At 45.4% G+C, this 57,671-nt stretch carries 60 protein-coding genes (2 of these 60 running past the window's edge); 34 read left to right on the plus strand and 26 right to left on the minus strand.

Annotated elements, in window-relative coordinates; genetic code table 11:
* From minD to PG862_RS03335, 26 genes are all read left to right on the plus strand, one after another.
* Window positions 1-756, plus strand: the 3' portion of a protein-coding gene (minD, locus tag PG862_RS03210; RefSeq protein ID WP_022359515.1) for a septum site-determining protein MinD. It extends 36 nt beyond the left edge of the window; the window shows 756 of its 792 coding nt (coding positions 37-792); its start codon lies beyond the left edge, outside the window; the stop codon is at window positions 754-756.
* An 11-nt stretch (window positions 757-767) separates the two neighbouring features.
* Window positions 768-1,067, plus strand: a complete 300-nt coding sequence (locus PG862_RS03215; protein WP_022359516.1) for a cell division topological specificity factor MinE — start codon at window positions 768-770, stop codon at window positions 1,065-1,067.
* A 28-nt stretch (window positions 1,068-1,095) separates the two neighbouring features.
* Complete coding sequence (locus tag PG862_RS03220) at window positions 1,096-2,172, plus strand: FtsW/RodA/SpoVE family cell cycle protein (RefSeq protein ID WP_338108838.1); 1,077 nt, start codon at window positions 1,096-1,098, stop codon at window positions 2,170-2,172.
* Window positions 2,173-2,254: 82 nt separating this feature from the next.
* Window positions 2,255-2,650, plus strand: a complete 396-nt coding sequence (locus PG862_RS03225) for a methylglyoxal synthase (protein ID WP_022359519.1) — start codon at window positions 2,255-2,257, stop codon at window positions 2,648-2,650.
* On the plus strand, window positions 2,647-3,624 hold the full coding sequence (locus PG862_RS03230) for a D-alanyl-D-alanine carboxypeptidase family protein (protein ID WP_182431289.1): 978 nt from the start codon (window positions 2,647-2,649) through the stop codon (window positions 3,622-3,624). Before PG862_RS03225 ends, PG862_RS03230 begins: the two co-directional genes overlap by 4 nt.
* A gap of 87 nt (window positions 3,625-3,711) precedes the next feature.
* A complete protein-coding gene (locus PG862_RS03235) occupies window positions 3,712-4,131 on the plus strand; it encodes a hypothetical protein (RefSeq protein ID WP_022359521.1) in 420 nt (139 codons plus the stop codon).
* Window positions 4,132-4,544: 413 nt separating this feature from the next.
* Window positions 4,545-5,786: an aminopeptidase P N-terminal domain-containing protein gene (locus PG862_RS03240; RefSeq protein ID WP_270706471.1), complete on the plus strand. Its 1,242-nt coding sequence runs from the start codon at window positions 4,545-4,547 to the stop codon at window positions 5,784-5,786.
* Window positions 5,787-5,788: 2 nt separating this feature from the next.
* Window positions 5,789-6,850 (plus strand): M24 family metallopeptidase, encoded by a 1,062-nt coding sequence (locus PG862_RS03245; RefSeq protein ID WP_118467664.1) that lies wholly within the window; start codon window positions 5,789-5,791, stop codon window positions 6,848-6,850.
* A gap of 24 nt (window positions 6,851-6,874) precedes the next feature.
* Window positions 6,875-8,536 (plus strand): peptide ABC transporter substrate-binding protein, encoded by a 1,662-nt coding sequence (locus tag PG862_RS03250; RefSeq protein ID WP_118684362.1) that lies wholly within the window; start codon window positions 6,875-6,877, stop codon window positions 8,534-8,536.
* A gap of 197 nt (window positions 8,537-8,733) precedes the next feature.
* Window positions 8,734-9,654 carry an ABC transporter permease gene (locus PG862_RS03255; RefSeq protein WP_117795360.1) on the plus strand — a complete coding sequence of 307 codons (921 nt, stop codon included), beginning with the start codon at window positions 8,734-8,736 and terminating at the stop codon, window positions 9,652-9,654.
* An 8-nt stretch (window positions 9,655-9,662) separates the two neighbouring features.
* Entirely contained in the window at window positions 9,663-10,673 is a 1,011-nt protein-coding gene (locus PG862_RS03260; RefSeq protein ID WP_243032140.1) for an ABC transporter permease, read from the plus strand.
* A 13-nt stretch (window positions 10,674-10,686) separates the two neighbouring features.
* Entirely contained in the window at window positions 10,687-11,778 is a 1,092-nt protein-coding gene (locus tag PG862_RS03265) for an ABC transporter ATP-binding protein (protein WP_118522577.1), read from the plus strand.
* Window positions 11,762-12,736 carry an ABC transporter ATP-binding protein gene (locus PG862_RS03270; protein WP_118472332.1) on the plus strand — a complete coding sequence of 325 codons (975 nt, stop codon included), beginning with the start codon at window positions 11,762-11,764 and terminating at the stop codon, window positions 12,734-12,736. The genes PG862_RS03265 and PG862_RS03270 overlap by 17 nt, the downstream gene beginning before the upstream one ends.
* 332 nt (window positions 12,737-13,068) lie before the next feature.
* A complete protein-coding gene (locus tag PG862_RS03275) occupies window positions 13,069-14,250 on the plus strand; it encodes a MalY/PatB family protein (RefSeq protein ID WP_270706474.1) in 1,182 nt (393 codons plus the stop codon).
* 45 nt (window positions 14,251-14,295) lie between these two features.
* On the plus strand, window positions 14,296-14,859 hold the full coding sequence (locus tag PG862_RS03280; RefSeq protein WP_117795366.1) for a helix-turn-helix domain-containing protein: 564 nt from the start codon (window positions 14,296-14,298) through the stop codon (window positions 14,857-14,859).
* Between the two features lie 189 nt (window positions 14,860-15,048).
* Window positions 15,049-16,452: an HlyD family efflux transporter periplasmic adaptor subunit gene (locus tag PG862_RS03285; RefSeq protein WP_270706475.1), complete on the plus strand. Its 1,404-nt coding sequence runs from the start codon at window positions 15,049-15,051 to the stop codon at window positions 16,450-16,452.
* 41 nt (window positions 16,453-16,493) lie between these two features.
* Window positions 16,494-17,192, plus strand: a complete 699-nt coding sequence (locus PG862_RS03290) for a YggS family pyridoxal phosphate-dependent enzyme (protein ID WP_118293703.1) — start codon at window positions 16,494-16,496, stop codon at window positions 17,190-17,192.
* 4 nt (window positions 17,193-17,196) lie between these two features.
* Window positions 17,197-17,706: a cell division protein SepF gene (locus tag PG862_RS03295; RefSeq protein WP_118672831.1), complete on the plus strand. Its 510-nt coding sequence runs from the start codon at window positions 17,197-17,199 to the stop codon at window positions 17,704-17,706.
* Window positions 17,707-17,855: 149 nt separating this feature from the next.
* Window positions 17,856-18,614, plus strand: a complete 759-nt coding sequence (locus PG862_RS03300) for a YlmH family RNA-binding protein (protein ID WP_270706478.1) — start codon at window positions 17,856-17,858, stop codon at window positions 18,612-18,614.
* 21 nt (window positions 18,615-18,635) lie between these two features.
* Window positions 18,636-19,745 carry a 3-dehydroquinate synthase gene (aroB, locus tag PG862_RS03305; protein WP_270706480.1) on the plus strand — a complete coding sequence of 370 codons (1,110 nt, stop codon included), beginning with the start codon at window positions 18,636-18,638 and terminating at the stop codon, window positions 19,743-19,745.
* Between the two features lie 22 nt (window positions 19,746-19,767).
* A complete protein-coding gene (gene lspA / locus PG862_RS03310; protein WP_117795372.1) occupies window positions 19,768-20,292 on the plus strand; it encodes a signal peptidase II in 525 nt (174 codons plus the stop codon).
* On the plus strand, window positions 20,292-21,212 hold the full coding sequence (locus tag PG862_RS03315) for an RluA family pseudouridine synthase (protein WP_408639991.1): 921 nt from the start codon (window positions 20,292-20,294) through the stop codon (window positions 21,210-21,212). Before lspA ends, PG862_RS03315 begins: the two co-directional genes overlap by 1 nt.
* 161 nt (window positions 21,213-21,373) lie before the next feature.
* Window positions 21,374-22,021, plus strand: a complete 648-nt coding sequence (locus tag PG862_RS03320) for a cytidylate kinase-like family protein (protein WP_022358645.1) — start codon at window positions 21,374-21,376, stop codon at window positions 22,019-22,021.
* Window positions 22,022-22,165: 144 nt separating this feature from the next.
* Entirely contained in the window at window positions 22,166-24,028 is a 1,863-nt protein-coding gene (locus PG862_RS03325; RefSeq protein WP_270706484.1) for an NlpC/P60 family protein, read from the plus strand.
* A gap of 274 nt (window positions 24,029-24,302) precedes the next feature.
* Window positions 24,303-25,142, plus strand: a complete 840-nt coding sequence (locus PG862_RS03330; protein WP_118672835.1) for a tRNA lysidine(34) synthetase — start codon at window positions 24,303-24,305, stop codon at window positions 25,140-25,142.
* A gap of 1 nt (window position 25,143) precedes the next feature.
* Window positions 25,144-26,199 (plus strand): tyrosine-type recombinase/integrase, encoded by a 1,056-nt coding sequence (locus tag PG862_RS03335; RefSeq protein WP_022358642.1) that lies wholly within the window; start codon window positions 25,144-25,146, stop codon window positions 26,197-26,199.
* Window positions 26,200-26,488: 289 nt separating this feature from the next.
* Here the strand turns inward: PG862_RS03335 and PG862_RS03340 are convergent, their stop codons facing one another.
* The 15 genes from PG862_RS03340 to PG862_RS03410 form a co-directional block, all read right to left on the minus strand.
* Window positions 26,489-26,830, minus strand: coding sequence for a helix-turn-helix domain-containing protein (locus PG862_RS03340; protein WP_270706486.1), 342 nt, complete (start codon window positions 26,828-26,830; stop codon window positions 26,489-26,491).
* 277 nt (window positions 26,831-27,107) lie between these two features.
* Window positions 27,108-27,398 (minus strand): DUF4491 family protein, encoded by a 291-nt coding sequence (locus tag PG862_RS03345; RefSeq protein ID WP_333718261.1) that lies wholly within the window; start codon window positions 27,396-27,398, stop codon window positions 27,108-27,110.
* 172 nt (window positions 27,399-27,570) lie between these two features.
* Window positions 27,571-27,834 (minus strand): Ada metal-binding domain-containing protein, encoded by a 264-nt coding sequence (locus PG862_RS03350; RefSeq protein WP_270706488.1) that lies wholly within the window; start codon window positions 27,832-27,834, stop codon window positions 27,571-27,573.
* Window positions 27,835-27,873: 39 nt separating this feature from the next.
* Complete coding sequence (locus tag PG862_RS14420; protein ID WP_227589513.1) at window positions 27,874-28,293, minus strand: zinc-ribbon domain-containing protein; 420 nt, start codon at window positions 28,291-28,293, stop codon at window positions 27,874-27,876.
* Window positions 28,294-28,382: 89 nt separating this feature from the next.
* Window positions 28,383-28,754, minus strand: a complete 372-nt coding sequence (locus tag PG862_RS03355; RefSeq protein ID WP_106999873.1) for a DUF2500 domain-containing protein — start codon at window positions 28,752-28,754, stop codon at window positions 28,383-28,385.
* 327 nt (window positions 28,755-29,081) lie between these two features.
* The gene (locus PG862_RS03360) at window positions 29,082-29,816 is read right to left on the minus strand and encodes a hypothetical protein (RefSeq protein ID WP_270487070.1); all 735 of its coding nucleotides are present in this window, start codon (window positions 29,814-29,816) and stop codon (window positions 29,082-29,084) included.
* Window positions 29,817-30,407: 591 nt separating this feature from the next.
* A complete protein-coding gene (locus PG862_RS03365) occupies window positions 30,408-30,839 on the minus strand; it encodes a secondary thiamine-phosphate synthase enzyme YjbQ (protein ID WP_106999876.1) in 432 nt (143 codons plus the stop codon).
* Complete coding sequence (locus tag PG862_RS03370; RefSeq protein WP_106999877.1) at window positions 30,829-31,695, minus strand: amidohydrolase family protein; 867 nt, start codon at window positions 31,693-31,695, stop codon at window positions 30,829-30,831. Before PG862_RS03370 ends, PG862_RS03365 begins: the two co-directional genes overlap by 11 nt.
* A gap of 33 nt (window positions 31,696-31,728) precedes the next feature.
* Entirely contained in the window at window positions 31,729-32,529 is an 801-nt protein-coding gene (locus tag PG862_RS03375; protein ID WP_106999878.1) for a PfkB family carbohydrate kinase, read from the minus strand.
* A 532-nt stretch (window positions 32,530-33,061) separates the two neighbouring features.
* Window positions 33,062-34,465 (minus strand): glycosyltransferase family 2 protein, encoded by a 1,404-nt coding sequence (locus tag PG862_RS03385; protein WP_270706489.1) that lies wholly within the window; start codon window positions 34,463-34,465, stop codon window positions 33,062-33,064.
* Window positions 34,462-35,040: a HEAT repeat domain-containing protein gene (locus tag PG862_RS03390; protein ID WP_270706490.1), complete on the minus strand. Its 579-nt coding sequence runs from the start codon at window positions 35,038-35,040 to the stop codon at window positions 34,462-34,464. The genes PG862_RS03385 and PG862_RS03390 overlap by 4 nt, the downstream gene beginning before the upstream one ends.
* Window positions 35,041-35,549: 509 nt before the next feature.
* Window positions 35,550-37,724, minus strand: coding sequence for a hypothetical protein (locus PG862_RS03395; RefSeq protein WP_270706493.1), 2,175 nt, complete (start codon window positions 37,722-37,724; stop codon window positions 35,550-35,552).
* A gap of 3 nt (window positions 37,725-37,727) precedes the next feature.
* Entirely contained in the window at window positions 37,728-39,209 is a 1,482-nt protein-coding gene (locus tag PG862_RS03400; protein WP_270706494.1) for a CotH kinase family protein, read from the minus strand.
* Window position 39,210: 1 nt separating this feature from the next.
* Entirely contained in the window at window positions 39,211-39,888 is a 678-nt protein-coding gene (locus tag PG862_RS03405) for a DUF4956 domain-containing protein (protein WP_118467686.1), read from the minus strand.
* Between the two features lie 11 nt (window positions 39,889-39,899).
* Window positions 39,900-40,595 (minus strand): polyphosphate polymerase domain-containing protein, encoded by a 696-nt coding sequence (locus PG862_RS03410; RefSeq protein ID WP_270706495.1) that lies wholly within the window; start codon window positions 40,593-40,595, stop codon window positions 39,900-39,902.
* 577 nt (window positions 40,596-41,172) lie between these two features.
* Here PG862_RS03410 and cobI point away from each other — a divergent pair.
* The 4 genes from cobI to PG862_RS03430 are packed head-to-tail and all read left to right on the plus strand — an operon-like array spanning window position 41,173 to window position 44,014.
* The gene (gene cobI / locus PG862_RS03415) at window positions 41,173-41,868 is read left to right on the plus strand and encodes a precorrin-2 C(20)-methyltransferase (RefSeq protein ID WP_333523582.1); all 696 of its coding nucleotides are present in this window, start codon (window positions 41,173-41,175) and stop codon (window positions 41,866-41,868) included.
* Window positions 41,861-42,703, plus strand: coding sequence for an ABC transporter ATP-binding protein (locus PG862_RS03420; RefSeq protein WP_118491399.1), 843 nt, complete (start codon window positions 41,861-41,863; stop codon window positions 42,701-42,703). The genes cobI and PG862_RS03420 overlap by 8 nt, the downstream gene beginning before the upstream one ends.
* On the plus strand, window positions 42,694-43,437 hold the full coding sequence (locus PG862_RS03425; protein ID WP_243021941.1) for an ABC transporter permease: 744 nt from the start codon (window positions 42,694-42,696) through the stop codon (window positions 43,435-43,437). Before PG862_RS03420 ends, PG862_RS03425 begins: the two co-directional genes overlap by 10 nt.
* Before the next feature lie 25 nt (window positions 43,438-43,462).
* A complete protein-coding gene (locus tag PG862_RS03430) occupies window positions 43,463-44,014 on the plus strand; it encodes a hypothetical protein (RefSeq protein ID WP_118522471.1) in 552 nt (183 codons plus the stop codon).
* A 137-nt stretch (window positions 44,015-44,151) separates the two neighbouring features.
* On the opposite strand, the gene PG862_RS03435 is transcribed toward PG862_RS03430, so the two are convergent.
* Both PG862_RS03435 and PG862_RS03440 read right to left on the minus strand, forming a co-directional pair.
* Window positions 44,152-46,401, minus strand: coding sequence for an alpha-galactosidase (locus PG862_RS03435; protein ID WP_106999887.1), 2,250 nt, complete (start codon window positions 46,399-46,401; stop codon window positions 44,152-44,154).
* Between the two features lie 183 nt (window positions 46,402-46,584).
* Window positions 46,585-46,887, minus strand: a complete 303-nt coding sequence (locus PG862_RS03440; RefSeq protein ID WP_022359414.1) for a LysM peptidoglycan-binding domain-containing protein — start codon at window positions 46,885-46,887, stop codon at window positions 46,585-46,587.
* A 977-nt stretch (window positions 46,888-47,864) separates the two neighbouring features.
* On the opposite strand from PG862_RS03440, the gene PG862_RS03445 reads away from it, so the two are divergent.
* Both PG862_RS03445 and lexA read left to right on the plus strand, forming a co-directional pair.
* A complete protein-coding gene (locus PG862_RS03445; protein WP_270706499.1) occupies window positions 47,865-48,779 on the plus strand; it encodes a coiled-coil domain-containing protein in 915 nt (304 codons plus the stop codon).
* 182 nt (window positions 48,780-48,961) lie between these two features.
* Complete coding sequence (gene lexA / locus PG862_RS03450) at window positions 48,962-49,579, plus strand: transcriptional repressor LexA (protein ID WP_022359416.1); 618 nt, start codon at window positions 48,962-48,964, stop codon at window positions 49,577-49,579.
* 186 nt (window positions 49,580-49,765) lie between these two features.
* Here lexA and fliB read toward each other — a convergent pair whose 3' ends face one another.
* The gene (gene fliB, locus PG862_RS03455) at window positions 49,766-50,920 is read right to left on the minus strand and encodes a flagellin lysine-N-methylase (RefSeq protein ID WP_270706502.1); all 1,155 of its coding nucleotides are present in this window, start codon (window positions 50,918-50,920) and stop codon (window positions 49,766-49,768) included.
* Window positions 50,908-51,603, minus strand: coding sequence for a TMEM165/GDT1 family protein (locus PG862_RS03460; RefSeq protein ID WP_270706503.1), 696 nt, complete (start codon window positions 51,601-51,603; stop codon window positions 50,908-50,910). Before PG862_RS03460 ends, fliB begins: the two co-directional genes overlap by 13 nt.
* A 564-nt stretch (window positions 51,604-52,167) precedes the next feature.
* Between PG862_RS03460 and PG862_RS03465 the strand changes: the two genes are divergently transcribed.
* Together PG862_RS03465 and PG862_RS03470 are read left to right on the plus strand one after the other, a co-directional pair.
* Window positions 52,168-52,617, plus strand: coding sequence for a hypothetical protein (locus PG862_RS03465; RefSeq protein WP_270706505.1), 450 nt, complete (start codon window positions 52,168-52,170; stop codon window positions 52,615-52,617).
* 93 nt (window positions 52,618-52,710) lie between these two features.
* On the plus strand, window positions 52,711-53,313 hold the full coding sequence (locus PG862_RS03470) for a Type 1 glutamine amidotransferase-like domain-containing protein (protein WP_270706506.1): 603 nt from the start codon (window positions 52,711-52,713) through the stop codon (window positions 53,311-53,313).
* Window positions 53,314-53,437: 124 nt separating this feature from the next.
* On the opposite strand, the gene PG862_RS03475 is transcribed toward PG862_RS03470, so the two are convergent.
* From PG862_RS03475 to PG862_RS03505, 7 genes are all read right to left on the minus strand, one after another.
* Entirely contained in the window at window positions 53,438-53,974 is a 537-nt protein-coding gene (locus PG862_RS03475) for an RNA 2'-phosphotransferase (protein ID WP_270706507.1), read from the minus strand.
* Between the two features lie 28 nt (window positions 53,975-54,002).
* Window positions 54,003-54,590, minus strand: coding sequence for a hypothetical protein (locus tag PG862_RS03480; protein ID WP_270706508.1), 588 nt, complete (start codon window positions 54,588-54,590; stop codon window positions 54,003-54,005).
* 31 nt (window positions 54,591-54,621) lie between these two features.
* On the minus strand, window positions 54,622-55,464 hold the full coding sequence (locus PG862_RS03485) for a TIGR02452 family protein (RefSeq protein WP_270706509.1): 843 nt from the start codon (window positions 55,462-55,464) through the stop codon (window positions 54,622-54,624).
* A gap of 99 nt (window positions 55,465-55,563) precedes the next feature.
* Window positions 55,564-55,920, minus strand: a complete 357-nt coding sequence (locus PG862_RS03490; RefSeq protein ID WP_270706510.1) for a hypothetical protein — start codon at window positions 55,918-55,920, stop codon at window positions 55,564-55,566.
* 21 nt (window positions 55,921-55,941) lie between these two features.
* Entirely contained in the window at window positions 55,942-56,238 is a 297-nt protein-coding gene (locus tag PG862_RS03495; RefSeq protein ID WP_118534202.1) for a hypothetical protein, read from the minus strand.
* Window positions 56,239-56,445: 207 nt separating this feature from the next.
* Window positions 56,446-57,378 carry a RhuM family protein gene (gene rhuM / locus PG862_RS03500; RefSeq protein ID WP_118650799.1) on the minus strand — a complete coding sequence of 311 codons (933 nt, stop codon included), beginning with the start codon at window positions 57,376-57,378 and terminating at the stop codon, window positions 56,446-56,448.
* 2 nt (window positions 57,379-57,380) lie between these two features.
* On the minus strand, window positions 57,381-57,671 hold the final stretch of the coding sequence (locus tag PG862_RS03505; RefSeq protein WP_118650801.1) for a hypothetical protein. The gene runs 354 nt beyond the window's last position; only the last 291 of its 645 coding nucleotides appear in the window; its start codon lies beyond the right edge, outside the window — the gene reads right to left on this strand; its stop codon occupies window positions 57,381-57,383.

Below are 57,671 nucleotides of genomic sequence, written 5' to 3' on the forward strand. Positions count from 1 at the left end.
GGCGTCGGCAAAACGACAACCTCAGCGAACGTCGGCACCGGGCTTGCCATGCTCGGCAAACGGGTGGTTCTCATCGACACTGATATCGGTCTGAGAAACCTGGATGTCGTCATGGGACTGGAAAACCGGATTATCTACAATCTGGTCGATGTGATCGAGGGAAACTGCCGGATGAAGCAGGCGCTGATTCGAGACAAAAGATATCCTGACCTGTTCTTATTACCTTCCGCCCAGACGCGGGACAAGTCGTCCGTGAGTCCGGGGCAGATGATAAAATTAGTAGAAGACTTAAGAGAAGAGTTTGATTACATACTGCTTGACTGTCCCGCCGGGATTGAGCAGGGCTTTCGCAATGCGATCGCCGGGGCGGACCGGGCGCTGATTGTCACGACACCGGAGGTATCCGCGATAAGGGATGCTGACCGGATCATCGGACTTTTAGAAGCATCCGGGGTCGGGCGTATGGACCTGATCATCAACCGGATCCGGAGCGATATGGTGCGCCGGGGCGATATGATGTCGGTGGATGATGTGATGGATATTCTGTCTGTCCCTGTGATTGGCACAGTCCCGGACGATGAGGATATCGTTATATCCACGAATCAGGGCGAACCGCTGGTCGGCATGAATGGATATGCCGGGCAGGCATATTTAAACATATGCAAACGAATACTTGGAGAATCGGTACCATTTATACAGCTTGATGCGTCTCCGGGCTTCTGGTCCCGGATATCCGGCTTCCTCAAACGTGCATAGGAGGGGACGCTATGATTCTGATTGCAGAGCTGTTTACGAAAAAGAATTCCGGCGAGATAGCCAGAAAGCGTTTAAAACACCTTCTGACTGCCGATCGGGCGGGTTGTTCGCCGGAACTTCTGGATCTGATTCGCGCAGATTTCCTGAGGAGCGTGTCACGTTATCTGGAGATTGATCCGGGGGATGTGACACTCCGGATTCTGAGGACATCCTCAGAACAGCCGGCGGAGGTATTCCCGGCGGTCTGTGCGTCGGTACCGGTTCTTACTTTAAGGAGCCATTTACAGCATGATATTCGATTACCAATTTAGAAATTACAACTTTCGAGCCCTCATTTATATGATTCTGCTGAGTGTTCTCGGCATTTTGGTTGTCGGGAGCGCCAGCAATCAGGACCGTTCCTCTGTGATAAAACAGATTATCGGAGTGGTTGTATCCCTGATTATCTGTCTGGTTCTGTCTTTGATTGATTACCATCAGTATTTCCGATTTACCACGCTTATCTATGTGGTCTGTGCCGGAATGCTGGCGGCAGTTCTTTTGTTTGGACGTACCACCAAGGGCGCGACCCGCTGGCTGCGGATCGGCGGGATTCAGATCCAGCCGTCCGAGTTTGTAAAGATCGGTCTGATCCTCATCCTGGCGAATTTTCTTTCCAGAAACCGGGATAAAATCAATGAGCCAAAGACATTGGGGATGACGGCGCTTATCTGTGTCCTTCCGGTCGGCATGGTATATTTACAGCCGAACCTTTCCACCACCATCGTCATCTGCTTCATGATTCTGTGCATGGTTTATGTAGCCGGTATCAGTTACAAATGGATTGCCGGTGCGGTGGCGGTCGGGGTACCTGGATTTGCGGCGCTTATCTATCTGTCGCTGCAGGGATTCATCCCGTTTCTCCAGAAATACCAGGCACAGCGTATCATGGGAAAGATTTTCCACAGCAGCAGTGAATTTACGGATCTGAACCGTCAGCAGGATAACTCCATGATGGCGATCGGCTCCGGGCAGCTGCGCGGCAAGGGACTTTTTAACAACACATTAAGCTCCGTCAAGAATGGAAATTTCCTCTCGGAGGAACAGACGGACTTTATCTTCGCTGTTATCGGAGAGGAGCTTGGGTTTGTCGGCGGCGTGGCGGTCATTGCCCTCTATGCGCTGCTGGTGTATGAGTGCCTCTGGATTGCAGCGCGCGCAAAGGACACAGCTGGACGTCTGATTGCATCGGGCATGGCGGCGCTTCTGGCGTTCCAGAGTTTTGCCAACATTGCGGTAGCCACGGGAATCTTCCCGAACACGGGTCTTCCGCTTCCTTTCATAAGCTCCGGACTTAGTTCGCTGCTCAGTATGTTTATCGGAATGGGAGTTGTTCTCAATGTTGGATTGCAACGAAATAACGTAACCGTTCAGTAAGTACATGCATGGACTGTGAAGCTGCATGGAAATTGAATTTTATGGTTATGAAAAATAGGAATCATTAAGGAGGCAGGTATAGATGTATATCGGGTTAATCGCACATGATGCGAAGAAAAAACTGATGCAGAACTTCTGTATCGCATATCGCGGCATCCTGAGCAAGCATGAACTCTATGCGACAGGAACGACAGGCCGCCTGATTGAGGAGGTTACGAATCTGACCCTCCATAAATATCTGCCGGGTCATCTGGGAGGTTCCCAGCAGCTCGGCGCACAGATCGAACACAATCAGATCGATCTGCTGATTTTCCTGCGCGATCCGTTGGCACCGAAGCCGCATGAGCCAGATGTTAATGATGTTGTCCGCCTCTGTGATATTCACAATATCCCGATGGCGACAAACCTGGCGACGGCAGAGCTTCTCGTTAAGGCGCTTGACCGCGGCGATATGGAATGGCGGGAGATGTACAAATGAGAAAACAGACAATCGGACTTGCGGGCGCACTGATGCTTTGCGGTATCGGCATGCTGACCGGCTGTGGTGCCCGCGGTCTGGAACAGGCATATTCATTTCAAGAACGGGAAGCGCAGATGACGCCAGCGGCAGGTGCCGGGCTGGCGCCCTTTTTTGCGTCTTCTCTCTGCGTACCGGAATCTGCAGACGGCGATATTGCTCCAGATGATGCGGTGACGGCGCAGGCGGGCGCATTGTTTGATGTGACCGACTCCAGCGTTATATATGGTAAGAACATCTATGACCAGATGTACCCGGCGAGCATCACGAAGGTAATGACGGCGATCATCGCGATCGAGGAAGGCAATCTTTCCGATGCGGTGACGGCAAATGATGACGTCGTGATCCGCGAGGCAGGCGCTTCGATGGCAGGCATCAAGCCGGGCGATACCTTTACGCTGGAGCAGCTCTTATACGGACTGATGATTCCGTCCGGCAACGATGCAGCCAATGCGATTGCGGATCATATCGCCGGAAGCACGGATGCGTTTGTGGAGAAGATGAATGCGAAAGCGAAGGAACTCGGTGCGACCCACACGCATTTTGTCAATGCAAATGGTCTGCACAGCACCGACCACTATACAACGGCATATGATCTCTACCTGATTTTCAACGAGGCGCTTAAACTGCCGCTGTTTTGTGAGATCATCAACGCGCAGTCTTATACAGCTGATTATACCGATGCAAATGGAGCCGCAAAACAGCAGGTCTGGAAGGTTGGCAACTGGTATCTGAAGGGAGACCGCGAGGCACCGGAGGGAGTGACTGTCTTAGGCGGCAAAACCGGCACCACACAGGCGGCTGGCTACTGCCTGATCATGGCGAGCGATGGGGACGATGGCAAGGAATATATATCGGTTGTGCTAAAATCTGCAAATCGTCCGTCACTTTATGACAATATGACGGAAATTTTGACTAAAATTTCAAATAAGTGATTGCAATATTTATAAATTTATACTATAATTATTTATACAATAAAAGATTTTACATACAACTTAAATAAACTCAAGGAGGAGATTGTTATGGTTCAGATCATCGCAGGAGCAAAGGGAAAAGGAAAAACTAAATATTTACTCGATATGGCGAACACGGCTGTCAAAGAAGCCAAGGGTTCCGTTGTCTATCTGGATAAGAGTTCCAAACATATGTATGAGTTGAATAACCAGATTCGCCTTATCAATGTACAGGAATATCCGATTGATACCAGCGATGGATTTATCGGATTTATTTGTGGTATTATCTGCCAGGATCACGATCTGGAGCAGATGTATCTTGACAGCTTCCTGAAACTTGCCTGCCTCGAGGGAGCGGATATTGAAGAGACCTACAAGACGCTGGAGACCATCAGTGAGAAATATCATGTAAAATTCGTTTTAAGCATATCCATGAATGCAGCCGATCTTCCAGAGTGCGCGAAAGAAAGTGTTGTAGTATCTTTATAAGAGATTCAAAATGAATGAAACCGCAGCTGTCAGCGCAGGGCGGAGACAGGAGACTGTCCGATTCATCTGAAAAAGGAGAATTGGATGGTCTCTTTTTTTTACTAATTTTCTAGTTTGGGCTCAAAACCATCTTTCCACATTTTCATTGAAATGCTTCTTTTGCAGGTACCACCTTTGGAAAAAAATAGATATGCTTTTACATTTTTTTCAAAATTATAAGTATTTCCTATCATGCATATGAAACTTTTTGTATTGGATAAAAAAATTACAAAATATACTGAAAAATAATTGTAAAATTTCGATTTATACGGTATAATGACACGTGTCGGGAGACAAAAGATTCCGATGCGTCTATTTGTGAGACAGATACAAAAGTATGCGGAAATCATTTAAAAGACAGGAAGGAAAATACTATGAATGCAGAATTCTACCAGGGGAACCGACAGCGGCTGTATGACAGCCTTCCGGATCACACCCTGCTTCTCCTGTTTTCCGGTTCTTCCATCCGAAAAACAGCCGATGAAAATTATCCGTTTTATGCCGATCGGAGTTTTCTCTATCTGACCGGCATCGGGCAGGAACACACAGTCCTGATGACAGAGAAGGACGGAGAAGAGGTACAGGAAACACTTTACATACTTCCGCCGGATATGCTGGCCGAGCGGTGGACCGGGAAACGGTTCACACCGGAGGAGGCCAGGGCGCGATCTGGGGCCGCGCAGATCGCATCGAGCGGCGAGTGGGAAAACCGTCTGAAACTTCTGATGCGGAGCGGACGGTTTGAGCGTATTGCGATGGATCTGTATCGGCACGATCCGGAGGATGCAGATACCGAGAGTATCCGGATGGCACGGAAACTTAGAAAGTGGTACCCGGCAGCCACACTCACGGATATTTCCCGTCAGATACGCCGCCAGCGCACCATCAAGCAGCCGTGTGAGATCGAGGCGATGCGGGAGGCAGTCAAGATTACAAGGGACGGCATTCTGGCGATGATGAAGGCATCAAAGCCGGGAATGTACGAATACCAGTATAAAGCCGAATTCGACTACGCACTGGCGCAGCACGGATGCCTTGCACCGGCATTTCCGAGTATCATTTCCGCGGGAGCCAATAATTTCTGTATTCACTATTATGAGTACACAGGGCAGGCGAAGGACGGCGATATGATTCTCAACGACGTAGGCGCCCAGTACGACCACCTCTTCAATGATGTATCGCGCGGCTGGCCGTGCAACGGAAAGTTTTCCGAACGGCAGCGACTTCTTTACACATGTGCATACCGGACTTCGCAGCATATGTTCTCCATCATTCGGCCGGGGATGAAGATGGCAGACGTGGACCGGCTGGCGAGGGAATACAATTTCGAACAGCTCAAAGCGATCGGCTTATGTGACCGGTATGAGGACGTCGGCAGATATATCTGGCACGGCGGCGCCCACCATGTTGGCTGGGACACACACGATCTGGTTGATGTGGATATTGTAGAGCCGGGTATGGTTTTCTGCGTGGATATCGGCATCTACTGCGAGGAATGGGGCATCGGCTTCCGCCTCGAGGATAACTGCCTGGTAACGGAGGATAGCTGTGAGAATCTGACAGCATCCATCCCCAGAACGATAGAGGAAATAGAATCAGTGATGGGAGGAGAGTAAGAATGGAACAGTTACTTGCGTATATGCAGAAAGAGCACCTGGATGGCATGTTCATCAGCCGTCCGGTCAATGTAAAGTATGTCAGCCATTATACCGGCGAAGATTCCTGGCTTTTTATCACGGAGCAGGAAAAATTCTTTCTGACAGATCCGCGCTACACCGAGCAGGTTTCCTATGAGTGCCCGGATTACACGATTTTGAACTGGAGAGACACCTACGGTTCCATCGGAAAGGCACTTGCCTACGCGGCGGAAAAGGTTGGGGCAAAGACGATCGGCTTTGAAGCAGCCCACCTGACCGTTGAACAGTACCAGAACCTCCAGTCGGAGGTAAAAGCAGAGCTGGTACCAGCGGACGGCATCATCGAGGAGTTTCGCTCCATCAAGAAGCCGGAAGAGATTGAGTGCCTGCGTATCTCCTGTGACATTGCTTCAAGGGCATATGAGAAGATTCAGAAGGATATCCGGGTCGGCATTACCGAGAAAGAGCTGGCGGCGCGTTTAAGCCTTTATATGGTTCTGGAGGGCGCGGATACACAGCCATACGGCAATATCCTCATCTCCGGTGCGAGAACATCCCTGCTTCATGGAATTCCGTCCCAGAAGGCGATTGAATACGGCGATCTGGTCCTGATGGATTATGGATGCCAGTATCATGGTTATTTATCTGATATGACGCGTACCCTGGTAGTCGGACGCGCAACGCCGAAGCAGAAGGAAGTATACAAGATTGAGCAGCAGATGGTCGCTGCGGTGGAAGGATTCTTAAAAGATGGGGTTTCGGCATCGGATGCATATTATGAATCCACGAAGATCATCGAGGGGACCGAGTATTTTCCATATCACTACACAGGAATCGGACACGGCGTCGGCATGTTTGTCCATGAGATTCCATTTATGAGCCCTGTTTCTAAAAATATCGTGCATGCCAATAATGTCATGACCGTGGAACCGGGTATCTATATTCCAGGATGGGGCGGTATCCGCATTGAGGATCAGCTTCTCATCACGGAGACAGGCAATGAAAATCTGATCAGCGCCACCAAGGAGCTGATTGAGCTTTAATAAAAGAGAACAAGGAGGAATATTATGAGAAAAAACAAACTACTTGCACTGGGATTAGCTGCACTGATGGCAGCGAGTGTAGCGGGCTGTTCCACTCCGAGCGCTTCGGTGGATGATACGAAGGCAGCTGAATCGGGAAGTGACAGTTCCCAGAGCGCAGCAGCGGGCGAAAAGATTTTCCGTTATTCCAACACGGCGGATATCGCGACGATTGACCCTGATAAGACAAACTCCGTAGCAGACGCGACCGTCTCCTATCATATCTATGATGGTCTGTACCGCAATGTACAGGGCGAGCTTCAGCCGGCAACCGCTGAGAGCTATGAAGTCAGCGATGATGGTCTCGTATATACTTTCAAACTCCGTCAGGATACAAAGTGGAGTGATGGACAGACTGTTACGGCTAAGGATTATGAGTACGGTATGAAGCGTCTCTGCGATCCGGCAGCAGCCTGCCCTGCCAGCTATCTGGGGGCTGTTTTAAAGAACGGCGCCAAGGTCAGTGAGGGTGAACTTCCGGTGGATGAACTGGGAGTCAAGGCACTGGATGACTTTACCCTGGAGATTACGCTTGAGAATCCGGCTGATTACTTTGTCAGCATGACAAGCATGAGTGCATTCATGCCGGTACGTGAAGACCTGGTTGAGAAATATGGCAATGAGTTCGGCGGAAGTGCCGATAAACAGGTTTACAATGGACCGTTCGTTGTAAGTGAATACAGTAACGGCAAGGTAGAACTGACGAAGAACCCGGATTACTATGACAATGAAAAGATCAGTCTGGACGGTGTTGAGATTCTGACCGTAGCCGATCAGACTACCGCTGTTTCGATGTTCGATGCAGGCGAGCTGGATCTGGCAGAGGTTCCAACCGAGCTGGCAGCGCAGTATGAGGGCAAGACACAGTCCTACTACAACGGCGCAGACGATTATGCGGCACTGAATCACCGGAATAAATATCTGGCAAACAAGAACCTGCGTCTGGCGATGAACTACGCAGTCAACCGTGAAGAATACATTCTTCTGACCCACAATGGTTTATATCAGGCTAACCAGAGATATGTGCTTCCGCAGGTTCGCGGCGTGGACGGCGAGTACGGCACCGAGTATCCGTTAGAGGCATTCCCACTTCAGGGTGATATGGATAAGGCAAAAGAGTATCTGGATACGGCATTATCTGAATTAGGTCTTTCCAGTGCTTCTGATATTTCCCTGAAACTGGTTGTATCCGATTCTGACACAGCGAAGAAAGAGGCAGAGGTTGTTGCAAACCAGTGGAAGAACAACCTGGGTATCAACGTAGATATCAACATGGTTCCGTACGCAACGAAAAACGCACTCCTGGTTCCGGGCAGTGATGAGTACGATATCATCATGAGCGGCTGGGCACCGGATTACTCTGACCCGTACAGCTACCTGGAGCTCTGGTACAGCACCTCCGGCTACAACTATTTAAATTACCACAGTGATGAATACGATAAGTACATCGATGCTTCCAAGACCACTTCCGGTAAAGAACGTATGGATAACCTGTTCAATGCAGAGAAGACACTCCTGGAAGACGGCGCACTGGTAGCGCTTCAGTTAAGAGAGGTTCCGTATATGGTATCTGACCGTGTACAGAATCTGGGCGCATACTTTGTTGGACTGAATTATGACTATATGTATGTGGACATCACAAACTAATAATCCATCATCCATCCAAAATGTATTGAAAAATGTTAGAAGATGATTGAAGTACCTGCGCTTTAGGATCCGGCAGAGCAGCCGGATTTCTGAAGCGCAGTACATATCCGGTGGCTGCTTGGCGGATGAATGAGCCGTAACCGGCGGCCGGAACAACCGGATTTGGGATGTTCCCGTAGTTAAAGGAGCGTGAACCTATGAAAAAATATATACTGAAGCGGGTGGGAATATCCATTGTGACTGTGTTTGTTCTCGTATCCGTTGTATTTTTCCTGGCAAGGCTGATGCCGGGCGGGCCGTTCAATGATCCGAAAATGTCAGCAACCGCAAAGGCCAATTTAAGTGCCTACTACGGATTCGATAAACCCTTACTCCAGCAGTATCTGACATATCTGAATAATCTGATTCATGGAAATTTCGGTTTTTCTACCAAATATCCGAGCCGTACCGTCAATGACCTGTTAGCAGGTGCATTTCCGTATTCGGCAGACCTTGGTATCCGCGCATTATGTTTTGCGATTTCCTTTGGTCTTGTATTTGGTATTATTTCTGCATTAAACCGTGGCAATAAAATTGATTTAATCTTTGTGATTGTAGCTGTATTTGGTACAAGTGTCCCGGATTTTATCATGGGCGCGCTGCTGCAGCATTTCTTTGCAGTCAAATGGGGGCTGTTCCCGATCGCGCAGTACAAGGGCTTCGCCTACACGATCCTGCCGTCGATCGGACTGGGATTCTACACGATGGCGTCCGTCTCGCGTATCATGCGTGCGAGTATGCTGGAGGTGGTCCAGCAGGATTATATCAAGACAGCGCGCTCGAAGGGCATTTCGAAGTTCCGTGTGACCTGGAAGCATCAGATCCGGAACGCGATCATGCCGGTTGTCACAATCCTTGGTCCGACGGTAGCAGCCGTTCTGACCGGTACATTTGTTATCGAGTCCCTGTTTGCTATCCCCGGCATGGGTAAATATTATGTTGAGAGTGTGCAGAACAACGATTACTCCCTGATCCTTGGCATGACGGCGTTTTACGGCACATTCCTGGTATTCTGCAACATGGTAGTTGATATTCTGTATGGCGTGATCGATCCGAGAGTGCGGATCGGTGGAAAGTAGGTGGCAGTATGGGTGAGATGAAAATGAAAGATGGAAATGTGCTGCCTTCTGAGAATTCCGGCGCAGCAGCGGGTACATCTGAAAACTTGACAGATGGACGCGCGATTACCCGCGACAAGTTTGAGATGGTAGGTAAAAATATTGAAAAAATGGAATCGATCTCCCGACCAAGCCTGACCTTCTGGCAGGAGGCGTGGAGACGAATCCGGACAAATAAGGCGGCATATTTCAGTCTGATTCTGTTGATTGCATATGGACTGTTAGCGATCTTTGCACCGATGTTCAGCCACTACGGATTTGACCAGCAGGATGCCTACTCGATGAGCAAGGGGATTTCAGCAGCTCATTGGCTGGGAACCGACTCTCTGGGGCGTGACCTCTGGGTACGTGTCTGGATGGGCGCGCGTGTTTCTTTGACGATCGGTCTTCTGGCAGCCCTTTTAAATACTGTAATTGGTACAGTGCTGGGCGGTTTCTGCGGCTATTATGGCGGCAAGTTTGATATGATTGTCATGCGTATCATCGATGTTATTTATGGTATTCCATCCCTGATCGTCTGTATTTTGGTTATGGTAGTATTAGGTTCCGGCGTTAAGAGCTTAATCATTGCAATGGTTATTGTTGGATGGACGGGAACCTGCCGTTTTACCAGAGGCGAAGTATACCGCTTGAAAGAGCAGGATTTCGTACTGGCAGCCCGCGTCATGGGCGAGTCGGCGTTCACAATCATCGTGCGTGAGATCATCCCGAATATCATGGGTCTTCTGATCACAAACCTGACAATGGCAATCCCGAGCGCCATCTTCCAGGAGGCGTTCTTGAGTTATATCGGTCTCGGCATTTCCCCGCCGCAGGCAAGCTGGGGCGTTCTGGCAAAAGAGGGAACCCGTATGATGACGGCAGCGCCGCATATGCTGTACGTGCCGGCATTCTTTATCTGTACAACCGTACTGGCGCTCAACCAGCTCGGAAACGGTCTGCGGGATGCATTTGACCCGAGACTGAGAGGAACGGAATAGGAGGTAGGAGACAATGGCTAAAAATATATTGGAAATCAAGAATCTGACCTTCTCGTTCCATACATACGGCGGCGTGGTAAAATCCGTCCGGGATGTCAGTTTTAATGTACGCGAAGGCGAGATTCTTGGAATTGTAGGCGAGAGCGGATGCGGCAAGAGCGTTACCTCCCAGTGCATTTTAAAGCTCAACCCGGAGCCGCCGGGATTTTTTGAGGGCGGTTCGATCAAGTATAAGGGCGAGGAGATCATCACCAAGACAGACCGCGAGATGCGGAAAATCCGCGGTGTGGAGATTGGATTTATCTTTCAGGATCCGATGACCTCGTTAAACCCGACCATGACGGTTGGAAAACAGATCGAGGAGGTTTTTGTCGGACGGAAGGGGATGACCCGGGCAGAAGTCAGGGAACGGGCGCTGGAGATCCTGCGTCTGGTCGGCATTAATGAGCCGGAGCGTCGTTATAAACAGTATCCGCATGAGTTGTCCGGCGGTATGAAGCAGCGTGTCATGATCGCGATCGCGCTGGTCGGCAAGCCGAGCATCATCATCGCGGATGAGCCGACGACCTCGCTGGACGTAACGATCGAGGCACAGATCCTGGATCTTCTGAAGGAACTGCGCGATAAGATAAACACCTCGATTATCCTGATTACCCACGATCTCGGAGTTATCGCCAAGATGTGTGACCGCGTGCTTGTTATGTATGGCGGCAAGGTGGCTGAAAAAGGAACGGTTGATGAGATCTTCTATGAGACGGCACATCCGTACACGGCAGGTCTTATCAAATCAATCGCTACGCTGGATACCTCCAAGAATCAGAAGCTGGTGCCCATCGACGGAACACCGCCGGATCTGTTCGCACCGCCGAAAGGATGCCCGTTTGCAGCGCGCTGTGAGTTTGCGATGAAGGTCTGTTATGAAGAACAGCCGGAATTTCACAGGCTTTCAGACGAACATACCTGTGCGTGCTGGCTGCAGCATGAATATGCGCCGAAGGTGGATATCATGAAAGGGCTGACTGAGGCGCAGAAACAGGAAGAAGAGGAAAATGTTGCGGCTCTGCCGGAAGAGAAACGGAGGGGACACCATGGCAAAACAAATTGATAGGAGCACACCCCTGTTCCAGGTCACGGATCTCTGCCAGTATTTCAACGTCGGCAGGGGAAAAGTGCTGAAAGCAGTTGATCACGTGCATTTTACGATTTATAAAGGGGAAACGTTGGGACTGGTAGGTGAGAGCGGATGTGGCAAGTCCACGACGGGACGGTGCCTGGTAAAGCTCTATGAGCCGGCAGCAGGCACGATCACCTATAAAGGAAAAGATATTTTTAAATACACCCGTGAAGAGGAAAAAGCATTCCGCAAGAATGTGCAGATGATCTTCCAGAATCCGCATTCTTCCCTGAACCCGCGTATGACGGTCAAGGATATCATCGGTTCCGGCATGAAACTGCATGGACTGGCGACGGACAAGGATGTGGATCAGAAGGTAGAGGCGATCCTGAAGCGCGTCGGTCTGAACCGCGACCATATGTCCCGTTTCCCGCATGAGTTCTCCGGCGGTCAGAAGCAGAGAATTGGTATTGCCAGGGCATTAGCGGTCGAACCGGAGTTTGTGATCTGCGACGAGCCGATCTCCGCACTGGATGTTTCAATCCAGGCGCAGGTATTAAATATGTTAAAGGAACTGCAGGAAGAAATGGGACTGACCTATCTCTTCATTGCGCATGACTTGAGCGTCGTCAAGTACATTTCCGACCGTGTCATCGTTATGTATCTGGGAACGATGGTTGAATTTGCCGATTCCGAAGAGCTGTATGCACATCCGCTGCATCCGTACACGCAGGTGCTTCTGTCCTCGATTCCGGTTGCGGATCCGAGACTGGTGCGTGAGAAGAAGCGTATCATGGTTAAGGGCGAGATTCCAAGCCCGATCAACCCGAAGGACTGCTGCCGTTTTGCCGAGAGATGTCCGTATGCGACGGAGGAGTGCAGGGCGAAGCTGCCGGAACTCCGGGAAGTGACGCCGGGGCATTTTGTGGCTTGTCATATGGTAAAGTAAATTAAATAGATTCGTGAAGGCGTCGAAGCTGACGGGGACAGGACAGCCTGGCTTCTCAGACTTATCATTGTTCGCTTGCTTTCGCTACAGATGCTCGCCTGATGCGGACTTACATCCGCCTCATTCGGACATCTGTACTCAAAATGCGTACAATTTGATAAGCTGAAAGCCAGACCGCCCTGTCCTCGTCAGCTTCTTAGTTTTTTGGCTAATTGAGGGAGTAATTGTAGACATTGATCGCCGACTGGTGTAAAATATTAGTTAGAATTTTTTTGAAATTATGGCTGAATTTGGAAAATTTTAACGATATATAACAGAAAGGTGGATTTTCTATGCAGTACGATTTTGACACACCGATCGATCGGACCCATACTTGGTCGATCAAGCATGATTTTAAGAAAGAAAATGGGAAAGCGGATGATATTCTGCCGCTCTGGGTGGCGGATATGGATTTCCGATCGCCGGACAGCGTGGTTGAAGCGCTGAAAAAGGCAGTGGATCACGGGATTTTCGGTTACAGCCGGGCAGATGAGTCGTACTTTGATGCGGTGGTAGCGTGGTATCAGAAACGCCATCATCTGACTCTGCAGCCGGAGTGGATGACCTGCACGCCAGGTATCGTGTTTGCACTCTCGATCGCAGTGCGGGCTTTTACCCAGGAGGGTGATGCGGTGTTGATCCAGCCGCCGGTCTACCATCCATTCAGCCGGGCGATCCTCCGCAATAAGCGGACGCTGGTGGAGAATCCGCTGGTTTTAAAAGATGGACATTATGAGATGGATCTGGAAGATCTGGAGCAGAAGGTGCTGGATGAGCATGTCAAACTGATGATTTTATGCAATCCGCACAATCCGGTTGGCCGTGTCTGGACGAGGGAAGAGCTGACCGCACTGGCTGACATCTGTCTGCGCCACCATGTATACGTGATCAGCGACGAGATCCATGGCGATTTTGTATGGCAGGGGCATGAGCAGACTCCGTATGCGTCGATTTCAGAGGAAGCATGCCTTCATTCGATGATGTGTACAGCGCCGAGCAAGACCTTCAATCTGGCTGGCATGGCGACATCAAACCTCTTTATCCCGGATCCGGAGATGCGGCGTAAATTCCGGTCGGAGCTGCTGGATGTTGGCCAAGAAAATATGAACCGTCTGGGATTGTTCGCCTGCCGTGCAGCGTATGAAGGAGGCGGGGAATGGCTGGATCAGCTTATCGGCTATCTGGCTGGCAATCTGGCACTGGTGCGCAATTTCTGTAAAAACCGTGTGCCACAGATTCAGCTGGTAGAACCGGAGGGAACGTATCTGGCGTGGCTGGATTGCCGTGAACTGGGGATGACGGATGATGAATTGATGGCATTCTTCTCGGATGAAGCGAAGGTATGGCTGGATCCGGGCACGCATTCGGGTGAACAGGGATCTGGATTTATGCGCTTTAATCTGGGCAGTTCGCGCAGTGTGATTGCACAGGCGCTCGATCAGATCGAGGCGGCATGGAAAAAACGGAACGCATAATGAATAATAGCAGAACCGTAAAAATAAAACGTTCGGAGGGATTGCATGGAATTTGAAGAAGTGGAGAATATTGGACAGCGGATCAAGGAGATTCGCAAGAGTAAATCTATCACGATCCAGAAGCTGTCCCAGTTTACCGATCTGTCAGTGGGATATCTGAGCAATCTGGAGCGGAACCAGGCAAGCCCGACGCTGAACAATCTGCAGCGCATCTGCGTGGCGCTTGGTATTTCGATCCGGGATCTGCTCAGTCCTTCCGGCGAGGAGAGAACCCTGATTCGCCAGGAAGAGCAGCAGTTATATGAATATGATGAGTACAAGCTTCAAATCCGCCGTCTGGATTTTGGAAAGAAACGCGGTATTTATGAGTTTTCAACCTATGATCCAGAGACAAAAGATACACCGCCGTCCTGGGGGCTGCATCCATACGCGGAGGTCGGAGTCATTCTGGAAGGCAAGATGGAGGTCAATCTGGATGGAACGGTTTATCTCTTAGGACCGGGCGATTCGATCTATATCAAGCCGAATCTCTATCACACGATGCGGAATGCAGGCGATACTCCCTGCCGCTCCTTCTGGCATCTGCAGATTATGGATGATTCTGTATAATTGACGGGATGAATTGATCTTGAAATTTGGACAATTCACTCGTATAATAAAGGCTGTACGTTGGGCTATACAGAATATTGCAAAAGTCCATGGCCGTAGACAAATTTGCGTGGATTTTTGTCTGGTAACTGTGAAACTGCAGAAACAGCTGCCAGGGAAGTACATCGGGAAAAGGGAGGATAGAGCTGCATGGCCAAAAACAAGAAAATTGTACGCTACAGAAAGCCATTGAATATCAATGTAGGCATGATCATTTTTGCCATGATTTTCGTCTATCTTTCTTTCAGTGTCTATACATATCTCAGGCGGGATCACGTCCAGTTTTATGAGGTCGTCGAGGGAAGTATTGTAAATAATAAAGAATACAACGGAATCCTGTTTCGGGATGAGACAGTGGAAAATGCACCGCAGACCGGGTACGTCAACTATTATGTGCGCGAGGGAAAGCGGGCAGGCGCTGGATCGCGCGTCTATTCGCTAGATGAGACCGGCGAGCTGGGGAAATTTTTGGAAGAAAATCAGTCCTCTGGGATGTCCCTGTCAGCAGAAAATCTGGCTGATTTGAAGAAACAACTCAGTTCGTTCTGTTTATCCTACAACGATCAGCGCTTTGAAAGCGTTTACGACGCCAAATATTCTTTGCAGGCTTCGGTTGCAGAGTATATGAATTTCAATGCGCTGGGCGATATGGATGCACAGCTTCAGGCACAGGGTATCAATTACAAACAGATATCGGCGCCTCAGCCGGGTATTATTTCCTATGTGACCGATTCTTTTGAGGGGGTCGCGCCGGAGGAGGTGACGGCGGATTCGTTTGACCGGAGTCAATATACGCGGCAGGTGGGACGAGCTGGGGAACTGATCGAGGCGGGCACGCCGGTGTACAAGCTCATCACATCGGAGAACTGGAGTATCGTGTTTCAGATGGATGACAAGGATAAAGAGCAGTTTGCCGATCAAGATACACTGACGATCGAGCCGTTGGGAAGTGATATGAAATTCCGGGGGAATTATTCGATGTTTACCGGTTCCGATGGCAATCTGTATGGACGCCTGGATCTGGACCGTTACATGATCCAGTTTGAATCCGAGCGTTTTATGAACTTCGAGATCTCCAGCGAGGAAACGCAGGGACTTAAAATTCCGGTATCATCGGTGATGGAGAAGGAATTTTATACCATTCCAGTTGATTATATGACAACGGGCGGCAACGCTACTGAAGATGAGGCTGGCTTCAATAAAGAAGTTTACGGCGAAGGCGGAAAGGCGTCGATTGAATTTGTCACGCCGGAGATTTACAGCTCGACTGATGAGTATTATTATGTCGAGAAGAGCGACGATGGGCTGTTAAAGAGCGGCGATTATCTGGTGAAGCCGGATTCAAACGAGCGCTTCCAGGTAGGACCGACGGCAAAGCTGACAGGTGCTTACAATATTAATAAGGGATACGCGGTGTTCAAGCAGGTGAAAGAACTTGCAAATAGCGGTGAATATTACATTGTAGAAAAAGGAACCAAATATGGATTATCGGTTTATGACCATATCGTGTTGGATGCCAGCACCGTATCGGATGGCCAGATCGTATATCAGTAATGATATTTCCAAAATATAGAGATAAGGAAGGTGTATCACATATGGTTCAGGAACAGTTAGAAGAAGTACGTCAGAATATACGGAACGCCTGCGAGCGGAGCGGACGGAAGGTGGAGGATGTCACGCTGATCGCGGTCAGTAAGACAAAGCCGGTGCCGATGCTTCAAGAGGCATATGATGCCGGCGCCAGAGATTTCGGCGAAAACAAGGTGCAGGAGATTCTGGAGAAGGAACCGCAGCTGCCATCTGATATCCGCTGGCATATGATTGGACATTTACAGAAAAATAAAGTCCGTCAGGTAATTGACAAGGCAGTTCTGATTCACTCCGTCGATACGGTGGGACTGGCAGAGCAGATCGAAAAAGAAGCGGTCAAACGTGATCTGGACGTTTCTATTCTTCTGGAGGTCAATGTCGCCGGAGAAGAGTCCAAATTTGGTTTTGCCCCGGAAGAAGTCGAGAAAGCGGCACGCGAAATTGCAAAGTACCCGCATGTCCACATACAGGGACTTATGACGATTGCACCATTTGTAGAGAATTCAGAAGAAAATCGTGGTGTTTTTAAAAAATTATATGAATTATATGTTGACATGAAACGGAAAAACATTGATAATGTTACTATGAATGTCCTTTCGATGGGAATGACCGGAGACTATCAGACAGCGATTGAAGAAGGTGCAACTATGGTAAGAGTCGGTACGGGCATTTTTGGAACCAGGGCAAAGATAGGAGAGAAATAGGGTTATGAGTATTCTGAACAAATTAATGGATACAATGCGTCTCACAGAGAATGATGACGATTACTTCGATGAGGAAGATTACGAAGAAGAAAAACCGGTGATTAAGAAGCGTTCTTTCGGCAAGAGGGACGAAGAGGTGGATGATTACCGCCACGAGGAGGAATCTAAGCCGCGTTTTCTGCCACGTTCCTCTAACAACAAGGTAGTGCAGATGCGCCGCAGCATGGAAGTATCTCTGATCAAACCTACTTCCATGGAGGATACGAGAGAGATTTGCGATTACCTGCTGGCTGGAAAAGCTGTTGTTTTAAATATGGAAGGAATCCACATGGAGGTTGCACAGCGTATCATTGATTTTACCTGTGGCGCGACCTATTCGATGGATGGAAATCTCCAGAAGATTTCCAATTACATTTTTATTGCGACACCGTCATCGGTTGAGCTGTCCGGCGACTTTCCCGAACTCTTAGCAGACGGTTCCGTGAATGTTTCCGGGATGAATCTCCACTTCTGATACTGATATACTCCCAGGTTCGCTATATATCTGAACCTGGGAGTATTTATTATACAATCGGAAATTTGTGTGATTTCTGATTGTATACAGGCTTTTCGGGCAGGAGCACACTTTATATAAGCACTTTCGAACAGGAGTAGAAACACGCGATGCTGCAGGAAAAAGAAGAACAGCTTTTAAAAAAGAGAATGATAGAACTGGCCGGACTCTGTTATCAGCGCGATATACAGACAAGTACCGGCTTTTTGTCGTTAAATGAACAAACGATCTTTCACTCGATCGAGAAGACGCTGCCGCCGGTGCGGACTTGCCTGACGGGTGGCTTTGAGGGCGCAGAGCGCAAACTTCTTTGTTTTCTGGCTTCGTATGACGATGAGGAGTTTGGACTTCCGATCGCCGTGTTGGAGGTCATTCCGGCAAACCTGCGCTACAGTGAGGCGCTGACGCACCGGGATTATCTCGGGGCGCTCATGAACCTGGGGATTGAGCGCAGCTGCATCGGGGATATTCTGATGAAGGAAAATGGCTGCTGCGTCTTCTGCCAGGAAAAGATGGCGGATTATCTCTGCCAGGAACTCACGATGGTGCGCCACACCTCCGTGATCTGCCGCAGAGCGGACGCGACGGAGACGATCACACCGAAGATGGAGCGCGTGAGTGGAAGCGTTGCATCACCGCGTCTTGACAGTGTGATCGCGATGGTATTTTCATCCTCCCGCACGAAGATACTGCCGCTCATTGAGGGCGAAAAGGTGTTTATTGACGGGAAACAGGTGACTTCCCCGGCGGTGCAGCTTAAAGAGGGCGAGATTGTATCTGTGCGCGGCATGGGAAAATTCCGCTTTGCCGGGAGCGGGGGATTGTCGAAAAAGGGACGTCTGTATGTTTATGCGGATAAATATGTGTAAAAAAGAAAGGACTGAAAACAAATGACAGAAGTAAAGAATGAGAAAATGAATCGCGTAACCGTTCACCTGGACGAGAAGCCGATCTATGATATTGTGATGACCGAAGATTTTTCGGCACTTCCGGGTGAAATCGAAAAACTCTCCATTTCAAACCGCCGTCTCTGCATCGTGACGGATTCGAATGTAGAAAAATTATATCTGAATGAGGTAAAAGAACTCCTGGCGCCGTGCTGCAAGACGGTAATTTCGTTTGTATTTCCGGCGGGAGAGGAGCACAAAAACCTCGACACCGTCCGGGATTTATATGAAACCCTGATTTTGAACCATTTTGACCGCAACGATATGCTGGCAGCACTCGGCGGCGGAGTTGTGGGCGATCTCTGCGGATTCGCGGCGGCGACCTATCTGCGCGGCGTTGCCTTCATGCAGATTCCGACGACGCTTCTTTCCCAGGTGGACAGCAGCATTGGCGGCAAGACGGGCGTTGATTTTGACGCGTACAAAAATATGGTTGGCGCGTTTCATATGCCGAAGCTGGTATTTACCAATATCAATACGCTTCAGACGCTTCCGGACAACCAGTTTTCCGCTGGTATGGGAGAGGTTATCAAACATGGTCTGATCAAGGATGCGGCATATTATGAGTGGCTGCTTGAAAATGCGGCAGATATCTGGGCGAGAAAGCCGGAGGCACTCCGCAAGACAGTGACCTGGAGCAATGAGATCAAGCGTGCTGTGGTAGAGAAGGATCCGACCGAAAAAGGCGACCGTATGCTTTTAAACTTTGGTCATACGCTGGGACACGCGATCGAGAAGCTGAAAAACTTTGAACTTCTGCACGGTGAATGCGTGGCACTCGGCGCGCTGGCAGCGATGAAACTGTCGGAAAACCGCGGCATGATCAAACCGGAGGAAACAAACCGCTTCAAAGAAGCACTGGGAGAATTCCATATCGGTACGCAGGTATCCGGGCTTGAAAAAGATGCGATTGTGGCAGCGTCCAAGAACGACAAGAAGATGGATTGCGGCATCATCAAATTTATTCTTATTCATTCCATCGGCGACGCCTACGTGGATCGCACGGTAACCGAGGACGAGATGAAACAGGCACTCGATCAGGTGCTGGTATAATAGCAGGAAAGGAATCAGGTGCATGAACACGAAATTACGACAGTTCTTTATCTTTTTTATCGGGCTGGGAGTCAGCATCGGACTGGATCAGTTTACAAAACATCTGGCAGTTGTCCATCTGAAAGGGCAGAAGCCATTTGTGCTCATTAAAGGTGTGTTTGAATTTTATTATTCTGAAAACCGTGGCGCTGCTTTTGGAATGCTGCAGGGACGGCAGGGATTCTTCTTCCTGATTGCAGCGGCAGTCATTCTGGCGGTGTTGTGGGCGGTTTACCGGATGCCGGCAGGGAGACGGTATCTGCCGCTGATGTGCAGCTTGTTTCTGCTCGTATCAGGCGCAGTTGGCAATATGATCGATCGTCTGACGCAGAAATATGTGGTGGATTTCCTGTATTTTAAGCTGATTGATTTCCCGATTTTTAATGTGGCAGACTGCTATGTGGTGATCGCGACTTTCTCGCTGATCCTTCTGTTTTTCTTCTTCTATTCGGATGAGGAACTGGAATTTCTTTCTTTTAAAGGTGCGAAAAAGGAGTCGGGGCGATGATGCAGGAATATCTGGTTCCAGAAGAGGCGGCTGGAACCCGCATCGATAAATTTCTGGCGGACGCCTGCCCGGATCTGTCCCGTTCCTTTTTGCAGAAACTTCTGAAAGAGAGCAGCGTTACAGCAGACGGAAAAGCGGTTAAAAGCAGTTTCAAGGTAAATGGTGGGGAAACGATCGCCTTTGAAGTTCCAAAACCGCAGGAGGCGGCGATCGAGGCGGAAAATATCCCGTTGGACATTTTGTATGAAGATTCGGATGTAATTTTAGTCAATAAGCCGAAGGGGATGGTTGTCCATCCGGCGGCAGGGCATTATACGGGGACTCTGGTCAATGCGCTGATGTACCATTGCAAGGATCAGCTCTCCGGCATCAACGGAGTCATGCGCCCTGGGATCGTCCATCGGATCGATATGAACACGACCGGTGTGCTGGTGGTGTGCAAGAATGATTTCGCCCACAATTCACTTGCAGAACAGCTCAAGGTGCATTCGATCACCCGCGTGTATTATGCCATCGTATTTGGCAATCTGCGCGAGGATGAGGGCACTGTCCATGCACCGATCGGGCGTCATCCGACGGATCGCAAGAAAATGAGCATCCACTCCAAACAGGGGCGCGATGCGATCACGCATTACCGCGTACTGGAACGCTTCGGGGCGTATACATTTATCGAGTGCCGCCTGGAGACGGGACGCACACACCAGATCCGCGTCCATATGGCAAGCATCGGTCATCCGCTTCTGGGCGATGAGGTGTACGGTCCGGTGCGGCAGCCATTTTCACTGGAAGGGCAGACCCTGCATGCGGGAGTCTTAGGCTTTATCCATCCGCGGACTGGGGAGTATGTGGAGTTTTCTGCGCCGCTGCCAGCGTATTTTGAAGAACTGCTGGAGAAGCTGCGGAAAAAAGCTGGAAAGTAAAAGTAACGTGAATAGTAAGATCGTTCTAATTCGTATACACATTCTTTTCAGATAGTTTATTTCTGTGTCGCTAAGAAATACCTTTTATTCCGAAAAAATGATGACTTTTCAGATAGCTTGTGTTATAATAAAGGCAGAACTTGAAAGGAGTTGAGGGAGACATGAAAAAAAATTTAGTAATTACAATCGGTCGCGAATGCGGCAGCTCCGGAAGAGCGATTGGACGAAAACTGGCGGAATCATTGGGAATCAAGTGCTATGATAAAGAGCTTCTTGCACTGGCAGCGAAGAACAGCGGTCTCTGTGAAGAGCTTTTTAAGACGCATGATGAGAAACCAACCAACAGCTTCTTATATTCACTGGTAATGGACACCTATTCGATGGGTTATAATACATCGGCTTATATGGATATGCCGATCAACCACAAGATTTTCCTGGCACAGTTTGACACGATCAAGAAACTGGCAGATGAAGAATCCTGTGTCATTGTAGGACGGTGTGCGGACTATGCGCTGGCAGATTATCCGAACGTAGTGTCTGTTTTCATCTGTGCAGATGAGGAAGTGAAGATTCAGGAATTGATGAAACGTCACAATATTACCCGCGATAAGGCAAAAGATGTGATGATCAAGACCGATAAGCAGCGTTCTGGTTATTATAACTATTATTCCAGCAAACGCTGGGGCAGCTCCAAGAGCTATAACCTCTGCATCAACAGCAGTGTCGTAGGCATCGACGGTGCCGTAGAAATTATTAAGGAATTCGCCAAAAAGAAACAAGAATTTCTTAAGATAAACGAGAACGCATAAAAGTATAATTAAAACCGGTGTGTTTGAATTTCTGGTGAAGAATCAGAAAGGACGCACCGGTTTTTTGCGCCTGGATGCTTTGAAGATGAGATTGCGTTGGGGTATAAAAACAAAATAGTTACTTAAGATTTTGAATGTAGATACATGAAGAAAATGATGATGAAAGAAAGACATTCTTATATAATCCGAACGGCGCTCATGGCGGCATCGGGTATTTTATTGTGCGGGATTGCCGAAGCAGTGCGCCCGGAGGTGGATTTATCAGTCGGTGTGCCTGCTGATAAAGTTGTGATTGCAGATGGGATTTTAGACCAGGAGACACAAAATGATACAGACGAATCCTTCTGCGACCGTCTGATGAAGAAAATGGTACACCCGATTCACATGGCATCCCGATTTTTAAATGGTCTGGGAGCAGACTCGGAAGAATATATTCCGTCGGAAACGGAGTATAACCTGATGGCGCTCCGGACGGAAGAGAGCGCTGTTGATCTGTCTGATCCATTGGCGGCATTTGAGTCTCTTCCATGGTATAAACTTGCAAAACGATTCCGGAGTATGGGGACAGAAGATACCTGGGGCGCGAAGATGTACGAAGCGCTTGGAACGCGGGATGCACAGTGGATATCGGAGATCTACGGGTGGATCCAGACGACACCGCTTACGGCTTCCCAGAAAATGGGGCTGCCAGCTGCACAGGTACTCGGCAGCTATGATCCCTCCAATCCAGAGCATAACGCGCAGGACCCGGCGAGCTGGGTAGTTCCAACTTGGAAAAATATCCGTTTCCAAATATGCGACGGAGACGGAAAGCCGACGTCCCTCGCATCCAATGCGACCGATATTTTGTCCATGGCAAATGTATATACATATAGCCTGGACTGGAAAAATACAGACCTGTTCAATACCTATATCAATCAGCTCTGGACCAGTTCCCACCAGTACCACGTGAGCATTAGCAATGTGTATTACTGTGAGGGCTGTACAGAACTGCCGGACGAGCCGGAGACAGAGGGAACAGCAGATGACGATGTGGAGAGCGGCAGTGCAGCAGGAGAGGCATCCTCGGAGGTTTTAGATGCCCAGGGCGCAGGAGAAGGAGACAGTCAGACAGCGGCAGAGGAGCCGTTAGCGGAGAGCGAGGCGGCATCCATAGCAAATAATTATGTCAAACCGGCACAGGGACCGGGGGCTTCCACACAGGAGCAGGCAGCCGAATCAAAAGCGGCTGCGTCCCCGTCAGAGGCGACGTTCAGTGCGGAGAGCGCTGCGGCAGTTACATTAAATGAAAACGGAAAATATTGCCCGGGACATGTTGATCTGACTATTACCGTTAAGACAACCGGTCTGAAAGAGAAGCATAATCTGTTTGCACTCGATGGAACGGGAAATCAGGCTGTCGGGAACTGGCAGGGTTGGACGGAAGAAAAACAGACAGCCGCCCAGACACTCGCTGCTCAGGATTGGCAGGGAATGTACGGGCTTGCCAGTTCAGAGTTTGCACTCGGGAATCCGCTGACACCGGCAGAAATTGCGTCTTATCTGGATTTACTTCCAGAGGATTTATCACCGGAGCGGCGTGCCGTTATCACATGCGCGCTCAATTCCGTTGGCAAGATTCCATATTATTATGGAGGAAAACCGAGTACAGCAGGACTTTCCGGCAATCATTTTGCCAGCGTGACAAGCCCGGATTACAAGGGACGGATTTTGTCAGGGCTTGACTGTTCTGGATGGGTCAACTGGGTATACTGGACCGCGCTTGGCAATAGAATGGGTGCCGCCAGCACCTACGAGATTGTGCGGACAGGACGGGCGATCAACAGCGCAGAGCTTCAGCCGGGCGACTTGCTTGTCCAGCTTGGCGGTGATTCGCACGTTGTAATGTTTTTAGGCTGGAACGCAGACGGAACCATACTGGGCGTACATGAATCCGGCAGTGCAAGCAATGTAACGGTCGGAAAGGTTCATGCGGTCTGGCCGTATTACCGGGCGTTTTTGGATTAAGAGTTGGATGGATGTTACCTTTGTTTTTTTGCTGGTAAATGGCAAAGGCGGCATCCATTCATTTTGTGTTTAGGTTTGTTTTTATGCTGAAATACGATATTGAATAATTCGTAAAATGATTTATTTACAAATAAAGGGAAACATGGTATGATAGGAAGATGGACAAAACTATTCGTGAAAGCCTACTTTATCGAATAGTTTGAAATATAAATATGTGTATGCACTTAATCTATTTGCTAAACTATTCATTCGTTATATTTGAAAGGATGTTCTCATGAAACTTCAACGTCTTCTAAGTTTAACCCGCCAGGCGGTTGATGACTATCGTCTGATTCAATCCGGCGATAAAATAGCTATCGGTATTTCTGGCGGTAAAGACAGCCTGACACTTTTATATGCTTTACAGGGGCTTCGCCGGTTTTACCCGGAACCATTTGAACTTTGTGCTATTACAGTTGATCTGGGCTTTCAGGCACTTTCTCCGGAGGTTTCGAACCGGTTGTCGCCGACGCTTTCATCGGATGCGGCTGCATTTGATTTAAAACCGGTTCAGGAGCTTTGTGATGAATTAAACGTGCCCTACACGGTCGTCCCGACGGAAATCGGCAAGATTCTCTTTGAAACCCGTCAGGAATCCAATCCATGTGCGCTCTGTGCCAAGATGCGAAAAGGCGCTTTAAATGAAGCGGCACTGAAACTTGGCTGTAATAAAATCGCCTATGCACATCACCGCGACGACCTGATCGAAACCATGCTTTTATCCCTGATTTATGAGGGACGTTTCTATTCCTTCTCGCCGAAAACCCATCTGGACAAAACGGGATTGACTCTGATCCGCCCGCTGATGTATGTCCAGGAAGCCGATGTGATCGGATTTAAAAACAAATACCATCTTCCAGTCTGTAAAAATCCATGTCCGGTAGATGGAAAAACAAAACGCGAGTATGTGAAGCAATTAACAAAGAAACTCAACCATGATTCACCGGGGGTAAAAGATCGCTTTTTCCATGCGATTATTGATGGAAACAATCCCGGATGGCCGGAACGGACCGATCGACACCTGAAAAATTTGATACATTCGGACCTTTCATCATCACCAAAGGAGGAATTGTGATATGGCTGCACTCTCCTACCACGAACAGGAAGACATCGAAAACACAAAACGAATCCGAGGCATTCTGAAAGAGCTGCCACCGTTCTGTACCGATTTCTTCCGCGGCATTGAACCTCGTACATCAGCGCGCACCCGGCTTGCGTATGCCTATGATTTAAAGACATTTTTTGATTTCCTGAAACAAGCAAATCCAGAGCTTAAATCAAAGAAGCTGCGCGATTTGCCGCTCTCTCTTCTGGATGAAATCAAATTGATGGATCTGGAAGAATATATGGAGTATCTGAAATGTTATTCGACCGAAAAACGTGAGGATCTGATGAATACAGAGCGGGGTATCATGCGGAAAGTATCGACGGTCAAAAGCTTTTACAACTATTTTTACCGGACCGAGCGGATTCAGAATAATCCCGCTTCTCTTCTGCAGCTTCCCAAGATTCATGAAAAAGAAATTATACGCCTCGATGTTGACGAGGTGGCGCGTTTCCTGGATGAGGTTGAGGATGGCGAATGTCTGACCGAAAAACAGAAAGCCTACCATGCAAAGACCAAGCTGCGAGATCTGGCGATGATGACGCTTCTGCTTGGTACGGGGCTTCGTGTATCAGAATGTGTCGGACTGAATATCAACGATGTTGATTTCCGAAACGGTGGTCTTAGGATTCATCGAAAAGGCGGAAAGGAAGTCATCGTATATTTTGGTGCTGAGGTAGAATATGCGCTTCAGGACTATCTCAGCGAGCGTGAACATATTGTCCCAGAGGAAGGCAGCGAAGAAGCACTCTTCCTCTCCATGCAGCGTAAGCGCATTAACGTACGCAGCGTGGAAAAAATGGTCAAAAAATACGCACAGCTCGTCACACCGCTAAAAAAGATCACGCCACATAAACTCCGTAGCACCTACGGCACGAATCTGTACCGTGAAACCGGCGATATTTACCTCGTCGCGGATGTTTTGGGACACAGTGATGTCAATACGACGAAGAAGCATTATGCGGCGCTGGAGGATGAACGGCGGCGAAGCGCAAGGAATAAGGTGCAGCTGAGAGAAAAAGAGTAAAAAGTAAGAAATTCAGAAAAAGTAAAAAAAATTTTTTAGGTAAAAAAGGCTAATTTCGTACTTTATTTCCGTGTAAAGTGAAAATAGTATTTTGCTAAAATAAAGTTCAAAATTCATATTTGCCAAGTAAAAACCGATGACCTCGACTGCTTATAGTCTATGCCATCGGTTTTCCTAGTTCAAGCACTCTCACTCTGCTTCATCTGTGTCTCAATAACTTCGTCTAAGTTGGCTGCTGTAGTTTGTTCACTCATAGCCTTCTGCCTCTAATAATAAACACTGCAAAGGTTTAAAATATCCTGCAACAGATCATATACTCCATCTTTGCCTTATCATTCATTTGATAATTTATCAGAGCCTTTTGCGAGTACATCGCATCTACGCTTTGCGTTTTCGTTGAAAATTCCATCAAAGTATCCGGGCCAATGCCCAAACTGGTAAAAATTTTATTCAAATGCTTATCGAATGAGCTTTTACTATCTATCTCGCCATTTAAAATTTTATCTAAAGTAGGTCGAGAAATTTCTGTCTTTTTGCAGAACGATACCTTAGAGAATCCATTGCCACTGATGTAGTCCTTTAATTTTATTCCTGCCAGTTTTCTCATTTCAAAAAGTTCATCAAAACGCACACTCTATCTCTCCCAGTAACAAATTGTCAATAGTTTTTTAATCACTTTTCTTAAAAAGGAAAAAAATAGAACGTATAGTAAACGCTATGGTGCGTTGACAACGTATAGATTATTTCCATACGCTCTATCTCTCATTTCGTAAACGCTCCATAGCAAGTACCTTGCCAGCCCAAAGTGCTGCAACATGGTTTTGCAAGCAATAATCCGCAACGTTCGCTCCTCCAGTATTCACCTGTAATCTCCATACCGCCATCTTCTCATCTCCCCGCTTTCTTCTTTAGTGCTTATTCACCTTCCGCTTCGGGAACCATCCTTTTGCCACTCTTTTTTCCTGTTCTTTCAGTTCCTTAATGCTCCAAAAGCAACTGACGCCCAAAACACCCAGGGAAACTGACCAAAGTATTTCCTGCATTCTTACGGATAGAATCATACACAAAATGCCCACCAGCAAAAATACCGGCCAACAGCGGCTTCCAAAGTAATACTCCGCATATATAACAATAGGATGGAACAATCCAATCAGAAAAAAGGTAAGCACACCAATCAATATCCCACTAAAATTCATCATAACTCCTTGTCCTTTTCCTTATACAAACAGCACATTATCGCAGACCGGCGCAACTTATCTTCTGCGTGCAACAGTCGCCCTCAACAGCATATCCAATATGCGCAAAGAAGAAGTATTGCAATATAGAACTACAACCTTCCTCTTCCATATTTTTTAAATATCTGACACATTTTTACGGATTGCATTTTTTACACGGATCATAACCTGCAGCAATCAGCGCATCCCTACTCTCTGATGAGGATTTTTTATTGCTCTCCTTCATCTGTTTGACCGATGAACAGGACGGCCGATGAAATTTCTTTGTATTGGTATTGAGGATATAGGATTCCGTGTTGGTCTGCTGAGAAGCTGCCTGTGTGGCCTGCTCTGTTTCTGCCGTCTTGTTTGTTCCAGAAGCCGAGCTGTCCCCCGTCGCATAATTGATGTTAAAGGTCACTTTACCCATTTTGAGGGATGTAAAGTGACCTTCTCTTAGTCAAATATAATGCCGTTCCTTTCTTCGCAAACCTTTACAGAAAGTACAAGCATCCATGTTTCGTTTTTGATAAAGAATCCGTTGCTTTGGTGAGCACTTATAATCGTGTGCACACACTGGGCATGTCCAACAAACAGGTGTTATGCAATTATCCAAAATCTGATCAGGATCACATAACAAATAGTTATCCAAATGGTTCCACTCATTCATTAAATCCGGATGCAATACGGCAAAGGAATTAACACCCGGAAGAACTTCTTTCATTGAACAATACACACAATCCACGTTTCCCGTTGCCATATCTCGAATAGAACTTATATATTCGCCACCACAATCAGGGCATTTCCAGAGTGCTCGGTAACATGAATTATTTAAATAATGTGACATTGGTTCTTCATTATTAGAAGACCATCGCGACATTAATTCTGGATTCGTTAACTTGAATTGACATAAACTTTTTCTTAAAATCACCTCCTCGTCTACTTCCTTTCACACTATCACCTCCAGAATCACACGCGCTCAAATGACAGATATCTCGTTCCCTGAAACGTAAGTTTCCCAATGTCGCCTTCCGCCAGCATTCCATATTCTCTGCCAGAAACCGACAGTTCCATCCGGTCACCGCTCTCTACCTGAAACGTGACATAGTAGCTGGTACTTGAAGTCGAATGGTAGCCATGAGTTCCAGACAGGTCACCCGCATTTGCATGGCTATGATGTGTGATATTTTCACGCTTTGCGACGATGGTTGCACTCACCGACAAACGCGGTGACTGATTGTTTTTATGCCATGTTCCGATTCCTGTCACAAACTGGAAGATGATCATGCCAAAAACCATTACGAAGATAATCGGAAACATAAACTCAAACAGCATAAACATATAGCTCACCTCTTCTTCATCTTTCGTCCAATGATTACTCTGAGCACAAAACATACGACAATCACGAAAAGCGAGGCAGCGATATACAGTAATGCTTCTGTATACCACGGTGCAGAATACGATTCGTATAGTTTCGGAAAGCGCTTATACCCATAGAAATCCATACCCGTTTTAATCATAATCATGTAGAAACTCGCATAGATAATATATTTTAATAAATCGTATAGTTTATTCATGCTATCGTCTCCGTGATATTCTGTTTTAACCTTTTGGCATCGGAAAACTGAAGCTTCACGGACATTCACTTTCACTCAAATACGAACAATCTTAAGGATGTGTTGTTTTACGGATCGCCGTGTCCTTATCCAGCTCTCCACTCAACATATTTTCATAGGTTCCCTCTACATAATTGATAGTATCCTGATTCTGAATGCCTATGATGGTCACCATTTCTCCCGGCTTTGGTCCCGGAACCGTATAATCATACCGGACGTCCCCTTCTTCATAGACACCCCGGCCCATTCTGGCAGTTCCCACATAAGGCCTTGCGTTTTTATCCTCCTCTCTGGTATTACCCTTAAAATCCCTTACAATCGCATATCCAGCCTCTTCAAGCATCTTCTCATCCAAGTCAGGGTCATATCTCACCATCATGTTCTGCAAGAAATCCTCGCCCAGATGGAACTCGCCCACATCTGCTTTTCCGATAAAATCACCATATTGGAAATTAGAATTCCATTCCATGTTATTGCCGGTCATGGCCTGATTCAATTCCTTCTTTTTCAGTTTCTGGCCGGAACGCATCACATGAGGTGCCTCAATGGTGATGCCCAGATCCTCATCATAAGCAGGTTCCAGAAGTTCCAGTTTCCCGCAGACAATGACGATTTTTCCATCATTGGCCGGATCATATCCGCCGGTTCCTACATAAACAGCCTGCTTCAATGCTTCCTCTCTCCCGCTACCGCCGCAGCCAGACAGCATAGGCGTTACAGCTAAAAGGCCTGTCACGGCAAGTATCAGCAGACCTGCTTTCCTTCTACTTTTAGTACTCAAGCTCATACGCACATTTCCCTCCTTTTTTAAGTCCCACAGACATTTGACTTACATTCAGACACCGCCGACGAACATTCGTTTCGCGCACATCTTCGGAATTCTTGCTGTAAAAATCTTTATCATCCTCCATATTCCGAATAATCATTCAGAAGGCGTACTGTATGATAGACTTCCGTTCCATACATCTGGATCATCAGGTCATTCTCATGGATAGACGGATACAGCCAGGCAAATTCCGACTTGTTACTCACATTATATCATATTTTTTCTTCAATTACATCCACCAAATTTTAGTACACTGCCATTCGGCTTGCTTCTGTAACCGGCATCCGTTTAATCTTCTCCTGCATAAAAAGGTCACTTTACTCATTTTGCGTGATGTAAAGTGACCTTCTCTTAGTCAAATATAATGCCGTTCCTTTCTTCGCAAACCTTTACAGAAAGTACAAGCATCCATGTTTCGTTTTTGATAAAGAATCCGTTGCTTTGGTGAGCACTTATAATCGTGTGCACACACTGGCATCGAATTCGATACAGAAGAATAGCGCCTCACTTTGGCAAAGCAAGGCGCTATTCTCTGTTACAGGAAAAATCAGGTTATTCTCCCATGATCTGAACCGTATATTTTCTTATCTTCAGTCCATCGAACTCCACAAAATAAATATCCTGAGCACTTCCGCCCGCTGTTTTTCCATCTATTACCGGAAGCACACAATGATTTCCGCAAAGCATTGACTTCAAATGTCCCGGGGCATTTCCGCTGCAGGTTCCATAGCTTGGGAGCATATGGGTATGCACGTAATCTCCGTCTGTTGGTATCAACCGTTCCAGCGTCAGTTCAATGTCCTTTTCCACACAGGGAAGGCTTTCATTTATCATAATCGCCGTAGTCGTGTGCATGGATATGACAAAAACAACTCCTGCTGTGATTCCGCTGGCAGCCACGTCCTTTTGCACCTGATCTGTGATTTTTACCATTTCAAATTCCTGTCTGCTGGCAATTTCATGCGTATAAGATTTAATAATCATAGCCTCTTCCTTTCATTCCCAGAAACACTTCCGCATTCTCTCCCAGGATTTTTTTCAGCACATCCGGACGAAGATTCAGTTTTTCCAGACCGTCCTTTGTTCTGACCTGGCGAAATCTGGGGAGGTTGGATCCATACATCACCTTATCCATCAGATTATTCTGCAGCCATCCCGGAGCCATATTTTTCAAGAAAATCTGTTCATAATAGTTTTTGGGGCTGTCCATAAATACCGTCGCCGTATCTGTATAAACATTGGGATACTTTAACAACAGCATGCACAGCTCATCCACCCAGGGCCATCCCAGATGCGACAGGCAGAACCGAAGCGTCGGATATTCCACGGCGATATCTTCAAACAAAATCGGACGTGTATATTTTGACGGGGAATCCGGTTCCCAGCTGAAGCCGCTGTGAAACAGCACCGACTTGTCATACTTTGTGCACAGATCTAATAACGGTTTTAACCGTCTGTCATCCGGATACATATTTAAATGGGATAAATTCAGCTTCAGACCCATCAAATTCAGCTTTTCAAACGCGTCTTTCAGTTTTTCTGCCGCACATTCCTCTCGCGGATCGACACTGGCAAAGCCGATAAAGCGTTCCGGAAACAATTCTACGATCCTCTTTACTTCTTCGTTTGACACAATCGGCTGTCCCATCGATGCAGAATAATCTTCCGCAAGAATTACCGCCCGATCCACTCCGGCATGATCCATCACGGCCATGACCTGCTCCATGGGCACAGGAGATGATTTGTACAGGCCAAACGCCTTCTTTCTGAAATTCACCCTGTCCGAATCTGTACAGATCGGCCCAAATAACACCGGGTGTACATGTACATCAATAATCACGAAACGACAACTCCTTTCTCTCCAAAGCTTCCTTTACACATGATAAGGTTCAAATATACTGACAATCTCAGCAGCCTTTTTCGCGCCGGAAAGCATACATTCCGGTATGCTCCTGCCCCGAAGAATTCCGCTCATAAAGCCGGCGCCATAGGAATCTCCCGCGCCTACGGTATTCACCAGCTTCGGTGCCGGTATGCACGGCTGTCGATAAAACTCTGTTCCGTCAAAAGCCAGAGAGCCTCCTTCCCCAAATGTGGCAAGCAGCACCTCGGCTCCCATGGAACAGCCCATCCGCAAAAGCTCTCTTACCTCCTCGGTCTCCTCTTCAAATGAAAAAATACCATAATTGATATTTTTTAGAATGGTCGGAACATCCTCATGCCGATACCGCTTAGAAAAATCAAAATAGATCTTCGTTCCCTTGCTTCTCATGTCCTTCAGCAATCCTGTCACATTCCACGAAAGATCGGTATGAATGTAATCCTGTGTCCGGATAAAATCCATATCCTCTCCCGTTGGCTGATATGGAATCATGACTCCTTTTTCCGCCCTGTGATGCACCCGGTCTCTGCCATTTAACAGCATCTCTATCACTGCCGTCTGTCCCCCGGGAACAATGGTAACATGTCCGGTATCTACCTTCCTTTTCTGACACGCTTCCAGCATAGACTGTCCATAGGCATCATCTCCAATCGCCGTCACCACGGACGGCACAAGCTCGGGAACCAAATCCATCAGATTAAACATCAGATCGATTCCATTGCCTGTCGGGTAACTGATATTTAAGTTTTTGTATACATCAATACAGGTGAATCCTACCGCTGCAAACCGCATAACTGCTCCTCCCTCTGTTTATCTTCGTCACTGCATATATATTTTTAAATTCCGTACATTTTTCTTATCATATTCAAACGGATTAAAATAATATGCAGCATCTGCTCCAAGCATTCCGGCATACGCTGCAAAATTCAGCGCCTGCCCCACAGGAAACATGGTTTTTAAATGGATGTACTTATCACATACATTGTCCCCAATCCCTATTACCTTCATTTCCTCAGCTTCTTTAGTCGAATTCCTCTTCAATCGATTGATTATATATCATTATATAATGTTATGATATCATATTAGTGCTTCTGGATCATTTTGTCAATAGGATTTTATAAAAAAACAAGAAAAAAATGCAGCCACATTGAGCCTGCGCTCAACATGTCTGCATCATTCCTTTTTCTCTTCTTTTATTCCTCTATTATTATTCTTCTTCTCTTTTTCTGTTCTTCTTTATGTAACATGGATTATTTAAATAATGTGACATAGGACGCAATTCCTCCCGTCGTTTCGATCAATCTAAATTGACATAGTAATAAAATTATATTCCGTTCATTTTCTTTCTTTCCAGTTTACCCCAGTTCAGTTTGTTCTTCTTGTATCCCACAAATGCAGTCACACGGACAAATGCCAGATAAAAGCGGAGAAAAGTTGTTTCAAAAAAACAAGCAACAATAGCAAGGATCAGTTCTCGAAAAGAAAGCCTCTGGTCAATGGTATAGATTCTTGAAAAATATGCAGTTAATGTGAGTAAAATACCATACAGGGCATAGCAGGCAAGAAATGCCAGCATAAACTTTACATTCAGCATATCCATCATCACAGATAAAACCATTGTAAGTATACCAAAAAGTTCAATAAATGGTGACAATAATTCGTAAAACAGAAAATAAATATAGGATAAAAGTCCTACAGCTCCGTACCGTGGGTTTGCCAGCATTTTACGGTGTCCCCACATACACTGGAACAATCCTCTCTGCCATCTTTTCCGCTGCTTGCCCAATTCACTTAATTTTTCCGGTGTTTGCGACCAGCAGATGGCATCCTGTGCAAAATCAATCTTATATGGCTTACGATTCATGCGGCTGAATTCATGAAGTCTGACTACCAGTTCCATATCCTCGCCCATTGTACTGCTGTCATATCCGCCTACGGCAATCACTGTTTTTTTCTCAAATAATCCAAAAGCTCCGGATATGATCATGTTTGCATTGATTTTATCCAACAGGATACGTGCTGCCAGAAAAGAACGGTCATATTCCAGGGATTGCATTCTTGCTATTATATTTCTAGGCAGCCTATATTTTATCACATGACCTTTTTTTATGACAACACCATTGGCTGGACGGACACTTCCACCAACGGCTATTACATTTTCGTCCTCCAGAACCGGACGAACGATTTTCTCCAGCGAATCATGCTGTAAAATAGAGTCCGCATCCATGCAGATAAACCAAGGATACCTGGCTGCATTGATTCCGGCATTTAAGCTGTCTGCTTTTCCGCCGTTCTTCTTGCGGATCAAAGTAATGGGTACTTTCTGGTTCGGGCATTCATAAACATCTTCCTCAGGCTGACATTGGATTAGATGACGGATCGGGCTCGCCACTCGCTCCATATGAAATGCATCAATCAGGATCTGAGATGTTTTGTCTTTAGAACCATCATCTATCACTATAATTTCATATAGTTTATAATCCAGGTTGAGAAGTGAAGTAACTGTGTCCTTCACCGTGACCTCTTCGTTATAAGCCGGAACAAGAATGGAAACCGGTATGTAATAGCTTTGCCACAGTTTATTGTGCAGCTGTTCAAGGCGGTATGATTTGTACAGTTCAATTGCTCCTGCTACAACCGACAAAAACAAAAAGCTGGAATATCCAATCAGATATATAATAAAAAACAGATTGACACATTCCAGAAAAAAACGAAATGCATCGGTCATAAACCCGCCCTCCTTTGTGCTTTTGCTGCATCCAACTGGTACTCTAACATTTCTTTTGCATAGCGGTCATTTCCCTGTAAAATATCAGCTAATGCGTCCCTATCTGTATTCAGAACTGCAAGGCTTTTTGCAGCATTATGACGGACATACCAGTTTTTACTGGAAAGCTCTTTTTTCAAAATTTCCAGTGTCTGCGGTCCGGGATACACAGCAAGAGCGGAAATACAGGCATTCTGCAATTCCCAGAACCCTTCCTTTTCTTCTTCAGCGTGATGAAGCAAAAAAGAAACACTTCTTTCATCCTGATATCGGCCAAAATAGCGGACACATGCGATCTGAATTTCCATATCCTGGCTTGTTTCCAACATAGACAGCATTTCATCCTTCCAGTTTGACGATGCATATCGAATATAATCCAACAGGTTTACCTGCATCCTTGGATGAAATTCACTCAATTTTTTCCAAAGGAGTGGTATCAGTTCTTCTTTTTTATCGAAGGAAAGAAGTCCATCTGCAAGTATTTTTTTATGCGGAAGCAGCTGCTCATTTGCATTAAGGAATTCCAATGCCTGCATAACTGCGTGTATATCTTCTGAACTGTATAACGCCCGCAAAGCATTCTCTCTGCAATAGAGACTCTTATTTCCAAGCAGTTCAAAAAGAAATGGGAAAACAATTTCCTTAGCCTGGAATTTCGTCATATGAAATATGGCAAATACATAAGCCAAGCAGGCCTTTTCCATATCCGATTTTCTTTTATAAACCGGTATCAGTTCTTCCATCAGCCGACTTACAGATGCGATTCCCTGCTGGAATTGTTCCGGCATACTGTTTTCAACTTTATATAATGCTTCACTGAACGTCAGAAGTCTACTGGTTGACTGAAGCTCTTTAACCAGCCTTTTTTCCTGCTTTTTATTTTCCGTTATATTATCTAAAAACAGCTGTCTGTATTCTTCGCAATATCGTTGTTCCCTCCTTTTCAGAACACAGGAACGATATCTTGAAATTATCTCTATAAAGCAGTTAAACAGAATAATCCCCACACAGACAATAAAATAAAAAACAATCACAAATTGTGCTATCATTCGTGTTCCTTTCCTGTCCAGTATGTCTTCAGAACCTGGTATGCTTCTTTTAATCTTTCATGGTAAGATACTGTATTTTCCCATCCTTTCAGTTTAAGCCGTCCCATCTCGATAGTATTTCCTTCTCTGCCAAGACCTATAAACATCTCTTTGATCCCCACTGCTTCAATGCCATAATTTCCATCATAATAATCATCATGAATCTGCATTCGGGACGGATCAGAAAAATTCAGCAGCTGCCATGGGATTCTAATTTCCACATCATCTCCGTTACAGATAAAATCTGCTCTGGAATCATAATCAGATGCAGATGGATTTCCATTACCATAATGCAGCTTTCCACTTTCAAAGGTTCTTAACGGTGTGGCAGCATCCTGATACTGACCAATAACATCCCGTAATACCATGCAGATATTTTCGAATACAGCGCTATCCCGAGCCGGTGGATCAATATAAGAATCTTCTCCTGTAATATCTTCCTCATAATTGGCATGAATGGGATTATACCGATCCTGAACCAACAGACGAGTATTATCTTTTCCATTTAAGATCAGTACAAAATCTGTAGGTCTTTCAAATTCTGCTGTACAATTTTCCATACGGGTACTGCCTGTTTTAGGGGTCGTATCAACCGGAACATACAGCGTGTCATTTTCCAGATCAAAGCCCTTTTTATGGAGATATAAATAAACATCGGAGGCATCATACTTCACACTGATGAAAGAGCCGTCTTCATATTGGATCACCATATCTTTATCCGTCCATTCGGAAGTATCCCCGTCCACGTAACAAACACTTTCTTTTTCCCCACAGTCAAATGCCAGCAAGCCAAAATGCTGGTCATTTGTCTGAGCATCTTCCCAGTAAATATTACGGCTTAAATCTACAGCATACATGGTATTCCAGGTATGCTTGAACCATTCATCCTGCCAGGAGTAGACACAGCTTCCGGAAAGTCCGGCAGCCATAATGTCTTCATAACAATCTACCAGAATCTTTCCCTGTTCTTTTTCAGAATAGTATCCAAGTCCTCTGCTGGTTACCTGATTCTCCTGAATCTCACCTCGTCCTGTGGCTGCACCAAATTCAACAGCCAAAACCGGCATTGTATGATGTTCGTTTAAAAGTCTTAAATATGCCCGATAAGTATTCCTTTTTCCGTCAGGAGTGATACAGTCACTAAAGTCAATCTTTTTATCAGACAAGCTGTTCCATGTTGTGTATTCCATACAGGAAAGGTAATCCTGATCATATGGAGATGCACTGTAGCTGGCAAACTGACCTGATATAAATTTATCAGTTGCAGTTATATGTTCTGCGTCGATCCGGGCACATTTTCGGAAATATTCTGCAATCTCTTTAGGATAATCAAAGGGATCTGTTGCATTTCCACTGGAAAAGGAGATCAGACGCTGCTCATCATATCTTGTTGATTCATAGTACAGCATCCTGTCACCTGTTTCTGCAAGCAGGGATTCAAAGGCAGAAGCATCTTTTGAAGCAGTAAGATAGGTTCCTTTATACGGTTCCATATCCGGATATTTCTCATCTGTATATGCAACGGTTGTATCTTCCCATCCATTTCCGATAATATATCCCAGCACCCATTTCGAGACATCGTGTAAATAAAGTCCTGTACTTGTATCTGCATCATTATTGATGATAAGTCGTTTTCCATGGATCACATCTACAGTGACCAGGCAATTATCCAGAAGCTTTCCTGCAAAGGAGTCGGCATATGCATCCACTCGGGAGTTCTGTATATAATCATTTACCCAGATTCCCTGAAGTAAATATAACGGCTCCTCATGTTGGGAATTGTATTCATAGAACGCTTTATAAAAAGACGGATTCTGGACAGAATAGACTCTCAGCGTATTTGCTCCTGCTTCCTGGATCAGCTGAAACCAGCGCAGATAGGTTTCTTTGGTGATTGCATAATCGGTAGACCATTCACCTGGAATACCGCTTCCCATGTCAATTCCTCTGACTTCAAATGGTTTCCACTCATCTTTGTCCTTTATAAGTATCTCTTTATTCTCAGTCCGGACAAATGTGTTTACATGATTGTCCCGGCCTGAGTCTACATAAAATCCGCCATAAAACACAGCTATAAATCCAATAAATACAAGCAGAATGATGGCAGATATACTGATAATAAATCGTTTCATATTTTAATCATTAACCTCATTATACTGCTTTACACGGGAGGATGCTGAATATTGACGCAGAGTCTCAATGTTTTCATCCAGCCATTTTCCTCTGTTTCGCAAGTAACCTTTTAACTGTCCTTCAGCGGCAGATCTGCTGTCAAGATTTCTCGATACCGGAACCAGAAGTCCCTTTGCCTGCTGTTCCACACTTCCCCATCGTGCATCGTTTCTTGCAAGAGCTGGTGCGATAAAATCAAGGGTTTCATCGATATAACGATAAAGTGATTCCTCACTTAACAGACCTTTTCGCAAGGAATGATATCGCTGGATGATCCGTTCAGTAAAATCCTCATCTTTGATAAGCATTTCAAACCATAATCGGTTGTTCAGGAAAAATCCTGTATAAGGAAGTTCCTCCTCGAAATAGTTATTGCAGGCATTATTAAAATCCCATACACACATACGATACAGATTATCGGTTCCCTTATAAATATAAGTGGAATAGTTTCCGGCATCTGCATTACTGGAAAGCTCATTGATTATAAAGTAATCTACAAAGCTGTCTACATCTATCATAGAAGTGTAGCCATGTTTTTCCCTGTCATAATCATATGAATACAGAGTTTTTTCAAAATTTGAAAAATCCTGCCGGATTTCTTCTGTCAGTCTGGCATCCCTGTTCCTGCTTCCGGGATATTCTATCTGCAGCAGGAAGGGGGTTTTGTAGGTATACGTTGTAAAGCTGTTTAAAGCTTCTTCGCCCGCATGCTGATGATCCAGGCGAAGCAGGTATCCGGAAAATGCGCTGCGCTTGGCATTTACACGAAGTCCCAGCCTGGCGCCATCTTTTCCGCCGGTTATCATTTCAGTCATTACATATAGACCTTCATATTCACCATTAAGAATTACTTCGCAGAATCTTACATTTGGCGCATAAGACATCATTTCTCCGGCAAGATTGTAAAACATATAATTTCGTATGGCTGTTTTATCGAGCCAGGGACCGTATAATACCCATTCATGGTGCGCATCCATTCCCATAATGGAAAGCGGATTGTTTTCCCCTTTTTTATCTACAAGTCTGATGGCATAGCTTGGCTTATCAAACTTTCTTGAGGAATTACCTCTCATTCGTATACGGATTTCAGAAGATACATCTGCCGTTTCATTTGCATGATGGTACTCTTTGCTGTCATTCCCAATTATATCCATCTGAGCAGCAATTGTAGTTTCCCCATCCGTAGCGCGTGTATAAATGCGGTTGTTTCCATCATCCTTAATGGGTCTTCCCGGGATTTCCATCCCATCTGTATCAATTTTGACAATCGGAAGATATGTACACAGACCGCCATCCGCAGGATCCGTACATGGTTCCTGGGGAATTTCCTGTTCATGCTGATGAATTCTCTCTGTTTTTCGGTAGTCCTTATAAGACAATGGCGCAAAAACGGCAATCAGGATAACCGCAAAGCAGCATATAAATCCTATTATTTTATATTTCATATCAATTATAAATCTCATCGCTTTGAGCTACAATATTAACACTTTCGATTTGTCCAAGGTTATAGAAATCATCTGTTAAAGCCGGATACTGTTTCTGAACTTTCTCCAGTATTTTTCTGGATAATTCATAAATGTACTCAGCATTTTCCTCTGTCGTATTTTTTACCCGAAGAACGACACCAGTCCCAAAATAACGAAAGACCTGGGATTCTATATTTTCACAGCGGCTTCTTTTTGCACGGATGATCAAAAGCATACGGTTATCACTGCGAATCGCTCCCATGATAAGAAAAATAAGAAAAATAGCAGAACTGCCTACTGCAGCAACCAGATAATCTCCAACTCCACAGCATATTCCCACAATAATCGTCCAGAAAATATATACAGTATCTCTGGAATCTTTTATTGCAGTTCGAAAACGCACAATAGATAATGCACCGACCATACCAAGCGACAATGCAATATTGTTTCCTATGACAGTCATAACTGTTCCTGTCATAACCGTCAGAACGATCAGTGTTACTCCAAATTTTTTGCTGTAAATCGTTCCCTTATGTGAAATCACATATGAAATAAAAATAAACAGACCAATGACAGCACTTACCAGAATATGCATTATAATTTGCTGCCAGGTCATATCCCCCTGTTGAGCAAGCAGGTTATAAATCGTCTCTTTCATTTCCTTTCCTCCTAAAACCTGTAGTTACAGCCAATTTGTCTTGCCATACAATATTTGCTCACGGAAAGCTCGCTTTTCTGAACGGGCAGAAGCATATGCTTGATATAGCTTAACAAAAAGCCATTGTATTTTACTTCCAGCACTACAGCAAAAGGCGACATTACACTGTTTAACACCAGATTTCTATCAAACACATTAAAATTCACTTCATTAGCCCGTATTCCGGAATCAAAGGTTATTCGAATAGAGTTTTCTGGCGCGATAAATGCAAATCTGTCATATTCTACAACTGTTTTGGGACGGTATGCCCACATTTCCATAATTGAATAACATTCCTGTCCAAACTCACTGCCACTGTTTAAAAGTACAGAATAATCACCCTCAATGAGAGCCTGCGCTTCCTTTCTGGATAATCTTAATGACCGCTTTCGCTGATATGGTCCCTGCTTCTGCTTCATTTCAAACAGTGCAAAATCCGCATCAGGACTATATACCCGCAAACGAAACTTCCTTCTTAACTCCAGACCATCTTCTTTTTCCTGAAAATCCCGATTTGACAAAGAATCAAAGTACAAAGAACGTACCTGGTAACCATTGGATCCATTATGTAAATCGGTATGAACCACATTTGACAGATAATTCCGGAGTTTTAAAGCTTCTGCCTGATTCAGCAGAAATTTCTTTTCTTCCCGCAGTACATCGCGCACAGTATTATTTCCTCCTGCTTTTGCTTTTTAGTAAATCCAACGCTATAGTATACATCCAAAAAATTTTTCTGTCTAGAATACAACTTCATACTATACAATGACCTCTCAGTTACTATTCAGGGGTTAGCTGGACTTGAGGAAACCGATGGTGTAGACTGATAACAGTCAAAGCCATCGGGTAAGCTCATCTGTATTTGTTTTCCATTTTGGGGAACATATCCAAAATACATTCCACTGACATTAACCCTTTTTGCGGATAACTGCTTTTGGAATTCTTGTAACCCACTTTATTCCACTATTTATGAAATTTCCAAAATGGAGCGATTTGAAAATGTACTTTATTCTGTTTCGAAATAAAGTACATTCTGAAATAAAGTGCATTTTGAAATTTTTGTACTTTATGCTATAATCCTTGTATCTAAGCCATTTATTAACCACTAACTATAAAGTACAAAATTTTTTACTTTTGAAAAAGGCTAATTTCGAACTTTATTAAAAAAGCAAAAAAGGCATCGTACAAAAATTTTAAAAGTTGAACACTTGAATTTCTCACAGTTTTCACAGAAAGGAAATGTTTATGATAAAAGGAACCTTATATGGCGTAGGAGTAGGTCCGGGCGATCCGCGGCTCATGACGTATCTGGCAGTTGACACGATTCAGAAGTGCCCGGTGATTGCGGTACCGGCGGATGGAAAGGAAAATGCAGTTTCCTATAAAATTGCCAGCGGGATCGTGGAAAATCTGGATGAAAAGGAATGCTTAAACCTCACTACTCCGATGACAAAAGATAAAGCTGTTTTAAATGCAGCATACCAGGCTGCCTCGGATCAGATTATAGAGCAGCTGGAACAGGGGAAGGATGTTGCCTGCCTCACGCTCGGAGATCCGACGATTTACAGTACCTATATTTATATCCATCGGATTGTAAAAGCACATGGTTATGCAACTGAAATCATCAATGGCATTCCGTCCTTCTGCGCGGTCAGCGCCAAGCTTCAGGACAGTCTTGTCGACCGCTCAGAACAGCTTCATATTATTCCGTCCACTTATGATATTGAGGCGGCGCTGGAACTTCCAGGTACCAAGGTTCTGATGAAAGCAGCTTCCAAGATGCCGCTTGTCAAGGCGACCCTGAAAGAAAAGCATATGACAGGTACCATGATCGAAAATTGTGGTATGCCAGAGGAGCATATTTATCATAAAATCGATGAAATTCCAGATCGGGCAAGTTATTATTCGATTATTGTCGTGAAGGAAGGGAACCATGATTGAATTAAAGCATCTGACCAAAAAATACGATCATTTTCTGGCGGTCGAGGATCTGAACCTGAAAATTGAGACAGGCGAGTTCTTTGGGCTTTTGGGACCGAATGGTGCCGGAAAAACGACCACCATCGGAATGCTCTCCACTCTCCTGCTTCCGACTTCGGGTGAAATCTGGATCAACGGAGAGCTGCTGACCCGTCAGAAAAACCAGCTGAAACAAAAACTCAGTGTCGTTACGCAGGAATACTCGATGCGTCAGGATATGACGATGAACGAGATTATGGAATATCAGGGACGTCTTTATTATATGCCGATCAAAAAGATTCGGGAGCGGTCAGAGGAATTGCTGGAATTCTGCGGGTTGATCGATTATCGGAAGAGAACCGTCCGAAAGCTTTCCGGAGGCATGAAGCGGAAGCTGATGGTCTGCCGGGCACTTTTAACGGAACCGGAAATCCTTCTTCTGGATGAACCGACTGCAGGGATGGATGCATTTGCCCGCCGTCAGATGTGGAATCTTCTGAAAAAGCTAAATCAGCAAAAGCTTACCATTCTTCTGACAACGCATTATATGGAGGAAGCAGAAACGCTTTGTGACCGTGTCGGCTTTATGTGCGGTGGACGTCTGGAGGAAACAGATGCTCCGGGGCATATGATAGAGACGCTGGGGCGGTATGCGGTTGATGAGACTTCACCAGATGGGCTGAAATCACACTATTTTCATGGAAAGGAGGAGGCAATTCAGTATTTGTCCGCGTCAGAACAGGAAACAGCGCTTCGCAGTACGACATTGGAAGATGTATTTCTGGAGACAATCGGGCAGCAGCTGGAATGCCGGTAAAAATGGGTATTCTTACTGTGTTATGGGAAAAATGGGTAGAATTCCGGCGGGATTTTTATAAAATCACGCTGGCTGCCATGATTGCTCCTCTTTTATATATTCTGGTGTTTGGTCTTGGAATCCAGACCATGTCGCACGGACAATCGTATCTGAACTTTCTGATTCCGGGAGTGGTTGCCCTGACGACCATGAATGGCAGTTTCAATGCTATCGCCCAGAATTTAAACGTCCAGAGATTGTACGAAAAAGCATTTGACCAGGTCATCATCTCTCCTACCCCGCTGTGGCAGTTCATCGCGGGACAGATCATCGGCGGAAGTCTCCGGGGATTATATGCGGGAGCCGTGATTATTCTTCTGATTTTGCCGATCGGAACGGGGCTCTGTTTTAACGGCTGGTCGTTCCTTCTAATGTTTTTAAACGGATCTGTGTTTTCCACAATTGGAGTTGTGGTATCTTTTTATGCCAAAAACCATGCCGATGTGCCGCGCTTTTCGAATTACGTGATTATGCCGATGGCATATCTGTGCAATACATTCTTTTCAGCCCGGAGTATGCCGGATGGTCTGCGCCAGGTGATTGAATATCTGCCGTTATCGCAGACCAGTGCGGCGCTTCGCAGCATCGCCAATCATGAGGCATTTTCTTATACAACGATTGGGATCCTGCTTCTGTATCTGGCGTGTTTTTCGGTTGCTGCGTCCTGGTTTCTGTATAAGAAAAAGAATTTATAAACACAGGGGAAGGAGTTTTCTGTCTATGAAAAAAATAGGTTTCATTCTTCTGGGAATCATTTGTATCTTATTTAGCAGCCGGTGGACGTTGACGGCACAGGCAGGTGCTGGAACGCTACTTTCCCTGGAGGATGGTGAATATGCCATCGAGGTAACGATGACCGGAGGAAGCGGAAAGGCTTCGATCCAAAGTCCTGCTCTTCTGACGGTGACAGATGGAACGGCATACATATCCATCACATGGAGCAGTTCCAATTATGATTACATGGTGGTAGATAATAGAAAATACGAGAATGAAAGTGCCAAGGACGCAAATTCTCATTTTACGATCCCTGTTTTGGATCTGACAAAAGAACTTACAGTCAGGGCGGATACACTGGCGATGGGAACGCCTCATGAAATCGAATATACCCTTCAATTCAATACTACGTCGATTGCGTCTAAGAGCACACTTCCGCAGGAAGGGGCGAAACGTGTGCTGATGATGGCAGCCGTTATTATTATCGGTGGCGGGATTCTGAATCATATCGTAAATGAACGCCGGAAGCGGGATTATACGGGGAAACGCCGGACTTAAATTAAAAGGGATTCGTAACTGTTCAGTACCTTCACAGTCACGCGCAGTAAATGCGCAGACCTACTGAACAGTTACAGGGATTCTTCTTTAAAAACCAGATTCGGGAGCATCCCCTTTCAATGCTTTTATCTTATTTATTATTCAGCCTGCTTTTGTACATAAAACAGGCGAGAATCAAAGTCGCAGCTCTCTCTTCTACCATCCATATACTGTCCGGAAGAGGCGTCACTGGTAATCAGTCCTAAATTCATCAGTTCGTCACCATAGTGGGTGCTTACGGCACTTTCATGTCCTTCTGTATATTCCGTGACATTGTAAAGATCGGATTCTTCCAGTCCCTGTAAATACAGCCGCGTAAACGGACCATTGGCTACATTCAGTGTCCGGTACCAGCCGACCAGGGCTTCTGTGCGGTCTTCACTGACTACCATCCAGGCAGTGATATTGTTTTCAAACGGACTGGAAAGTCTGTAAAAAGTACCATACTGAATCAGGGACCGGTGCTGTTTCATAAAGGCGGTCTGAATTTTTAATTCAGATAGCTCATCTTCTCCGAGCTGTGCCAGATCCAGTTCATAGCCGAAAGTTCCGAAGAACGCGGTATTGGCACGTGTCCAAAGCGGTGTCTGACGATGAAGCTGATGGTTCGGAGAAGCAGATACATGGGATCCCATCGAGCTGATCGGGTAACCATAGGAAGTACCGTATTGAATCCGCAGGCGTTCAATCGCATCTGTATTATCACTGAGCCATCCCTGCGGTGCGTAATACAGCATACCTGCATCAAAACGCGCTCCGCCGCTGGCGCACGATTCGAACAGAATGTCCGGAAAGCGTGTTGTCAGCCGCTCATACATCTGATAAACACCCAGAATATAGCGGTGAAATACTTCTCCCTGCTGTCTGGCGGAAACTCCTCTGCTCCATACATCACTGAGACTTCGGTTCATATCCCACTTGATATAGGAAATGGAGGCGCCTTCCAGAATCGATGCAATCTTTTCATAGATGTAATCAAGGATCTCCTGCCGGGAAAAATCCAATACATACTGGTAACGTCCGTGACAAGGCGTTCGCCCTGGAACCTGGAGGATCCAATCAGGATGCGTGCGGAATAAATCGGAATCGGCATTTACCATCTCCGGTTCGATCCAGAGACCAAACTTCATGCCAAGCGCTTCTATCTTCTGTGCCAGTCCGGAAAGACCGTTTGGCAGACGGTCACGGTTTGCCTCCCAGTCGCCCAGTCCGGCTTTTGAGCTGCTTCTGGCACCAAACCAGCCGTCATCTAAAACAAACAGCTCTATGCCGCATTTCTGCGCTCTGGAAGCCAGCTGTAGAAGTTTTTCTTCGGTAAAATTGAAGTAAGTTGCCTCCCAGTTATTGATCAGGATTGGGCGCTCGCGATCACGCCAGTACCCCCTTGCCAGTCGGCGCCGATACAGCCGGTGAAAAGTCTGGCTCATGTCGTTAAGTCCCTGAGAGGAGTAAACAAGCACTGCCTCCGGAGTCTGGAAGGTTTCACCAGGGTTCAGCTCCCAGCTAAAGCCAAACGGATTAATTCCTATCATAAGACGGGTGGTTCCATGTGACTCCACTTCTGCCTGAGCCAGAAAATTACCGCTGTAAATCAAGCTGCAGCCAATGGCTTCTCCCTGAAATTCGTCAGCCGAAGGGCGTTTTAAAATAATGAACGGATTCTGCTCATGGGAAGAATGTCCCCGGGTGCTGTCAATCGCCTGAATGCCATACTCAAGCCTGCGTGTGTGGAGTGCGCGCTCTCTCGCCCATGCCCCAGAAAACTGCATCCACTCATAATCGTGGTCAGGAAGATCCAGGCAAAGACTCATCGCGGTCTGAACCTGTACAGAAATGTCACCCTGATTGGAAATAGAAGCACTTCGGGCAATGACACCGCCCTCGACAAATATTGTATATAAAAGATGCAGCTCCAGATTAGTATGGGTATCTTTTAACGTAATAATAAGAGTTTCAGCTTCCCCGTCCTGTTCAGTATAAGTAGCGGGAAGTCCCGGCAGTTTTGGCTTTCCGGATGTAACCTGATATCCAGTAAATTGAAAATCTGAATAGGTACTTCCATCATTCTGGAGAATCTCTACTGCCGGATGCCGGTAATCACCGCTTCCGTAAGTACCGTACTCCAGCTTAATATGTCCAAGTGAAAAGGTGCGATCGTTTTCATAGAGATAAGATGCCATGTCTCTGGGAGCTAATTCAAGAAGGTATGAGAAATCTTCCTTGTCACGAATCTTTTTCCCATAATACAGCTGTCCCATATGTCCGTTTGGAAGAACCATCATGATATAGCTGATGGTCTGGTTATATAAATGAAATATCTTCGATGATTCGTGATATACAATACTCATATCCTTATTTCCTCCTGTTCATCTGTCGCTTGTCATTTAATCAGATATAGACTGCTTGCTAAACTTTATTCTACCAGAAAATAGATTAAATGAACAGACTACGGACAGGAATATGGAAAATTCTATAAATTTGATTCTGTCTCTGTTATCGGTTGTGTGTACGTGTATGTGAACGGTAACGATTTATTTATAATAACGAATGGTCAGGTAATGCCCTGCGTCAATATGGTCATCCGAAAGACTGTTCATCTGGCGCAGCTCCCGTACATACTCTTCAACTGACTCCTCCGAATCTGCACAATATGTCTGAGCAATGCTCCAGAGCGTATCTCCATCTTTCAGATGAATACTGGTATAGTACTTTTCCGGTCTAGTATCTGCTTCTTCCTCAGCCATCACATACATCAGACTCCGTCCAAAAAAGCCCGAAAGCAGCATGATGAAAACAACAGCTAAAACCATAACACCTTTTTTCAACGTATACATTTGCAATCTTCTCCTCTCGTGTTTTGTTGGAATCGTCTTTTTGTATTCAAATCTGTTCTTAAAGAATGAGAAGAGATTTGAATATTATAAAAATGTCAGGAACATTTGTTCTGTATGGTTACATTATACGATACGAACAAATGTTTGTCAATGATTTTGAAAGAAAAAACAAACATTTGTTCGCAGTTTGCTACTGTTCCCGCATACGTGCCCAGTAACGAAATTTTCCGTGTCTTCGCATTTAAATACGGCAAATTTCTGTTGCCACCACCTTTTCTTACGGTATTTTCGGTTTCAAAAGTGACGTAAGAAAACGCGGCTTTGCTCGTAAGCAGCAGACACCTGCTCCCTATAAAAATCTAAATACTTTAGGTATATAGATTTTTATAGGAAATCATACATATTGCACAAAACTGCGCTGCTATTTCTGGCAAATATGACCACAAAAGTCGATGAAACTATTCGCGAAAGCATCCTTTCACGAATAGTTGATAGTTTCATTCCTATTTTTACTATCAAAATCATAATCTATGTATAACAATAATCATGTATAACATATATATAACATACCATAGAATCAGATTGACGCCATTGTGGTTTCATGATAATCTATATACATAAAATAAAGTATGACGCAATTTGAAATTTCAGTTTAAATCGAACGTTATAAGACTTGGCGCATGATCTTTGCAAAGCACTTCTTTGAAATCAGTTTGATAAGCAGAGTATTATCTCGCGTAACTGTCTACATGAGTATGAACAGTTACCATCTCGCAGCAAGAATGTCAGGGTATTAAATAAACAGGTAACTGTTCAGTACCTTCACAGTCACACGAAAAAATCCATTAAAAATTGCCTACGGCAATGGGATTTTTGCCTGCTGACCCATGTTTTCGTACGGTCAGCGCAGTAAATGCGCAGACCTACTGAATAGTTGCATAAACAGTTACAAAAAAATAGATTGGAGAATATAGAATATGGGAGAAATTAAACAGGCAAACTTTCGAATCGATTCCGATACAGCGGATGCTTTCCGTGCATTTTGCGAACAAAAAGGAATGAACCAGGCCCAGGGCTTTGATCATGTGATGCAGGTGTTTGAGTTAAATCAAGCCAAATCCTCAATCCCGGGGAGAAGTGTCGAGATTGAGGAGTTTGAAACCATGGTTAAGTCCATCACCTCCGCATATCTGTATAGCTTGGAATTGAACCAGAATGCAGAAGCCAGAGCACGGGAGGAGTTCTCTTCTGAACTCCAGAGAAAAGAACTGCGCCTCACAGAGTTACAGAAAAAAGTAGAACAACTTCAAGCAGAAAAGAAAAAAATGGATGCGGAGTCCGCTTTGCTGACCAAGCAGGAACAGACACTCACCGAACAGCTAGAATCGCTCAAAAAAGGTGCTGCTGACCAGGAGCAGATCAACCAGATGCTGAAGGAGAAACTAGAAGAGGCACAAAATCAGCTGAAGAAAAATGAACATTCAAAAGAATCAGAAGAAATGCTTAAGAATGAGCTTTTACAATGCAAACAGGAGCTTCATGATACGGTACTTGCTCTCTCTCACTCTCAGAAGGAACAGGAGGTAAAGTCAGAGTCCTATCAGCATGCATCCGATCGGATTCTGGCACTTGAAACTGAAAATAAAGAACTACAGCAGAAACTCACAGGACTTACCCAGGAATTATCAAAACAAAAAGCAGATGCTGATATGGGTCTTCAGCAATGCAAAGCCCAGGCGGAGCTTACGATGGAGCGCGCACTATTCAAAAAAGAACGGGAAATGCAGGAACTCCTTCGTCAGGCAGACAAAGAAAATGCCCGTCTGGAAGTGCTGCTTGAGCAGGCAAGAGAACAGCTTAAAAAAGAAAACATTGATAAAGACGAACAATAGTTTGCATTTTGCCCGAACATATGTTACTATATATAATATAATAAGGGCTTACTATAGGCCAGACCTTTCAGTGATTCAGCTGCTGGTCCCATCAGGTGGGCGTTCGACTTGTATCCTGCCAGAATCACTGTATATCCGATATTAAAAACATTTTATATACTTCATCGACAGGAGGAATCTATATGGCACAGGGACGTATTACAGATAAACAGAAAGAGATCTTGGAATTTATTAAAGCATGCATTTTAAAGAAAGGTTATCCGCCGACGGTACGTGAAATTTGTGAAAAGGTACAGCTTAAGTCTACCTCTTCTGTCCACTCTCATCTGGAACAGCTTGAGAAGAACGGATATATTCACCGGGATCCGACGAAACCGAGAGCCATCGAGATCGTTGATGATACCTTTAACCTGTCCCGCCGTGAACTGGTAAATGTACCCCTTATCGGTACTGTAGCAGCCGGTGCGCCGATTCTGGCTGATGAGAATGTGGAGAACTATTTCCCGATTCCGGCAGAACTGCTTCCGAACAGCGAAACTTTTATGCTGAAGGTCCGCGGCAATAGTATGATCGATGTGGGCATCTATGACGGAGATCGTGTTATCGTGGAACAGACCAGTGTCGCAGAGAATGGCGAGATCGTGGTTGCACTCATCGATGATTCAGCTACCGTTAAGCGTTTCTTCAAGGAGAACGGTCACTATCGTCTCCAGCCGGAGAATGCAACTATGGATCCGATTATTGTGGATAAAGTACAGATTCTTGGCAAAGTAATCGGTCTGCTGCGCCTTATGCGGTAACCTCTTGGTTTACTGACGCTTACCTTTTGCTTATTATCATGAAAATGACAGAAGCATTATGTGGCAAAATTTAACTCAAAAGCTCTATGCTATTCGTTGACGTCCGGAGATACGGTACGCTCAATTTTATAGAATAGAGCTTTTTTGTTCGTATGATTCATTTTTGCAATATGCTTCTTTCAGTGATTAAACCGGTGCATACCGCTCAAAAAGCCAGTCTTCCAGTGCATTTAAGTTATCATCGGAATGTTCTACTTCCCGGGCATATCTCCAGGAGATTTCTTCCACATCCTTCATGGAAAGTTTCTTTCCATTTTCCAGCCATCTGACCATCAGAAATTCCTGTATCCAGCGAACAGAGAACAATGCCAGTTCCATCTTGGAACAGACCATATCGTCGTAGACAGCCCCGCAAAAATAGGTATAGACAAAAAACATTAAAAGCTGCTCGCCCAGATTTTCCCATTCTTCTTTGTGACTTCCTAAGCTTCCATATGCCTTATGAAATTCTTCGCAAATTTTATGATAGGTTTCCTCACTTCCCTGATACAGCCACTTTTCAGCACCATCCAGCACATCATCCCATTCCGGACGCAGGCGTTCCAGACCGCGTAGTACCTGCAATTCTTCTATCTGGCGTGCCCACCGATGGAGAGATGCTGCATCAATGCCTTTTTCAGCAAGACTTTCTGATACAAATTCCTGGAGTTTTTTTCTCTGATGATGAGCTTCACAGTTTCGCAGAAGTTCATCAATTTCATATTCCTTCTGCTCTTCCACCCGGATCTGATATTGTTCTGTCAGCTGTTCGGATGCCGACATTCGGAGAGTCAGAGGAAGGGATCGATCCTGTAAAATCGAAAACAGAACATCTCTTGTATCTTCCAACTGGGAAAACATCATAAAATCGAATTCTTCAAAATCGTCCTCCAAATCGTCCTCTTCTTCCAGAAAACGGACCGGTTCTTTACAGGAAAGAATGATTCTAGCCGTCTCCGGACAGGACAGGGAAAGAGATAATTCCCGAAGTCCCTCGTATTCTTCCGTATGTCTCGGGTACATCCGGCAGGTATCACAAAGAGAATCTGGTCCCAGTGCTTTATAAAGATCGCAGAGATTTTCTTCATTTAAAAATGCACAGCGCCGATTGTTCTGGTAAAAACATTCTTCATCCCAGTCAATAGAATTGCGTAATCGCGTTCCGAACTCGCTCTTTTCATTTCCATATCGCTCCAGAGAGGTTTCATCAATCATGATCTGCCATCCGGCACAGCAGCTATCCGGACAATCTCCTGCTGTACAGACAAATTTATCATAATAATGTGGTTTTAAATATCGCATTTATTTTCCTTCTTTCTTTTTATATAGATCCAGGCACATAAGGCAGTAAAAATAACAGCCGCAGCAATCCATACCGACCATACCGGAATCGGACAGACTCTTGCGTTCATCATGTTCAGTCCCTGATAAAGTGTGAAAGCACCAAATATGGAAAAAATAACAAATGCCAGTGTATTCAGCAGCCCATCGGGAGTTTTGCTCTTTAAAAGATATCCAACCAGCATTCCGAGAATATCCGCTGCAAAAAGTCCCAGAGAGCATCCAATCCATACAACAAAGGCTGATTTCATGCCTTCATTGGCTCCGAACGTGATGGCTGTAAGCTGAGTCTTATCTCCCAGTTCTGCCACAAAAAATGTGCAAAAAACAGCTAAGGGTGCGAATTGAATCTTTGATTTACCGCCCTCCTCCTCTTCTTCGTCATCATCACCGGCAAGAGTCGATGCGGCGAAATACAGAAATGCAAGTGCTGCAATCATCTTAATAAGCCAGTCAGGAATAAATTCACTGACAAGTCCGCCCGCCAGAACGGCAAGACCATTCAGAACAAGAATCGCCGCCGCAGTTCCTAGTATAATATCTCTCAACTTATATTTTGAAGTCAGAGCAATCAGCATAAGCTGGGTTTTATCGCCCATCTCTGCGATAAATTCTGTAAAAAACACTTTAAAAAACAGCATCATTTTTCATTTCCTCCTAGATGTAATGCATGTTCCCTCACCGCTCACTGTCGATTATGATGTCCTCTCTTTTTTGCATCAATGCACAAAAGAAAAACTCATGTATATCAACTGACAGCTATACATGATACAAAAACTGTCCATCGATATACATGAGTCTCATTATTTAAGATTTGCCAGATTATACAGTTGCTATAATCAGAATGTTGACAAACCACACTTTCGCGCTAACTACTCCCTCATGGGATATTAAATTACTTGATAAATATTATCAAATAAAGAATGACTTGTCAACGGAATTTAATGCTTCTGCAGTGTCAATTAACTTATTTTTTCTTACCATACTCGCAAATTCGATTTTATCACTCATTAGCAGAATACCCCCTAACCTCTGCAGGCAGGGGATGAATGCACGCAGACACCGAGGTTCAGGCAATATCAATTCCCGGCACATTCCTGCCATAATTCCTGCGTCAAACAGAATCCTGTTCGCAAGGCAGACCACTTAACGCTATACGCCATATTTGTTCTAATGAACAATTTATAAATCTTTGGAGATGATACTTTATGGAACAGAGTGGACTTTTAGAGCAGAATGAAAACGATGATGTTTTGAGATTTGATTTTACAGGTGCAGACCAGGCCGGTAATTTAGCCGACATGGCAGAAAACCTCTCACAAAAAGAAGCTGCGGCCGCCATGGAAGCCATTGAAAAAGTTCACCAGAAACGTGCTGATGATGCGGTACGGGATTTCCGGACATGGTTTGATGCGGCGCTTCTGCCGATTCTGAAAGACTTTGCGGAACTAGCCGGTGCCAAATTGACTATCCGGCAGGATCACTTTCACGATATTACCGCGGTCTTTACCGGTCGGTGCGGTTTTGATATCACGGCCACTCAGAAACGGATGCGGATGGCCATGGCTGCGGCGGATCACATCAGCGTCAACAGATGGTCCGGCAGTGATGAAGTGGAATTTTCTCTGATATTTGGATTCCCGGAAAATGAAGAATGAATGTCTGGATAGAGTTGATGTGATTTTTCTACACTGGCTCTATTTTTTGTGATAGAATAAAAGGTAAATCGAGATTTATAAAGGAGAATATTGATGAAACTATTTTTATGTTCGCACTTTTCAAGTGTGGGAAGTCTGATAAAGGAAGAAATTGAAAATAAGAAAGTCGCATTTATTCCAACAGCTTCACTGCGTGAAGGCTACACCGGTTATGTCGGCTCGGCTCGAAAATCATTCAAAAAGTTGGGAGCAATCGTAACTGAAATTGATATTTCAACGGAGGCTTATTCAACGATACAGTCTGTTTTTGAAGAAGCAGATGTGATATATTTTACCGGCGGAAATTCTTTCTTTCTTATGGACCAGCTTCGTAAAACGGGAACTGATGGGCTACTAAAAAAGGAATTGGCAAATGGAAAATTGATGATCGGCGAGTCGGCAGGCGCAATTATATGCGCTCCAAGCATCCAATATATCGAGCAAATGGATGAAAAGCCAGAGGACTACTCACAAGAAGATGATGCAGGGCTTGATTTGATTGATTTCTATGTTCTTCCGCATTATCTTACAGCACCATTTAAGAAAGTTACCGAGAAAATAATGACTGAGTTTTCGGATTTGAATCTATGCCCAATTAACAACCGTCAGGGAATTGTAATTGATGGTGAAGGTTCAAAGGTTATTTGCAAAGACTAATTTGAAAATTCCAGTTTGTAAGAGACTCCCCAAATATGTCAAAAAAGCAGGTGCATCTTCACGATTTGTCCCTGCTTTTTTGATGCTCTTATTCTATGTTCGCTTTCCACATGAGAACTACTTTTTATAGAATGCTCAGATACCGCACCGGCACTTCTTTGGTCAGCCATACCCCATTTACAGATAAATAGAACGGATAACCATCCTCGGTCATCTGCTTTGCATTTATCTGGTATACAACCGGCTTTCCATGTCGGTTCCCGACTGCTTTGGCAGTCTCATAATCTTTTGACAGATGCACATACAGCCTGGATTTCGGAATCAATCCAATCTTATTGATGGATTCCACATACTTCTCTCCCGTTCCATGCCACAAAACATCCGGCGGAGTCTTTTGCTCCAATTCCACATCCACCTGAATGGAATGCCCCTGGTTTGCCCGGATCAGTGTTTTATCCTCATTGAAAGAATACCGCTGCTTGGAATCCGTCCGTACAATTTCTTCCAGCATCTGCATGTCAAATGGTCTGCTCTTCGCTATCCCGGCAATCAGATCTTCCGTACGGGCCCATCCGTGTTCATCCAGTTTCATACCAATGGATTCCGGGTGATGCCGCAAAATAAACGCTATGAATTTTCCGGTATTGTCCTGATGTCTCATATTCTCACTCCCCTTTCCACTGTAATGCCTACTCTTTTGACTGCACCGCCATCAGTCCTTTCAAATATCCAATATTGAATCCTTCCTTACGCCCCTCTTCCAGAATCTTGCGCGTCATTGACAACATGCAAACACCATCCGGCATTTCCGTATCGCTCAGCCATTTTTCCACCTGGGTAACAGGCAATGCTGCACCAATACTTTCAGCGTCCTCTTTCTGCTTTGTATTTTCAAACTCAATACGTAGCATAACGGAAAGAGTCTCGATCACGCCGTCAATGGCATTTTCTCCATCCGCATAACTCCGGTATGCAGACGCCGCCAGATTCGACGCGGTTTTTCCAATGTACTGTGACCACTCGTCATGTGCCGTCCAAAAATGCTCGTGCTCTATAATTTTGCCTGTCTCTTCATCTTCCCTGAATTTTTTACGGCAATCCTTATTCCAGAATCCATAACTGGCTTCTTCCTGGCCTTTCCGGAATCCTTTGAGGTAGGCTTCTTTGCGAATAGACTCCAATAATTCTGAAAAATCATTTCCGCTCCGCATCCAATTTTTATCAACTTCAAACAAATAAGATGCCTCATGCTCCGGTCCGCATTTCTTAAACTTCATACCACAATTCTTCCATTACAATATGTTCTTCTTAGTACGCTCCCATCACCCGCTTAAACACCTTGAAATTCGTGTCATCCCGCGGGGAACAATAGACCGCAAACTCAATGGTTTTAAATGCGTGCAGATAATCCGCCATCACTTCTTTGGCAGCACGTGCCACCACTTCCGGCTTATTCTGGAACGCTCCGCATCCGAAAGCACCCAGAATCACCACTTCGTCACCGTTCAGTACTGCAACATCTAGAATCCTGGTCAGCCTCTTCTTATGGATTTCCAGGAGTTCACGGTCACTGACTTTTACCGCCCGGTCACCGTTTCCCTGGTTGAACCGGTTACTTGGCCATTCCCGCAGGTTCGGTGCCGCGCAGGTAATCACATCCACTTCATACCAGTCTTTCTCATCCATCAGCCTCGGCATATTCGTATCCGTCTTGAATACGGTCACATCCGGCGTATAGATGATATCCGCATTGTTGATCGGGTTCTTCGCGTTGCGATGCGGATAATAGAAACCCTTCATCATTTCCGGTACGCTCAGGCAGAAATACAGGCCGGAACACCGACACAAACATTCCTCCTGTGCGCTGGATCCCCTTGTCACGCCGCCGCCCGGATTGGTCGCAGAAGCAAAGTTATGTACCGCCACCTTCTGGCCCGCATAGCCTGCAACCGCCTCGAAAGTCCGCTTTGTGGATACAACAATCTTCGCCTCATCTGTGAAACGCGTCTTATCCACAGCAGACAGCTCCTCTCCTTCCAGGATGAGTTTCTGGTTTTTCACTGACTGTGCAAGAGCTTCCTTAATCTTTCCGTTTGTCTTGCACAGCCTTTTAGTATCTTCAAAAACCTCTACATTCTCAAAACTGCTCATATGTTTATCATTCCTTTTTCTCTTTGTTAATTTCATATCTAACGCTATGAAAACGGCTGCGGAATCGCTCCCGCAGCCCAGTACCTGACATTGTCTGCCTCACGTGCCATCATCACGAAAATACTCGTTTACCGTATGTAACAGCAAAATCATATCCACCTCTGATACGCATGATGCATCCAGCTCAAATTCATAGACGCTATTCTTTGTTCTGATTGTCAATGAACCATCTTCCACCTGGATACTTCCGTAGGTTGTATGCAGGTATTTGCCCGGGCAATCGCTTGCCGGACTCGTAAAGAAATAAACCTGATACTTCTCATACCGACTGTCGGATTTATAGACCATGATAAGCCCTGACTGATCCATATATGGTATCCGCCAATCCATGTATTTCCGACCGCATTTATCTTCTGCTTTACGCAGGATTCCCAATGCTGACAGATCCAAATGCATCTCATCAACTCCTTAATCTTATCACACGGGTATTTCGCCGACCGCTGCAATAAAATCCTGATCCCGGTATCCGACTTCGTCGAATTTCCGCAGCCCGGCTTCCACTTCAAATACGTGACCGCAGCAACAACACTTAAGCTTTCGTGTAACAACAATTCCCGGCTCGCCCAGAAGTAACTCCAAGGATGATTTTCCCTCACTGGCTGCCACATACGCATCCATCTTCGCCTGTTCCTCATCCGTCAGCTGGATATGCCACCAATTATGTTCCTCATGGCACTTGGGACACGGCGGGTTGATTTTATAAAGCCTTCCCATAGTCTGGTCTCCTTTCGATTTTCACTCACTTTGAATTCTTTGCAAATCTTAACATCATTTTCGCTATCTCGTTCTTTGTAATCTCCGAAACCAGAGAGAGAATTTTAATATCTTCCTCTGTTAATTCATCGTGATAAAACACAAGCATTTCTCACAGCGGTATTTGCCGGTGAGAATCTCAGGGACAAGTATTGCAATCCGTGCTTTTTATTGCAAATTCAGTAGATTCATCACCAGTTTCACCATTACTTCTTTTTCTTCTGGATTGGATTCAGCAATCATCAACGTAACGGCCACCAAGGTTCCATCGCTGAGTCGTTTTTCTCCATCTTGGAATAAAGCGTTGTTTTTATCTAGGAATTCAAGAAAAAGTGATGCCGCAATTCTCTTGCAGCCATCCGCATAAGGATGATCCTTGATCATAAAATACAATAGATTTGCGGCTTTTTCTTCTAATGATGGATATGCATCCTTGCCGAATATACTTTGATATACTGCAGCAAGAATTCCCTCAACCTTACCTTTTTCTTTTTCAACTCCAAAGACGTCCGAATGAAACGAATCCTCCATAGCATCGACCATATGACGGCAATCTTCATAAGTGATCCTGTAAATAGGCTGATTTCCTTTTGGCTTCTCCAATGTCTGGTGATCATACTGATCCAATAATACTAAGGCATCCGTATACAGATTTACAGCTCTTAATATGTCTGCTTCCTCAACATTCAAAGTGCATGCCAGCATCCTGGTCTGGATATCAATTGTTTTCTGTAGAGCAGCTAATCGCTTTTCGTTGATTGCATACCCTTGAATAATGTACTGTTTCAAAACATTGTTCGCCCATCTTCGAAACGCGATACCACGTTTTGAATTTACTCGGTATCCTACAGAAAGAATCATATCCAAATTATATATTTTAGGTTTTCTGCCACCTGTACTTTTGTCGGAAAATCCGACAGAAGTTTCGTCAAGTTCTCCGGAAGACAAAATATTTGATATGTGTTCACTGATTGTGGCATGTTTAACTTCAAAGAGAATTTCCATTTGCTTCTGTGTCAACCAAACTGTTTCCTGTTCCGGACTTATCTGAACTTCTATATTCACTTCGCCGTCTGTAAATAAAACTAACTCATTTTTCATTTCTATTCTTCTCCGAACACTTCCTTTAATACCTTTGGCTTCCCGGTCCTGCGATATTCCTGTTCCACTTCGGCCCGCTCCTCCTGAGTCAGTTCCATCGATAAATCTAGCATCAGGGAAAGACCGTAGATATCCGATTTATCGACCCACGGCACAGCCTGAGAAATCTGAGTAAGTGAGAAGCCGTGAGTGATCATACTCTGGCACACCTGCATATAAATCAGTACATTTTTCTGTCTGGAAACCAGATTTTGCAGATGCAGTTTAATTTCCCAATCATTGACCTCACGGCC

This window comes from Clostridium fessum (assembly GCF_027698965.1).
Classification (GTDB): domain Bacteria; phylum Bacillota; class Clostridia; order Lachnospirales; family Lachnospiraceae; genus Otoolea; species Otoolea fessa.

Excerpts from the sequence above, each read along its gene's own strand:
- PG862_RS03215 (WP_022359516.1), top strand. The coding sequence starts at position 768 with ATGATTCTGATTGCAGAGCTGTTTACGAAAAAGAATTCCGGCGAGATA.
- PG862_RS03220 (WP_338108838.1), top strand. The coding sequence starts at position 1,096 with ATGATTCTGCTGAGTGTTCTCGGCATTTTGGTTGTCGGGAGCGCCAGC.
- PG862_RS03225 (WP_022359519.1), top strand. The coding sequence starts at position 2,255 with ATGTATATCGGGTTAATCGCACATGATGCGAAGAAAAAACTGATGCAG.
- PG862_RS03230 (WP_182431289.1), top strand. The coding sequence starts at position 2,647 with ATGAGAAAACAGACAATCGGACTTGCGGGCGCACTGATGCTTTGCGGT.
- PG862_RS03235 (WP_022359521.1), top strand. The coding sequence starts at position 3,712 with ATGGTTCAGATCATCGCAGGAGCAAAGGGAAAAGGAAAAACTAAATAT.
- PG862_RS03240 (WP_270706471.1), top strand. The coding sequence starts at position 4,545 with ATGAATGCAGAATTCTACCAGGGGAACCGACAGCGGCTGTATGACAGC.
- PG862_RS03245 (WP_118467664.1), top strand. The coding sequence starts at position 5,789 with ATGGAACAGTTACTTGCGTATATGCAGAAAGAGCACCTGGATGGCATG.
- PG862_RS03250 (WP_118684362.1), top strand. The coding sequence starts at position 6,875 with ATGAGAAAAAACAAACTACTTGCACTGGGATTAGCTGCACTGATGGCA.
- PG862_RS03255 (WP_117795360.1), top strand. The coding sequence starts at position 8,734 with ATGAAAAAATATATACTGAAGCGGGTGGGAATATCCATTGTGACTGTG.
- PG862_RS03260 (WP_243032140.1), top strand. The coding sequence starts at position 9,663 with ATGGGTGAGATGAAAATGAAAGATGGAAATGTGCTGCCTTCTGAGAAT.
- PG862_RS03265 (WP_118522577.1), top strand. The coding sequence starts at position 10,687 with ATGGCTAAAAATATATTGGAAATCAAGAATCTGACCTTCTCGTTCCAT.
- PG862_RS03270 (WP_118472332.1), top strand. The coding sequence starts at position 11,762 with ATGGCAAAACAAATTGATAGGAGCACACCCCTGTTCCAGGTCACGGAT.
- PG862_RS03275 (WP_270706474.1), top strand. The coding sequence starts at position 13,069 with ATGCAGTACGATTTTGACACACCGATCGATCGGACCCATACTTGGTCG.
- PG862_RS03280 (WP_117795366.1), top strand. The coding sequence starts at position 14,296 with ATGGAATTTGAAGAAGTGGAGAATATTGGACAGCGGATCAAGGAGATT.
- PG862_RS03285 (WP_270706475.1), top strand. The coding sequence starts at position 15,049 with ATGGCCAAAAACAAGAAAATTGTACGCTACAGAAAGCCATTGAATATC.
- PG862_RS03290 (WP_118293703.1), top strand. The coding sequence starts at position 16,494 with ATGGTTCAGGAACAGTTAGAAGAAGTACGTCAGAATATACGGAACGCC.
- PG862_RS03295 (WP_118672831.1), top strand. The coding sequence starts at position 17,197 with ATGAGTATTCTGAACAAATTAATGGATACAATGCGTCTCACAGAGAAT.
- PG862_RS03300 (WP_270706478.1), top strand. The coding sequence starts at position 17,856 with ATGCTGCAGGAAAAAGAAGAACAGCTTTTAAAAAAGAGAATGATAGAA.
- aroB (WP_270706480.1), top strand. The coding sequence starts at position 18,636 with ATGACAGAAGTAAAGAATGAGAAAATGAATCGCGTAACCGTTCACCTG.
- lspA (WP_117795372.1), top strand. The coding sequence starts at position 19,768 with ATGAACACGAAATTACGACAGTTCTTTATCTTTTTTATCGGGCTGGGA.
- PG862_RS03315 (WP_408639991.1), top strand. The coding sequence starts at position 20,292 with ATGCAGGAATATCTGGTTCCAGAAGAGGCGGCTGGAACCCGCATCGAT.
- PG862_RS03320 (WP_022358645.1), top strand. The coding sequence starts at position 21,374 with ATGAAAAAAAATTTAGTAATTACAATCGGTCGCGAATGCGGCAGCTCC.
- PG862_RS03325 (WP_270706484.1), top strand. The coding sequence starts at position 22,166 with ATGAAGAAAATGATGATGAAAGAAAGACATTCTTATATAATCCGAACG.
- PG862_RS03330 (WP_118672835.1), top strand. The coding sequence starts at position 24,303 with ATGAAACTTCAACGTCTTCTAAGTTTAACCCGCCAGGCGGTTGATGAC.
- PG862_RS03335 (WP_022358642.1), top strand. The coding sequence starts at position 25,144 with ATGGCTGCACTCTCCTACCACGAACAGGAAGACATCGAAAACACAAAA.
- PG862_RS03345 (WP_333718261.1), bottom strand. The coding sequence starts at position 27,398 with ATGATGAATTTTAGTGGGATATTGATTGGTGTGCTTACCTTTTTTCTG.
- PG862_RS14420 (WP_227589513.1), bottom strand. The coding sequence starts at position 28,293 with ATGTCGCGATGGTCTTCTAATAATGAAGAACCAATGTCACATTATTTA.
- PG862_RS03355 (WP_106999873.1), bottom strand. The coding sequence starts at position 28,754 with ATGTTTATGCTGTTTGAGTTTATGTTTCCGATTATCTTCGTAATGGTT.
- PG862_RS03360 (WP_270487070.1), bottom strand. The coding sequence starts at position 29,816 with ATGAGCTTGAGTACTAAAAGTAGAAGGAAAGCAGGTCTGCTGATACTT.
- PG862_RS03365 (WP_106999876.1), bottom strand. The coding sequence starts at position 30,839 with ATGATTATTAAATCTTATACGCATGAAATTGCCAGCAGACAGGAATTT.
- PG862_RS03375 (WP_106999878.1), bottom strand. The coding sequence starts at position 32,529 with ATGCGGTTTGCAGCGGTAGGATTCACCTGTATTGATGTATACAAAAAC.
- PG862_RS03385 (WP_270706489.1), bottom strand. The coding sequence starts at position 34,465 with ATGACCGATGCATTTCGTTTTTTTCTGGAATGTGTCAATCTGTTTTTT.
- PG862_RS03390 (WP_270706490.1), bottom strand. The coding sequence starts at position 35,040 with ATGCAGGCATTGGAATTCCTTAATGCAAATGAGCAGCTGCTTCCGCAT.
- PG862_RS03395 (WP_270706493.1), bottom strand. The coding sequence starts at position 37,724 with ATGAAACGATTTATTATCAGTATATCTGCCATCATTCTGCTTGTATTT.
- PG862_RS03400 (WP_270706494.1), bottom strand. The coding sequence starts at position 39,209 with ATGAAATATAAAATAATAGGATTTATATGCTGCTTTGCGGTTATCCTG.
- PG862_RS03405 (WP_118467686.1), bottom strand. The coding sequence starts at position 39,888 with ATGAAAGAGACGATTTATAACCTGCTTGCTCAACAGGGGGATATGACC.
- cobI (WP_333523582.1), top strand. The coding sequence starts at position 41,173 with ATGATAAAAGGAACCTTATATGGCGTAGGAGTAGGTCCGGGCGATCCG.
- PG862_RS03420 (WP_118491399.1), top strand. The coding sequence starts at position 41,861 with ATGATTGAATTAAAGCATCTGACCAAAAAATACGATCATTTTCTGGCG.
- PG862_RS03425 (WP_243021941.1), top strand. The coding sequence starts at position 42,694 with ATGCCGGTAAAAATGGGTATTCTTACTGTGTTATGGGAAAAATGGGTA.
- PG862_RS03430 (WP_118522471.1), top strand. The coding sequence starts at position 43,463 with ATGAAAAAAATAGGTTTCATTCTTCTGGGAATCATTTGTATCTTATTT.
- PG862_RS03435 (WP_106999887.1), bottom strand. The coding sequence starts at position 46,401 with ATGAGTATTGTATATCACGAATCATCGAAGATATTTCATTTATATAAC.
- PG862_RS03440 (WP_022359414.1), bottom strand. The coding sequence starts at position 46,887 with ATGTATACGTTGAAAAAAGGTGTTATGGTTTTAGCTGTTGTTTTCATC.
- PG862_RS03445 (WP_270706499.1), top strand. The coding sequence starts at position 47,865 with ATGGGAGAAATTAAACAGGCAAACTTTCGAATCGATTCCGATACAGCG.
- lexA (WP_022359416.1), top strand. The coding sequence starts at position 48,962 with ATGGCACAGGGACGTATTACAGATAAACAGAAAGAGATCTTGGAATTT.
- fliB (WP_270706502.1), bottom strand. The coding sequence starts at position 50,920 with ATGCGATATTTAAAACCACATTATTATGATAAATTTGTCTGTACAGCA.
- PG862_RS03460 (WP_270706503.1), bottom strand. The coding sequence starts at position 51,603 with ATGATGCTGTTTTTTAAAGTGTTTTTTACAGAATTTATCGCAGAGATG.
- PG862_RS03465 (WP_270706505.1), top strand. The coding sequence starts at position 52,168 with ATGGAACAGAGTGGACTTTTAGAGCAGAATGAAAACGATGATGTTTTG.
- PG862_RS03470 (WP_270706506.1), top strand. The coding sequence starts at position 52,711 with ATGAAACTATTTTTATGTTCGCACTTTTCAAGTGTGGGAAGTCTGATA.
- PG862_RS03475 (WP_270706507.1), bottom strand. The coding sequence starts at position 53,974 with ATGAGACATCAGGACAATACCGGAAAATTCATAGCGTTTATTTTGCGG.
- PG862_RS03480 (WP_270706508.1), bottom strand. The coding sequence starts at position 54,590 with ATGAAGTTTAAGAAATGCGGACCGGAGCATGAGGCATCTTATTTGTTT.
- PG862_RS03485 (WP_270706509.1), bottom strand. The coding sequence starts at position 55,464 with ATGAGCAGTTTTGAGAATGTAGAGGTTTTTGAAGATACTAAAAGGCTG.
- PG862_RS03490 (WP_270706510.1), bottom strand. The coding sequence starts at position 55,920 with ATGCATTTGGATCTGTCAGCATTGGGAATCCTGCGTAAAGCAGAAGAT.
- PG862_RS03495 (WP_118534202.1), bottom strand. The coding sequence starts at position 56,238 with ATGGGAAGGCTTTATAAAATCAACCCGCCGTGTCCCAAGTGCCATGAG.
- rhuM (WP_118650799.1), bottom strand. The coding sequence starts at position 57,378 with ATGAAAAATGAGTTAGTTTTATTTACAGACGGCGAAGTGAATATAGAA.